The following is a 57144-nucleotide window of genomic DNA, read 5'->3' as shown; positions in this document are numbered from 1 at the left end:
CGCCGGCCACGAAGAGTACGCGGTGCGCGACGCTGCGGTCATGTGATATCCAAGAGGGCGAATGCTCTCCGAATACGCTTCACCACGGAGAGCGATGATCCTTCGTCCTCGTGTGTGAGGTTCCCCATGCTGACCTTCTCGCTCGGCCTGGCCTGGCTGCTGCTCGCCCCGCTCAGCCTCTGGGTGCTCGTCCGCGGGCGTAACGCGGCCAGGGCCGGGGCCTTGCTGACGCTGGCGCTGCTGGAGGCGGCCACGGTGGCGATGACCGCCGAGGAGCGGGAGGCCGCGGTCGTCGCGCACGACGTGCCGCCCAGCGTGTTCACGAGGGGCTGCGCGGAGCGTACGCCGGTGCCCGAGACGGCACGGCTGAGCGGCCCGCGCGACGATCTCACGCTGTCCTGGGCCGCCGCGCCCGACGAGTGCGCCACGGCGCAGGTCACGCTCCGCTCCGAGGGCCGCAAGCTGCGCGTCTGGATCCACGAAGGGCCACCCCGAGAGGAACGCAGGGGGATGCGTACGGTGTCCGTACACGTCGCTCAAGGCGCCGCCTCGCTGCGGGTGCCGCTCGACCCGCCCGCCTCCGCGCGCCTGCGCCCGGTCGACGGCCGCACCGGGCACCCCATCCCCCGGCCGACGACTCCTACGAGATGACCGAGCCCTGCCGCAGCGCGTCGTCCAGGTCGGCGTAGACCTCGAACGCGTGCCGCAGCCCCGTGATGAACAGCACCCGCCCCATGACCCCCTGGACCCCGCCCAGCAGCAGCCGGGTCCCCCTGGCCTCGCACCGCTGCAGGACCACGACGAGCTCGTTCATCCCCAGGGAGTCGCAGAAGGTGATCTCCCGCAGATCGAGGATCAGGAAGGGTTTCACCGGGAGTGCCCAGATACGCGCCATGTGCTCCCGGAAGGCCGGCACCGCAGAGGCGTCGAGATCGCCGCTCAGCCGGGTGATGATGGCGTTTCCCGAGAGGCCAGAAGTGACGACGAACGTCGATTTTCCCGTGGCCCCAGATGACATGGGTGAAGTCCTTCTGTATTTCCCAAGGCAGCCATCGTTTGGTGTTGCCGGTTCCGGTGGTCGTCTAACGATAGGCCACGGCGGTGTGACCAAACGTGTAGAGGGGGCCAGAGCATGACGGTCTCTGGATCGGCGTCCGGCGTGGCCATGAGCAGGCTCTCCGCTGCCGTGTCCTAACCGTGACACTTCCCGGGGTCCACGGCCACCCGAACGCCGAGATCGCTATGACTTCGACCGGCCGCCCGGCGATGGAACCGGGCGGCTCGGCTAGCGTCGCTGGGTGGCCCACTGGCGGATCTTGTCGATCCGCTCCTGGATCTGGACGGCGGTGGCCTGGGCGATGAGCGGCCCGCCGCAGGCCCGGCGCAGCTCCGAGTGGATGGAGCCGTGGGGTTGGCCGGTGCGGTGGTTCCAGGCGCCCACGAGGCCGTTGAGCTCTCGCCGGAGCTCGGCGATCTGCTCGTGCGGTGCCACCGCGGGCGGGCCGGTCTCGGTCTTCTTGGCCTTGGCGGCCTGCTGGTCCGACTGCCGCTTGCGCAGCAGCGTGGCCACCTGGTCGGGCTCCAGCAGGCCGGGCAGCCCGAGGAAGTCCTCCTCCTCGGCCGAGCCGACCTCCGCGCCGGTGCCGAACTCGCCGCCGTCGAACAGCACGCGGTCGAACGTCGCCGACGTCTCCATCATCTCGAACGGCAGCTCGTCCCCGAGGACGTCCGGATTGTCCTTCTTCCTGTTGGCGTCCTCCAGCAGGCTGTCGTCCAGCCCGTCCTCCGGCGGACGGCGGTTGAGCACGTGATCGCGCTCCACCTCCATCTCGTTGGCCAGGCCCATGAGGGTCGGCACCGAGGGCAGGAACACCGAGGCCATCTCGCCGCGCTTGCGGGCCCGCACGAAGCGGCCGACCGCCTGGGCGAAGAACAGCGGGGTGGAGATCGAGGTGGCGTAGACCCCCACGCACAGCCGGGGGATGTCGACGCCTTCCGACACCATCCGGACCGCCACCATCCAGCGATCACCGGACGCGGCGAACTGCTTGATCTTGTTGGAGGCGCCCGGGTCGTCGGAGAGCACGACGGTGGCGCCCTCACCGGAGATGTTGCGCAGGTGGCGGGCATAGGCGCGAGCCGTCTCGTGGTCGGTCGCGATGACCAGGCCGGCGGCGTCGGGGACACCACGGCGCACCTCTGTCAGCCGCCGGTCGGCGGCCTCCATGACCTGGCGGATCCAGTCGCCCTTGGGGTCGAGCGCGGCGCGCCAGGCCTGGGAGAGCTGGTCCTTGGTGAGCGGCGTGCCCAGCGTGGCGGCGAGCTCGTCGCCCGCGCGGGTGCGCCACTTCATCTCACCGGAGTAGGCCAGGAAGATGACCGGCCGGACGACCCCGTCGTCGAGGGCCGGGCCGTAGCCGTAGGAGAAGTCGGAGACGCTGCGCTTGAAACCCTCGGCGTCCTCCTCGTAACCGACGAACGGGATCGGGTTGTCGTCGGACCTGAACGGCGTCCCGGTCAGCTGGAGCCTGCGGACGGCCGGCTCGAACGCCTCGCGGATGCCGTCGCCCCACGACTTGGCGTCACCCGCGTGGTGGACCTCGTCGAAGATGATGAGCGTCTTGCGGGCCTCGGTGCGCGCCCTGTGGAGGGCGGGGTGCATGGCGACCGCCGCGTACGTCACGGCCACGCCGACGTAGTCGCTGGAGGTGGCGCCCTGGCTGTTCTTGAACTCGGGGTCGATGCTGATGCCGACCTTGCTCGCCGCGTCGGCCCACTGGCGCTTGAGGTGCTCGGTGGGGGTGACGATGGTGATCGCCCGGATCACCCCGTTGGCGAGCAGCTCGCTGGCGATGCGCAGGGCATAGGTCGTCTTGCCCGCGCCCGGCGTCGCCACGGTGAGGAAGTCACGCGGCTCGCGCCTGAAATACAGGTCGAATGCCTCCTGCTGCCAGGCGCGCAGCTTGGGGGCGGTGCCCCATGCGGCGCGGTCGGGATAGGAAGGCGAAAGATGGGATGCGGCGAAGGAGCTCACCGCATCACCTCTGGGGTTCGTGTGCTTCGCTGTCTCACAGTGACCCAAGAGTAATCGGGCCCACCGACAAGACGTGCCGTGCACCGGGGATCCTGGCCAAGCTCATCCTTGCGTGCTAAGGGGCGTACGGGGCTTATCGCACACTCGACATCACCGCATCGAGCGCCTGCCTTCGGGTGGTTTCTTCGGGTTGGAGCAGCCCGACCAGCAGCACTGCCTTGCCGCCCCGGTTGAGGAGTGTGACACGTAGGTAGGCGGGTCTGTTCACCACATCCCGGTATTGCGCTCGTAGCGCACGCGTGTGTCCTTGGGGGAGGTCTTTGTCCTCCACGACGTCGACCTTGTCGCCTTTGAGCAGCAGCCCGGAGTACAGCTCCGCCGCGTCCTTGGTGGCCTTTGTCACATCGGCCACGGGATCGGGGATCGGCCTGGCCATGACGAGCGCGCCGTCGCTCCTGGCGACCGAGGTGAATCCGGTCACAGGCGGCACCGCTCCCTCCTGCCACCCGGCCGGCAGCGTGATCGTCACCCCCGCCAGCGAGTCGCTCAACAGCGCCGTCGCGGGCTTCGGGACGGCGAACCGCAGCACGACCGTGACCAGCGCCGCGATCAGCCCGGCGGCCAGGAGCAGCGCGATCACCGCCTCGGCGGGCCGCCCCCACCGCCGTACCCGTACCCGCCTCGACAGGCCGGGATCGGCGGGCGCCCCGTAGTGACGGGCGGACGGGGGCAGCGACTCCCACGGCACCTGCGGATCGCCGTCATCCCGCTCGAGCCCCCGCTCGGTGGTGCGCCGCAGCCGTGGATTCCACAGGTCTTCCGGCTCGTCCCGCTCATCACCCTCGGGGCCGCTCCTCCCGTGCCACGAGAGCCCGCCATCACCGGCCACGGAGCCGCGCCGCCGGCGCGCTTGGCCGGGGTCGTCATCGACGGTCGCGGGCTCGCGCTGCGCGGGCCTGGACGGCCGCGTCCGCGCCTCCTCGGCCCGCCGCCCACCCCGCGGATACGGATCCCCGCCCCTGCGCACCGGGCTCGGCGGCGCATCAGCGGGAGGCTCAGGAGGATCGGAAGGTGTACGGCGGTGCCTGGCTCCCGAACTCGGCGGCCAAACGCGGTGATCGTCCTCCATGACACCTCCTTGTCCGCTGTCCTATCACTCCTTCTCCCGCGGATCCGGCGTTCCGTGATCGCTGTGACAGGAGGGACAAGAATGGCTCCCGAACCCACCACGGACAGGAGGCGTCGCGGGTCAGTCGGAGCGGGTACGGGAGGCGAGCAACGTGGCAGCGAGGGCGATGGCGGACATCAGACAGCAGATGACCACGAAGCCTCGCGCGATCATCCCCGGACTGTGCCCGATGACGTTGACCAGCGCACCCCCCACGCCCACCGCCAGCGCGGACCCCAGCATGTCCGTCACCGAGAGGGCGGCGGAGTTGGCCCCCTGCTCGTTGACCGGCGACTGCTTGAGCGCCGTGACGCTGACCGTGGTCATGCCGAGGCCCATCCCGAACCCCGCCACGATCCACGCCGGCACCGCGACCCAGCCGGTGATCCCGGGCAGGACCGACAGCAGCCCGATCAGCACCCCCGCCATGACGCAGGCGGCCCCCAGCCGGATCCGCCGGTACGGCTCGACCGAGCGCCTGCTCTGCAGGTAGGAGCCGGTGGACCAGCCGAGCGCGCCGGTCGTGAGCGCGATGCCCGCCGCCGCGGGGCCGAACTCCTTGACCTGCTGGAGGGCGAGGGGAATGAACGAGTTCACGCCGAAAAAGGCGGCCGAGAACATGCCGCGCATCATGATCGTGGTCGGCAGCCCGCGGCTGAAGCGCAGCGCGCCCGGCGGCAGCAGCTTGGACAGGCCGTAGCCGAGGCAGGCCAGCCCGGCCAGGACCGCGACGGCGCTCGGCACCGGCGAGATGTGCAGCTTGTCCACGCCGTACAGCAGCACGCCCGCCCCACCGGCGGCGGCGGTGGCGGCCACGGTCATCGCGAACGGCCTGGACCGCGCCCCCTCCGACGACCCGTCGCCCTCATCGGAAGAGCCGGACTCCGCCGCCCCGTCGGCGCGCTTCTTCAAGGCGGGGACCAACATCACCAGGGCGGGCACCACGAGCGGGATGATCCCGAAGAACACCCACCGCCAGCCCCACGCGTACGCCACGAACCCGGCCACGGCCGGGCCGACCATGGCGGGCACCACCCAGGCCGCCGACAGCGCCGCGAATATCTTGGGCCGCACGGCAGCCGGATAAACCCGGGCGATCATCACGTACACCGCGACGATCGTGCATCCCGCGCCCAATCCCTGCACGGCCCGCGCGGCCAGGAACAGCACCTTGGTCGCCGCCGCCCCCGCCAGCCCCATCCCGATCACGAACAGCACCACCCCGAGCAGGAACGGCATCGTGTAACCACGCCGGTCCGACCAGAGCCCGGACACCACGTTCGCGAACAGGCTGGCGATGAGGAAGGCCGAGAAGCTCAGGCCGTAGAGGTCGAGCGCGTCGAGCTGCTTGGAGATGATCGGCATCACCACGCTCACCGACATGCCCTCGAAGGCGATCAGCGTGATCACCAGCAGGATGCCGATGGTCGCCGCCCGGTAGGCCGAACCGAAGATGCGAGGTTGATCGTACGGAGTGTCGAGTGCCTTCGGTGCTGTCACTCACACATCCTAGTTGTGCCGATATTTCAGGGTGCGGCCAGCAGGCCACGGCCCCGGTAGACGGCCCACATCTGGTGCATGCGCGTCGCCTGCTCAGGCGTGAACTCCCACATGCACCGGTCATACGCGTAGTCCATGTAGTTGTGGATGGGATCCTCGCCCTGCTCCGCGCAGGTCTCCTTGGTGTCGGGACAGCCTTCTGTGGGCTTGGCCTCGGGCGGGGTGTCGGTGATGCCGTCGCCTGGGCTCGCGCAGCCGTTCTGGAAGGTGTGGAAGAGGCCGAGCCAGTGCCCGATCTCGTGTACGGCGGTGTAGCCGCGGTCATAGTTGACCATCGCGCCACCGGGCAGGCTGCGCCAGTCGATGACGACGCCGTCGAGGGCGGGGCTGTCGTTGTACCAGTACGGGTAGGCGGAGTAGCCGAGGACGAGGTCGCCCAACTGGCCGATGTAGAGGTTGAGGGTCTCGGGACCGCCCTTGCGCAGGGCGGTCTTCATGGCGAGCTCATTGGCGATCGGGTCGACGAACCACGTGGCCCTCTCCTTGACCGAGATGCCGTCAAGGCGGAACCGCACCCCGCTGGGGGCACCGCCCAGCGCACCGCTGTAGGCGGAGTTGAGCGTGTCGATCTGCGCCCTGACGTCGGCGTCCGAGGCCCGCCGGGTGCCGTCGGTCAGGACGTGCACCCAGGTGGGAACGGTGATCGCGGCCGGGACCGTCACTCCGGCGAGCCGCTGGCCGAGCTCGGCCAGCACCTGCTGCACGTCCCGCGGCTCGGGCTCCCGCGGCCCCGGCGACCGCGGATCATCATCCAGCCCCGAGACCACCAGACCACCCGCGCTCGACGCGCCGTCGCGGGCCGCACGCGGACCGGCCGCACTCGACGCACCGTCGTGCGAACCCGCCGTACTCGACGCGCCACCACGGGCCGTGCGCGGGCCCGCCTCGCGGCGCGCGGCGCGGCAGTCAGCCGCGGCCCAGGCCGTGGCGGCAGGGCGGAGCGGCGGTGTGAGCCCGGCCGCGAGCAGGCATGCCAAAGAGACGGCGGTCGCGCGCCGGGCCATGCAATCCCCCATTACGGTATGAGTACGTCCGTATGCAGACGGTAGCTCTCCCGTGGGTGATCACATGTGATCAACACTCACTCGTTCTTGTCGTCGTCTCCGCCCGACGGCAGCCCCTCGTAGATCTCCTTGCACTCGGGGCACACCGGATATTTCTTGGGATCGCGGCTGGGCACCCAGACCTTGCCGCACAGGGCCCGGATCGGCGTGCCGGTGACCATGCTCTCGGTGATCTTGTGCTTGTCCGCGTAGTGCGAGAACCGCTCGTGATCGCCGTCGCCATGCGACGTCCGCGGGGTGGTCTCCTGCTCAGGGAGGATCTTCGTACTCACCCCCCCGAGTCTATGCCCGCCTCCGACCGGGTCTTCCCGGCCGAGACGGCCGAGCCCACCCCTTGGACACGCGTACGGCCCCCGCCACCAGGCGAGGGCCGTACGGACCAGGAAAAGGCTCAGCCGACGTGAACCGGCGCGCCCTCGCTCTTGCGACCGGCCTTGACGAACAGCGCCAGAACCGCGGTCAGGATCGCGACGCCGGTGCTGACCAGGAAGGCCAGGTGCATGCCGTCCATGAACGCGTTGTGCACGGCCCCGCCCACCAACTGCTGGAGCTGCTGCGGAGTGCCGGGCGGCAGCCCGCCGAAGGCGGCGGCCTTCTCCAGCAGGGAAAGCTGCTCCGCCGGGATCGCCTGGGCCGCTGGGCCGAGGTAGCCGGGCAGCTTGCTGGATATCTCGGACGCCATGACGGCGCCCAGGATGGCGGTGCCAAGTGCGCCGCCGACCTGCATGGCCGACTGCTGCAGGCCGCCCGCGACACCGCTGAGCTGGAGCGGGGCGTTGCCCACGATGATCTCGGTGGCGCCGACGAAGACCGGCGAGAGGCCGAACGCCAGCAGCACGAACGGGATGGCGCTCTCGACGAACGAGGCGTCGATGCTCAACTGCGACATAAGGAACATCGAGGCCGCGGTGATCAGCAGACCGGCGGCCATCGTGATCTTCGCGCCGACCTTGCCGATCAGCATGCCGGCGAGCGGCGAGGCCACGATCATGCCGGCGCTCATCGGCAGCATGCGCAGGCCCGCGTCCAGCGGGGACAGGCCGTGGACGCCCTGGAAGAAGAAGCCCAGGAAGAACATCGCCCCGAACATGGCGAACGCCACCATCATCATCAGCACGGTGCCGATGGAGATGGACGGGTTCTTGAACAGCGACAGCGGGACCAGCGGCTGCTTGGCCTTGCTCTGCCAGAAGACGAAGGCGGCGATGAGCACGGCGAACCCGGCGATGAAGCCGATCGTCGTACTGTCACCCCAGCCCCACTCGGGAGCCTTGATGATCGTCCAGACGAGCGAGAACATCGCGCCCGACAGCAGCACCACACCGAGCCAGTCGATCCTGGCCAGCGACGGGATGCGGTTCTCCTTGATGAGGAAGATGCCCAGGATCAGGGCGATGATCCCCACCGGCGCGTTGATGAAGAAGACGGACTGCCAGCTGACGTTCTGGACCAGGACGCCGCCCACGATCGGGCCGGCCGCGCTGGACAGGCCGATGATGGCGCCCCAGGCGCCCATGGCCTGGTTCAGCTTCTCACCGGGGAAAGCGCCGCGCAGCAGGGCCAGGGCGGCGGGCTGGAGCAGGGCACCGAACAGGCCCTGCAGCACCCGCAGGCCGATCAGCGCGCCGATCGGCGAAACGCCCGGGAGAATGTCCGCCAGTTGCTGGCTGAGGCCGATGCCGATCGAGGACAGCGCGAACCCGGCGACACCGATCAGGAAGACCCGCTTGTGCCCGAAAAGGTCCCCCAGCTTGCCCGCCGTGATCAGGAACACCGCCAGCGCCAACAGGTAACCGCTGGTCACCCACTGCAGATCGGACAGCGATGCGCCCAGGTCGTGCTGGATGGACGGATTGGCGATGCCGACCACGGTGCCGTCGAGCATCACCATGATGACGCCCAGGCAGACCGCCAGCAGCACCAACCACGGATTGCCGCCGGTCCCCGTCTCCCCGGGGCCGGGCGACGACGGCGCCTCGACCGTCCTCGCGTTAGCCATGAAAATCCCCCTCAGTACATACCGCCCCACACCGGGGCATAAGTCTCTTAAGCCTCAGGTAATCTATGGCAGTCGCTGACAGATGACAACACGGTTTTATTTGACGCCCTATGACTTATGGCACACCATGACAGGAAGGTTTCTAGGGAGTGACGCGTGTGGGTCTAAGGGAACGCAAGAAGGAGAAAACGCGCCTGGCGATCCTCGACGCCGCGCTCGACCTGTTCCTCGAACAAGGGTACGACTCGACCACGGTGGACCAGATAGCGGGGTCGGTCGAGATCTCCCCGCGGACGTTCTTCCGCTACTTCACCAGCAAGGTCCATCTCATGCTGTGGTTCCACGACCACGGCGAGGAGATCATTCTGGAGACCCTGCGGACCCGCCCCGCGGACGAACCCTCCTTCACCGCGCTGATCCACGGGTTGCGCGGGGTCGTCCGCGACATGGAGGGGTCAACGCCCGAGGACACGACGAGATTCCTGAAGTTGCGGCGGCTCATGGAGGAGAATCCCCATCTGGTGGGCCTGTCCGTCGCCAGGGGCGCGGCGACCGAGCGGCGCCTGGCCGTCGAGATCGCCGCCCGCAGGAACGTCGACGTGGCCACCGATCAGCGCACCCACCTGATCGTCGCGTTCGCGATGTCGATCCTGCGGGTCGGGTTCGAATGCCCGCACCGCGAGGTGACGGATGTGCGGATCCTCGTGGAGCGCATGGAGGAGACCCTCGAACTCGCCCAGAACGCCTTCCGCCCCGGCTGGGACGTCTAGTCCACGTCGGATCGTCTAGTTCAGCGTCGGATCGTCCGGGCAGGTGGCCACGAAGGCCAGCTCGCCCGGCTGCCGCCGCAGCACGTTGCGCCACAGGGAGCCGGGATCGGTGTGGAAGGTGTCGCCCGCCTCCGAGTCGACGACGTACCAGGCTCCTTCGGCGATCTCGCTCTCCAGTTGCCCGGACGTCCAGCCCGCGTAGCCGGCGAAGATCCGCATCTGCGCGATCTCGCCCTGCAGGATCTCCGGCGGCGCGTCCAGATCGACCGTGCCCAGCCGGGAGACCGCGGGCGTGCCCGCGTGCAGCCGGCGCCAGCCCAGCGGCTCCTCGCCGCTCGGCACCGCGGCCAGCGCCAGCGCGCTGTCGGTCTGCACCGGACCGCCCTCGAACAGCACCGGCGGCCCGGTCACCAGGGGATCCCACACCGGCAGCACCTGCGTCACCGAGATGTCGCTCGGCCGGTTCAGCACCACGCCGAGAGTGCCGCCGTCGAGGTCGTGTTCGAGGATGAGCACGACGCTACGCCGGAAGTTGGGGTCGTCGAGAAGCGGCGTCGCCACCAGTAAACCGCCGACGTAGATCGCTTCCGCCATACCTCCATCATGAAGGGTCAACCCCGCATCTCGCTCCCCTACCACCCTGTTGTTACTTTCTGTAGCTATATGGGCACCGTATGCCCCATAGGCGTCAGCCGATGAACGCCCCATTGCGCGCCGCCACCAGAGCGCGAGCCACCGATCGCTCGGCCGTCTCTTTGTCCACCGGCTCCCTCGTGACCAGCAGGCGGTAGTACAGAGGGGCCGAGATCGCCCGGATGACCTCTTGGCCGTCGGTGCCCTCCGGGAGCTCGCCGCGCCGGATCGCCAGGTCGACCGAATTGGCCCACTCCCTGATCCGCCGGTCGTAGAAGGCGTTCAGCGCGGCCGCCGCCTCCTTGTCGCAGGTGGCGGCCGCGATGACCGCCTGGAGCGTGGGGCCCAGGCGTTCGTCCGTGATGGCGTTCAGGACGCTCAGGGCGTTGGCGCGCAGGTCCTCCTCGATGGTGCCGGTGTTCGCGTGCGCGGCGGACTGGTCGGCCAGCTCCGTCATGAGGTCGGCCACCAAGCCCGCCGTACCGGTCCAGCGGCGGTAGACCGTGGTCTTGCCGACGCCCGCGCGGGCGGCCACCGCGTCCATGGTGAGGCCGTGGAAGCCATGGAGCACCAGCTCGTCCTGAGCGGCCTCCAGGACCGCCGCCCGGACCCTTGCCGTACGGCCGCCGGGGCGCACCGTTCCAGCCAAACGGGAATCCTGTTCCATTAAGGCTCCTTAGCGTGCTACCGTCATCCCCATCTTAACGGAATAAAAGACCCATTAGGGGGATGACATGACCGTGACCTCGCAAGCCGTCCGGATGACGGGGCGGCAGCGGCTGGTCCTGGTGCTGTTGCTCGGATCCCAGTTCATGCTCGCCGTCGACTTCTCCATCCTGAACGTCGCGCTGCCGGTGATCGGCGCCGGGCTCGGGTTCGAGCTGGCCGACCTGCAGTGGGTGGCGACCGCGTTCGCGCTCGCGGCGGCCGGGTTCACGCTGCTGTTCGGCCGGATCGCGGACCTGTTCGGGCGGCGCCGGCTGTTCCTGGGCGGGATGGCGTTGCTCGGGCTCTCCTCGCTGGCCGGCGGGCTGGCGACGTCGCCCGGCCTGCTCCTGGTCGCCAGGGTGGCCCAGGGGCTGGCCACGGCCGCCGTCACCCCGGCCGGGCTGTCGCTGCTGACCACCACGTTCCCTGAAGGGCCGCTGCGGGCGCGGGCGCTGGGGCTGAACGGGGCGCTGATGTCGGCCGGTTTCACCTCCGGTGCGATCCTGGGCGGGCTGCTGACCGACCTGCTGAGCTGGCGGTGGGCGTTCTTCGTGAACGTTCCGGTCGCGCTCGCCGTCCTCGCCGCCGCCCCGGTCCTGCCCGCCGAGAGCCGCCTCGCGGACCGGCCCAGGATGGACCTGCCGGGCGCGGTGACGGTGACCGCCGGACTGCTGGCCCTGGTGTTCGGGCTCACCCGCGCCGGCGAGCGCGGCTTCGCCGACCCGGCCGGGATCGGCGCGCTGCTGGCAGGGGCCGGCTTGCTGGTGACGTTCTGGTTCGTCGAACGGCGGGCGCCCGCACCGCTCGTACCGGTGACGATCCTGGCCAGGCCCACCGTGAAGTGGGGCAACCTGGCGGGGCTGGTCGCGTTCGCCACGGAGACGTCGCTGGTCTTCCTCATGACGCTCTATCTGCAGAAGGTCCTCGGCTACTCGGCCCTGGCCACGGGACTGGCGTTCGGCGTGCTCGGCCTCGGCACGGTGCTCGGCGGGATCGCGGCCCCGCGCGTGCTGTCCCGCCTCGGCAACCGCCGGACGCTGGCGGCCGGCTTCCTGGTGCAGGCGGCGGCGACGGCGGCGTTGACGCTCCTCGGCCCGGAGGCGGGCTGGATCTGGCTCCTCCTGGTGGCCACCTTCATCGGCGGCGTCGGCAACATGCTGGCGATCGTCGCCTTCATGGTGACCGCCACCTCGGGCCTGCCCAGCTCCGAACAGGGCCTGGCCACCGGCCTCGCCACAATGACGCAGCAGATCGGCATCACCATGGGCATCCCGGTCATGAGCGCGATAGTCACGGCCGCCATGGGCACGGTCCTCCAAGGAGTGACGACCGCAGTCCTGATCAACGCGGCCCTGGTCCTGGCCATCGCCGCCCACACCGCGATCAGAAGGGAAGACCGCCCATGACCCCTGGCCCCTGAACGTCTTCGACGAGGCGGACGCCAGGGACCAGGTGCCGACCCTGCGGGCGATAGCCACGGCCGACGTCCACAACCTCGTCTTCCAGGCGGACGGGGGTCACGAAAGAGTCGCCACCGGCCCAGAAGACGCCGTAACGGCGCCCGGCCACGCACCGGTCAGCGGCCGTCCTCCTGGAGGCCCTCAGCCCTGGTCGGCGGGCGGCGGTGGGGGCGACTGTGCCGTAAAAGAAAAGCGGATTTTCGAAAACGATCAGGCCTCGGTGAAGCCTCTCGCGCGGCCGCCCGCCGAGTCGCGGACGGCGGCGGCGACGGCGGTCGCCACGTCCGGGTGGAACACGCTCGGCACGATGTAGTTGGGGCCGAGCTCCTCCGGAGCCACCACGGCCGCGAGCGCGCGCGCCGCGGCCAGCAGCATCTCCTGGCTCACCTCGGTCGCCTGAGCGTCCAGCAGGCCGCGGAACACGCCCGGGAACGCCAGCACGTTGTTGATCTGGTTGGGGTAGTCGGACCGCCCGGTCGCCACCACGGCCGCGTGCTCGCGAGCGTCGTCGGGCGACACCTCGGGCTCCGGGTTGGCGAGGGCGAACACCACCGCGTCGTCGGCCATCGTGCCGATGTCGTCACCGTTCAGGATGCCCGGCGCCGACACCCCGATGAACACGTCGGCGCCCTTGACCGCCCCGCGCAGGTCACCCGAGTAGCCTTCGGCGTTGGTGTGGTCGGCGATCCAGCGGAGCGACTCGTCGAGGTCGTCGCGGCCCTTGTGCACGGCGCCGAGGTAGTCGCAGACGACGACGTTGCGCGCGCCCGCCGCCAGAAGCAGGCGCAGCACCGCGTTGCCGGCCGCGCCCGCGCCGGCCATGGTGATCTTGACGCCCTCGATGGGCTTGCCCACCACGCGCAGCGCGTTGGTGAGCGCGGCCAGCACGCAGATGGCGGTGCCGTGCTGGTCGTCGTGGAAGACCGGGATGTCGAGCAGCTCGCGCAGCCGCCGTTCGACCTCGAAGCAGCGCGGCGCGCCGATGTCCTCGAGGTTGATGCCGCCGAAGCCCGGCGCGATGATCTGGACCGTACGGACGATCTCGTCGACGTCCTGCGTGTCGAGGCAGATCGGCCAGGCGTCGATGCCCGCGAAGCGTTTGAACAGGGCCGCCTTGCCCTCCATGACCGGCAGCGCCGCCTCCGGGCCGATGTTGCCCAGCCCGAGCACGGCCGAGCCGTCGGTGACGACGGCGACCGTGTTGCGCTTGATGGTCAGCCGCCGCGCGTCCTCCTTGTTGCGCGCGATGGCCATCGACACACGCGCCACACCGGGGGTGTAGGCCATGGACAGCTCGTCGCGGTTGCGCAGCGGCACCTTCGACACCATCTCGATCTTGCCACCGAGGTGCATGAGGAAGGTGCGGTCGGAGACCTTGTGGATGACGACGCCGTCGACGGATTCGAGCCGGTCGACGATCGCCTGCGCGTGGTCGGTGTCCCGAGCCGCGCAGGTGACGTCGATGCGCAGCTTCTCATGGCCCGCGGTGGTGACGTCGAGCGCGGTGACCACACCACCCGCCGACTCTACGGCGTGGGTGAGCTGGCTGACGGCCTTGCCGCCTGCCGGCACCTCAAGCCGCACGGTGATGGAGTACGACACACTGGGGACGGTCGCCACGTCAAACGCTCCTTCGGGACCTGACCAAGAAGTTCTCCCATCGTAGGGGGAATTCGGTCAGTCGAGTGCCTCGGCCGCGATGGCGATCAAATCAACGCAGGTCGATACGGGAATACTCGTGCTATCGATGACCAGGTGATATAGGGAGGGATCCGCCGGGTCGGCGCGGTAGAAGTGGCGCACGTAGGCGGTGCGCGCGCGGTCGTTGTCCTCCACGATCTTGCGGGCCTCGCGCTCGCTGAGCTCGCCCAGCGTGGCGGTCTGCCGCACCCGGCGTTTCAGCGGAGCGTCGAGCCTGACGTGCAGCGCGCCGGGATGGTCGGCGAGCACGACGGCCCCCGCCCGGCCCAGGAAGACCCCGCCCTGAGCCTGCGCCGTCTCCTTGAGCAGGCGTTCGGTGCGGCGGACGAACTCCTCCTGCGCGATCGGCATCGCGCCGGGGACGTACATGTCGACGCCGCCGAAGGTGACCGTCGGCAGGCGCATCGCGCCGGAGAGCAGCCGGCCGAGGCCGTGTTCGGCCCGGTCGTCGTGGGCCAGCGCCTCCTCAAGCGTGCAGCCCAGCTCCTGGGCGACGGTGCTGGGGATGGCGCGGTCGACGAAGGGCACGCCCAGGCGTTCGGCCACGGCCGGGCCGATGTGGCCGCCGGCCGTGCCGTACGTCGCCGAGATCGTGACGACCCGCATAGGTCCAGGTTAGAACAGCGCGCTGGACAAAGCTCTACGTGCCTTGGCCAAAGAAGGGTCTTCTGCGGGTAGCGCGTCGAACAGGCCGAGCAGGTGGCGCCGGGCCTTGTCGCGGTCGTCGCCCGAGGTGCGCTTGACCACGCCGATGATCCGGTCGAACGCCTCGTCTATCGCGCCCGACAGCATCTCCAGGTCGGCCGCCAGCAACTGGGCGTCGATGTCGGCCGGGTCCTGCATGCGCCGCTGCACGTCAGCGGGGTCGACGTCGGCCGTCCGCTTGATCAGGCCGACACCCGCCAGCCCCATCTTCGCGTCCTCGTTGCTCGGCGAGCGGGTCAGCAGCCGCTGGTAGGCCGCCTCGGCCGCGTCGAGGTCGCCCTTGTCGACGGCCTCCTCGGCGGCCACCAGGTCGGGATCGGCGGGCGGCCCGGCGGGCTCGTCCTGCCCCTCCCCCGCCTCCGCCGGGCGGGCGTCGGGGTTTGCCTGGTAGAACTGCTCGACCGCGCCCATCAGCTCGTCGAGCCAGCGGCGCACCTCCTGCTCGGGCAGCACCTGCTGGAAGCCGGTGACGGCCTGCCCCTGGAAGATGGCCAGCACGGTCGGCACCGCCTGCACCCGCAGCGCCTGCGCGATCTGCGGACTGGCGTCAACGTTGACCTTGGCCAGGATCGCCCGGCCGCCCAGCTCGCCGACCACCTTCTCCAGCACCGGGCTGAGCTGAGCGCTGCCGGGTGCACGCGGAGACCAGAGGTCGAGGACGACCGGCACGCTCATCGAGCGGTCGATGACATCGGTCGTGAACGTCTCCTCGGTCACATCGACGATCGAGCCCGACGTGGCCGCCTGGGGACCCCCGGCCTCCCGCCGGGTCTGTGCCTCGAGTGCCTGCTTACGCGCGCCCAGGTCTATGGCTCCGTAGAGCGACCCGGGCCTAGAGAAGTCCGCCATGCTCATCATCTTGCCGCATCGACGCCGTGGAGAAGTCACCCGCCGCCACCCGTAGCGTGCGCAACCCGTCGAAGAGCTGACGCAGTTCGTCCTCGCCGTACATGGTCAGACCGAAGTCCGCCGCCATCAGATCGGCCGTGGCCCGCCGCACGACGTCCCGCCCCGCGTCGGTGATCTCGGCGAGGACGCCGCGGCCGTCCTGCGGGTTGGGCATCCGGCAGACGAAACCCGACTTCTCCAGGCGGTCGATGGTGTTGGTCACACTCGTCGGGTGCACCATGAGCCGCTCTCCGATCTTCCACAGGGGAAGGGCTCCGGTCCTGCTGAAGGTCAGCAGCACCAGGGCTTCGTACCTGGCGAAGGTCAGGTCGTACGGCTTGAGCAGCGAGTCGAGTTGCGACAGCAGGATCTGGTGCGCTCTCATGATCGAGGTGACGGCGGCCATCGCGGAAGAAGCCCCGAAGTGAGCGCGCCACGACTCCGCGGCGCGGTCAATGGGATCGAACGGCAGATTGAGCGGCTTCGGCTGCGACACAGCGCTACGGTAGCGCGCCGCTCGTCCTGATTAGTATGGTTACGGAGAGCGATCGGACTCACGGCTTGACCAAGAATCCGGACGCCAATCATCACGCTCCGTTATGGTTCTCACATCGAATGGTGACGCGGAAGCCAAGTTCACTCGCCGTGGGGACCGGCCCGGACTTGCCTCGCTTCCGCCGCACCGACGGGGCACGGGGGGTGCTTGGTGGACTTCAATGGAAAAACGGGTGCGTGAGCACGCGGGCGTTTCACGTGAAGAGTTGAAGCAGAGCGCGGCCGTAACGGTCGCCGTGCTCCTTGCTCTCGGCTTGGTCGCGGCGTGGAGCGTCCTGATACCTGGCGTGGACGCGTGGGAAAATATCGTGGCCGCGGTCATCGGTTCGCTCCGGCTGACCGGGCCCGTGGCCGCCGCCTTCGCCGCGTGGGTGGCGATGCGCAAGCGCAGAGCGCTGCGCGGCCGCCCACTGACGACCTGGCGGGCGCTGAAGGCGCCGCTGGCGATCGTCGTGGTGGTGCTGGGCTCGTTCGGCGCGACCGTGCTGGTCCTGGCGATCAAGACGGTGCTCACCGAGCAGTCGGGACGGCTGAGCCTGGCCGGGCTCGGGGTGGGCATGGCCGGGCTGGCGCTCTACTCGGTGATCGGCTGGATCGCGGGCTGGCTGCTGCCCAGGGTCTACACGCCGCCGCTCGCCGGGCTGGGCTGCTATGGCCTGTTCACCTGGCTGGCCGGCGGCAACGGCTGGGCCGACAAGCTGGCGCCCGGCACGGGCGAGCCGTACGACCTGTTCCAGGGGCTCGGCGGCGCGGCGTTCCTCGACCAGACGATCTGGCTGCTGGGCATCACGGCAGCGCTGCTGCTCGGCTGGGCGGCGGTGGTGACCAGGCAGGCCCTGGTGCTGGCGTGCGCGCTGCTGTCCGTGCTCGCGGCGGGCACGGGGGTGGCGCGGCTGCTGGCCGAGACCAAGCCCGCCGCCGCCCAGGAGATCGCCTACAGCTGCCAGGACTGGCCGATCACGGTCTGCCTGCATCCGGGCATGCGCGCGGGCCTGGCCGAGCTCGGCGCGGCCTTCACCCAGATCGCCTCGCGCCTGGCGGGCACGCCTGCCGCGTTCACCCGGGTCGAACAGCGGCCACTGGAACAACCCTTGCAGCCGTCCACCGGACTCGCGCAGATCCATGTGCCCGACCTGTCGGCGGGCTTCGCCGACGAGGCCGTCTACGAGTACGTCGAGTCGCTGGCCGCCCAATGCGCCGACACGCCCGGCGGCGGTTACCGCGAGATCGTGGTGGCCTGGCTGCGCGGCGAGCCGCTGCCGGGCGGGCCGCTGCCGGAGCACCAGTACGCGGCGGCCTGGTTCTCCGGGTTGAGCGAGCATCAGCGGCGCGAGTGGCTGCGCATGTTCTTCAGCGATTTCCAGGCGTGCAAGCTGTCGAGCACCCACTTCGGCGGCGGGCCGGCGGGGGCGGCGGCGGCCCCGGTGGCGGCCTCGACCGGCTCGCCACAGGTCTATCCGGTCTATCCGAATCCCAGCGACGAAGAGCGCTCTTCCGACTGGGGATCGGAGATGTCACCAAAAAGCTGGCAATGATGATCCATGGTCGGGTAGTCACACTCGCATGACGACTTCCCATACGGCGCCCCCCGCGGTCACCCCGCGGCGGCGCCGCAGGTGGCGATATCTGGCCGGTTTCCTGGTCGTGGCGGTTCTGCTCGTGGTCGGCGGCCGGCTGGCCTGGACCTGGCTCAACCCGTTCGGCGAGCAGACCATCGACCGCAGCCAGCCGGTGCTGCTGCAGTCCATCAAGGACTTGAGCCGGTTCGAGGCGGCCACCGGCAACTTCCAAGTGGTGGTCGACCTGGAGAAGGACGCCCGCTTCCTGCCCGACGCGGTCAAGGGCACCCGCACGCTGTTCGTGGGGGCGGGCAACGTGGACGCCTACCTCGACTTCTCCGCCTTGGGGGCCAACGGCGTGACGGTCTCGAAGGACCGTACGGAGGTCACGATCCGCCTGCCCCGCGCGCAACTGGAGAAGCCGAACCTCGACAACCGGCGTTCCTACGTCTTCGCGCAGCAGCGCGGGCTCCTGGACCGCGTGCAGGGCTTCCTGTCGTCGTCTCCGAACGACCAGCGGGAGCTGTACGTGCTGGCGGAGACCAAGATCGCCGAAGCCGCGGCGTCCAGTGACCTGCGTGCCCGCGCCGACACCAACACCAAGGCCATGCTCGAGGGGATGCTCAAGTCGCTCGGGTTCACCAAGGTGACGGTGAAGTTCGCCGACCAGCCCTAGGTGCCTTAGGTCCTGCGACCGGCGCCCTAGGTAGCTCCGCACATCGACCTAATGCCACAGATAGGGCATCCGCCCGATGTGGCGGCAGGGGCCTTAGGAGCAATCTTGAAAGTGCCAGGGAAGAGGACCGAAAGAACACGGGAGCACTCGGATGAACGCCGAACTCGAATACGCCGTCATGAAGAACCACGCGGAGGAGCTCCGTGAGGCCGCGGCCCAGCACCGCCGGGTACGCGAGGCACAGAAGGGCCAGAAGGCCGAGCGTCGTCACCGCTCGGTGTTCGCCAAGTTCCTCTCCTCATGACCACCGCAAAAAAGCCCGGCCGCAACCTCCCTCGCGGCCGGGCTCACCTACCTCCTTAGACGCCCGAGGGGTGAGAGCCCGGCTCTCACCCCTCGGGCGTTTCCTACGCGGGTACGCGGATGATGAGCGCGTCGCCCTGACCGCCGCCGCCGCACAGCCCCGCCGCGCCCAGGCCGCCGCCCCGGCGCCTGAGCTCGTGGGCCAGCGTGAGCACGATGCGGGCGCCCGAGGCGCCGATCGGGTGGCCGAGCGCGATGCCGCCGCCGTTGACGTTGACCTGGTCGAGCGGCACGCCCAGCTCCTTCGCCGACTGGAACACCACGCTGGCGAACGCCTCGTTGATCTCCACCAGGTCGAGGTCGCCGACGCTCAGACCCTGCTTGGCCAGCGCCTGCTTGATGGCGTTGGCCGGCTGCGACTGCAGCGAGGTGTCGGGCCCGGCCACGTTGCCGTGCCTGCCGATCTCCGCCAGCCAGGGCAGCCCCAGCTCCTCGGCCTTGGCCTTGGACATCACCACCACCGCGCAGGCGCCGTCGGAGATCTGCGAGGCCGAACCGGCCGTGATCGTGCCGTCGGCGGCGAACGCCGGCCGCAGCCGGGCCAGCGTGTCCACGGTGGTGTCGCCGCGGATGCCCTCGTCCTCCTTGACGACCACCGGCTCACCGCGCCGCTGCGGGAGCTCCACCGGCACGATCTCGTCCTCGAAGACGCCGTTCTTGGTGGCCGCGGCGGCCAGCTGGTGGGAGCGGGCGGAGATCGCGTCCTGCTCCTCGCGGCTGATGCCCAGCCGGGCGTTGTAGCGCTCGGTGGACTCGCCCATCGCGCACTGGTCGAACGCGCAGAACAGCCCGTCGTGCGCCATCGAGTCGATCACCTCGGAGCCGCCGTACTTGACCCCCTTGCGCAGGCCGGGCAGCAGGTGCGGCGCGTTCGTCATCGACTCCATGCCGCCCGCGACCACGATGTCGAACTCACCCGCGCGGATGAGCTGGTCGGCCAGGGCGATGGCGTCGAGCCCCGACAGGCAGACCTTGTTGATGGTGAGCGAGGGGACGGTCATCGGGATGCCCGCCTTGACCGCGGCCTGGCGGGAGGGGATCTGGCCCGCGCCCGCCTGGAGCACCTGGCCCATGATCACATACTCGACGGCCTCCGGCGCGACCCCGGAGCGTTCCAGGGCGGCCTTGATGGCGATGCCGCCGAGCTCCACGGCGGGCAACCCGGACAGGGCGCCGAGCAGCCTGCCGATGGGCGTACGAGCTCCGGCTACGATGACGGACCCAGACATGGCGACGGCCTCCTGTGCGCGCGAGGGGTTCTTTGACACCATACCCACGAGCAGGTGCACGCTCGCTATGGAGGTAGGCCACACATGTTCATGCGGATTGACCACATCGGTATCGCCTGTCACGACCTCGAGGCGAAGATCGCGCTATTCTCGGACACGTTCGAGTTGACCGTCGTGGCACGCGAGGTGAACGAGGAGCAAGGGGTCCGGGAGGCCATGCTCCACATCGCCGACGGCGAGGGCGGGAGCTCCTACATTCAGTTGCTGGAGCCGCTGTCTCCCGACACGCCGGTGGGGAAGTTCCTGGCCAAGCGCGGCGAGGGCGTGCATCATGTGGCGTTCGGGGTGCCGGACGTGGCTGCGGCGATGGAACGGTTGGCGGGTAAGGGCGTGCGGCTGCTCGATGAGCACCCGCGACACGGCTCGATGGGGTCGGAGATCGCGTTTGCGCACCCCAAGGACGTGGGAGGAATGCTCACTGAGCTGGTGCAGGCAGCCGGAGCTCCGGCAAACGTCAAAACCGATCGTATGTAACTAGTCACGCAGATAGTCGGACGGGGCTTCTCAGGCGGCACCGGCGGAGTACGCTGGCTTTCCACCGGACAAGGCGCCTGCCGCGAGGCACAGGCTCCTGGCTCGGCTGTCCCGAACCCCCCGTCCGGCCCGTGTAGCCGTCTCGACAACCCAGGATCGAGCCTCCATGCAGTCCGACATCGACGCCCAGCTCAACAACTTCTTCGAGGATGCTCCAGCACGCGAGTTCGACGTCGTGCTCCGTGGTTATGACCGCCATCAGGTTCACGATCATCTGAAGCAGCTCGACGGTGAGATTCGCCAGTCCCGCGAGCAGGTGACGTCCCTGCAGCGCGATCTATCCGACTCCCAGCGCCAGTTGCAGGAGCAGGAGCGCCCGACCTACTCCGGTCTCGGCGCCCGCATCGAGCAGCTGTTGCGCCTCGCCGAAGAGCAGGCCACCGAGCTCGTCCAGGCCGCGCGGTCCGAGGCCAACGAGATCAAGGCCGCCGCCAAGGTCGAGGCCGCCGATGTACGGGCCGCCGCCGAGTCCGAGGCCGCCGACAAGCGGGCGCAGGCGACGCGCGAGACCGACGAGATGCGCACCAGCGCCGAGCGCGACGCGGAGGAGACCCGCTCGACCGCTCGCCGTCTGGCCGATGAGCTGACCAACACCACCGAGCGCGAGGTCGCCAAGCTGCGGGCCACCGCCGACCACGAGGTGGCGGAGAAGCGCGCCGACGCCGAGCGTGAGATCGCCAAGCTGCGCACGACGACCGAGCGCGAGGTGGCGCAGCTGCGTGCCTCGACCAAGCGCGAGCGCGACGAGGTGCTGACCACCGCGAAGCGGCAGGCCGACGAGATGCGCGCGCAGGCTCAGCGGGTGCTGGAGGAGTCCGAGGCCAAGCGGGCGCAGGACGAGGCGGAGTTCGAGATCCAGCTGGCGTCCCGCCGCGAGGAGGCCGAGCGCCAGGAGGCCGAGCGCCACTCCACCGCGCAGGCCAACACGCAGAAGCTGGTCGCCGAGGCCGAGCAGCGCGCTGCCACGGCCGAGTCGAGGGCCACGAAGGCCACCCAGCAGGCCGACCAGACCAGGCGCGAGGCCGACCTGCACGCCAAGCAGCTGGTCGCCAACGCTCGCAAGAGCTCCGAGACGATCGTCTCCGAGGCCAAGTCCAGCGCCGACACGATAGTGACCGAGGCGAAGAACGACGCCGAGCGCACGCGCAGTGCGATGCAGCGCCAGGTCGACGAGCTCACCCGCCAGCGCGACAGCATCACCAGCCACCTGGCGCAGCTGCGCCAGCTGCTCGGTGGCGCCGCCCTGCCGGGCATGGAGCCCGAGCCCGCGGTCGCGGCGGCCCCGCCGAAGCCGGCGATCGCCGCACCGGTCAACGACAAGCCCGCCCCGGCCGCCCAGCCCGCACCGGTCGCGGCCAAGGCCGAGTCCAAGGGCGAAGACGACGCGGAGTGGTGGCAGGAGTAGCCGCCGCGGAGTCGACTACACGGGGGTTGGCTGACGGTTGAAGAGAGCCTGGTGACCTTGAGGTCGCTAGGCTCTCTTTGTCGTCTCATAGGGCATATGTCAAAAACTGCCGTGGTTTGTCGCGATCTTCCAGGAGCCCCCGTGTCCGCAGAAGCCGAATCCCCTGCTGTGGAGGATGTCGCCAAGCCACCTCCGTACGTGCCGCCGCTCTCCCGTGGGCCGTTCATGTTCGGGCTGGTCGGCGGCCTGGGCGTGCTGACCGCGATCGCGCTCGCGCAGATGGTCGTCCGCTCCCTGAGCGTGATCGTCCTGGTCGTGGTGGCGATGTTCCTGGCGGTCGGGCTGAACCCGGCCGTGGAGGCGCTGCAACGGCGCGGGCTGGCCAGGCGCGGGGCGATCTCGATCGTGTTCGCCGGGGTCATCGTGGCGTTCGTGCTGTTCGGGCTGGCCGTGGTGCCGCCGGTGAGCAAGCAACTGACCGAGTTCATCGCGGCCGTGCCCGGTTATGTGACCGAGCTCAGCAACCATCCGACGCTCCGGCAGCTCGACGCCGACTACCAGATCCTGCCGAAGGTGGCCACGTTCGTCACCAGCCAGCTCGGGCCCTCGCTGGCCAGTGGGGTCGTGGGGGCGGGGCTGGTGGTGCTCGACGGCGTGTTCACCACGGTGACGCTGCTGGTGCTCATGCTCTACTTCCTCGGCTCCCTGCACACGATCAAGGCGTACCTGCTCAAGCTGGTGCCGGTCTCCCGGCGGGAGCGGACCAGGGAGATCAGCGAGCAGATCCTCGACGGCATCGGCGGCTATGTCGCGGGCAACGTCCTCATCTCGGTCATCGCGGGCGTGCTGACCTGGATCTTCCTGTCGGTCATGGGCGTGAAGTACGCACTGGCGCTGGCGCTGGTGGTCGCGCTCACGGACCTGATCCCGCTCGTCGGCGCCACCATCGGAGCGGTGCTGGTGACGGGGGTCGGGCTGCTCCAGTCGCTGCCCGTGGGACTCGCGTGCGCGGTGTTCTTCGTGGTCTACCAGCAGGTCGAGAACTACCTGATCTACCCGCGCGTCATGAAGCGCTCTGTGGACGTGACGCCGGCGGTGACGGTGATCGCCGCCCTGTTCGGCGGCGCGCTGCTCGGCATCGTGGGCGCGCTGGTGGCCATCCCGGTCGCGGCCGCCATCGCGCTGATCATCCGAGAGTTCGTCCTCCCCCGCCAAGCACAGGCCTGACCATCAGCGAGGTCGTGCCGCGCCGCCGAGTTCGCTGTTGAGGAACTCCGCCACGGCCGCGTTGAACGCCTCCGGCTGCTCGACCGCCGTCAGGTGACCGGCCTTCGGAATGATCTCCAGCCGGCCGTCGGGTACGGCTCGCGCCATCGCCTCCGCGTCGGCCACGGTCGCCAGCTCGTCCTCCTCCCCCACCACGACGAGCAGCGGCACCTTGAGCGCGGCCAGCGTGTCGAAGGAGTCGGGCCGTCCGGCCATGGCCCGCTGCGCCCAGGCCACCGCACCGGGCGGAGCCGACTGCACGAGCCCCTTGACCCGCCCGAACACCATGGCCCTGCGCTCCTTGGTGGTGGGCCCGATCAGCGCGGGCAGCACCTCCGACACGAGCACCGCGCTGCCGTCGGACAGGACCGCCTTGGCGATGCGTTCCCTGTTCTCGCGGGCGGGCTCAGGGTCGGGGCTCGCCTTCGTGTCGGCGAGGATCACGCCCAGCAGCCGGTCGGGATGGCGGCGGCAGAACGCCATCGTCACGTAGCCGCCCATCGACAGCCCGCCGACGACCGCGCGATCGATCCCCTCGCCGTCGAGCATCCTGGCGACGTCGTCGGCCATCACCTCGACCGACGGCTCTTCCTCCCCCAGCCGCGACCCACCGAAGCCGCGCAGGTCAGGTGTGATCACGCGGCACGACCTGGCCAGCCCCTCTCGCTGCGCCAGCCACATGGCCGACGAGAGCGGAAACGCGTGAAGCAGTACGACCGGGAGTCCCGTTCCGGATGATCTCGTGTAAAGCTGCACGCACGATACGGTAGACCTCTTTTGTCCTTTCATCACTTCTCGGCTTATGCCGATATTGCCTCCTGTGCTGACCGCTTTCTGTGACACCAGTCTTTTTTACGGCCGGCAGTGGCCGGCCCCACCCGCCACACCCGGCCGGGGCCTGTCCAGGGAAACGCTCCTCCGGCTCCCGGGCCGGGCACCGTGACGTGCGCGTTCTTCACCATTACCGGCCTATCCGATGGCCGTCGCGCCCCCGTCTATGAACAGCACCTGACCCGTCATATACGCCGACGCCCGGCTAGCCAGGAAAACCGCTGGATAGGCCATTTCCTCCGGTGTTCCCCAGCGGCGCATCGGGACACCGGACACCGTCGCCGCGTTCGACGCTTCGTCTTCCCACAGGTTGCGGTTGAGACCTGTGGCGGTCCAGCCGGGACATAGAGCGTTGACCCGTACACCGGCTCGCGCCCATTCCACGGCCAGGGTTTTGGTCAACGCCACGACCGCCGCCTTCGCCGCCGCGTAAGGGGCCAGGAAAGGCGCTCCCAATGCCGCTCCCGACGCCACGTTGATGACCGAGCCGGTGCCCCGGTCCAGGAGGTGGGGTGCCACCGCGTGGCAGACCGCCATGGTCGAGTCGAGGTTGAGACGGAGGAGTTTGTCCCAGCCGGACAGCCGGAGATCCTTGAACTCGACGAGGAAATTCGACCCGCCGGCGTTGTTGACCACGATGTCGAGGTGGCCGAGCCCGTCGATCGCCGCCGCCACGGCGCCCGTGGCGGCGTCGCGGTCGGTGAGGTCGGCGGGCAGGACGACGGCGCGCCGGCCCAGCGCCTCGATCTCCTTGGCCACCTCGGCCAGGGGATCAGCCGAGCGGGCGACGAGTGCCACATCGGCCCCGGCCTCGGCGTACGCGAGCGCGATGGCCCGCCCGATCCCCTTCGACGCCCCGGTGACCAGAGCCTGCTTACCGCTGAGATCGAACGCGCCCATGGGATGCCTCCTCGCATCGGAACCGAACAAGATTCTAGGGATAGAGGGCCAGGGAACGCCACCGGCGCGGGGCCACGAGAGCCCCGCGCCGGTCCGTCATCGGTCCTCGGTCATCGGTCATCGGTCATCGGCAGGAAAGGAGTGCTATCCCAGCCCGCCCAAGAGGGTGTCGATGGAGTCGACGACGTTGTCCAGGATCTTCTGGCTTCGGGCGCCCAGTTCGGCGATCGCGCCGGACCTCTTGGTCAGCTCGATCTCCTCGTTCTTCCAGAGTTGTTTCTCCCCCCTCCCGGAGCCGGCGCGCTGCGGGAGCTGCGACGGGGGTCTCCCTTCGGGGTACATCCGGCCGTTGCCGTAGACGGAGTAGGACTGGGTCGGCTGCGTCGTGCCGTCGTTGCGGTAGACCTGGCTCGGCCTTGGCTGCGCCGGCTGCCGGCTCGCCCTGGGCGGCGACTGCCGCTGTACCGCTCTCTGGCTGGTCGGCCGGTGTGCTGGACGCTGCCGCGCCTGCTGGACCCCGCGGGGGAGCCGGCCCGCCCGGTGGTTGCGCCCCCTGGCCGCCGCCGCGGCCCGTCTCTTCGCCGCCGCCTCAGCGGCCTTCCTCCTGGCTTCCCTTCTCGCCGCCGCCGCGGCCCGTCGCTTCGCCGCAGCAGCCGCGGCCTTTCTTATCTTCTCGGCGGCCTTCTTCTTGGCCGCCGCCAGTGCCTTCTTCTTGGCCGCCTCCGCGGCCTTCTTCTTGGCCAGCTCCAGGGCCTTCTTCCTGGCCAGTGCCGCGGCCCGGCGCTTGGCCGCCGCGATGGCCGCGCGCCTGGCAGCCGCCCGTGCCGCCGCCAGTGCCGCCCGCCTGGCGGCCGCCTGTGCCAGCTTCCTGGCGATGATCCGCGCCGCGATCCTGGCCGCGATGCCGACGGCGATCCAGAACAGCTGCCCGTCGGGGTCGCTCATGCTGACGGGGCTGTTGTTGGCGTAGGCATAGGCGTTGAGCTGCTGCGGGTCCTCCTCGTCGATGATGGGGTCGACCGACATGAAGCGGCCGTTCTTGGGGTCGTACTCACGGGCGCCGAGGTGGACCAGCCCGGTCGTCGGGTCGTTCCCGCCGCCGACGAACCCGCGTTGTCCTGGCCACCACTGTGGCGGCGATCCCCGGTCCTCGCCGAACGGCGTCATCCTCCTGATGGCCACCGCCGCGGTCCCGGCGTTCACCGCGGCCTGCGCGGTGCCCTGGTGGTCGTTGGCCAGGAAGTAGACCTGGTTGTCCGGCGTGCGGACCGCGATGGCCTCGCCGTTGACGGTGTAGTAGCGGGTCTGCTCGACCGCGTCCTTGGCGAAGTCGAAGCGCAGCTCCATGTCGTCGACGTACAGCGTGGCGTCGGTCGTGGTCTTGCGCAGCAGGCGCTCGCCGTCCGCGTCGTACACGAACGAGGTGCTCTTGCCCGCCTCCGTCACCGACTCCAGGTTGCCCTCGGCGTCCCAGACCAGGCTCTGGTCCGAGGTGCCGACCTTGCGCCTGGTGGTGTTGCCGGCCTCGTCGTAGGCGAACACGTCCGCCCCGACGGCCTGCAGCGCGTGCGGCTGCTTGGCGCCCGCCGCCGGGAAGGTGGAGGTACGGACGGATTCGGCCGCGCCGCCCCAGGCGTGCTTGGTCTCCTTGATCCGGTTGCCGGTGGCGTCGTAGGCGTAGCTGACCGCGTAAGGGGCCACGCCGCCGATCTTGTCGGACTGCGGAGTGCCGCTGGCACAGGCGTCGGTGGCCGTCCACGCCGAGGTCATGCGGCGCAGATGGTCATACTTGAAGCACTGCGTGTCCTGGCCGCTCGCCTGCTCGGCGACCTTGGTGATGTTGCCCACCGCGTCGTAGGTGTAGTTGAGGTCGAGGTCGGCCGCGGTGGCGCTCTCCCTGTCCAGCCGCATCCTGGTCAGCCTGCGGGTGGACTCGTCGTGGGTGTAGGTGAGCCAGGTCTTCTTGCCTCCGGCGCCCAGCTCGTACTGCAGGGTCTCGCCCAGCTTGGAGTAGCGGGTCGCGGTCACGTACGACGACAGGCCGGTGACCTTGGTCGGCTGGCTGAGCTCGTCGTAGGAGTAGACGACCGACTCCTCCGCCAGGCCGCCACCCGCGGGGAAGCTGACGGACTGGACCTGGTCGTCGAGCGTGTAGCGGGTGTTGAGCTGGTACGAGCCGGCCAGCTTGCCCTCCCGCTCGGGGACGGTGACGGTCTGGCGCAGCGTGCGGTAGCTGGTGTCGATGGCGTTGATCTCCGCCTTGTACGCCTGCCCGCCCACGTAGCGGATGCTGGCGTTCAGGTGGCCCTTGGCCAGCGCGTCGTACTTCCACTCGGCCAGCAGTGTGCCGGTCGCGGAGTCCGCCCGCATCTCCTTCTTGCGGCCCAGCTCGTCGTAGACGTACCACAGGGTCTTGCCGCGGGAGTCCGTGGTGCTGAGCAGCTCGTCGGCGTCGTTGTAGGCCATCGTGGTGACGCCCTTGTCGGGGTCCTCGGTCTTGATCTCCCGCCCGCGCAGGTCGTAGTGGTGGCGCCACACGTTGCCCGCCGGGTCCGTGACCGTGGACAGCTGTCCCGCGTGGTCGTAGGCGTACTTGGTGGACTCGTACTCGCCGGTCGGGGTCGCGCCCTTGTACTGGCGCAGCTCGATGAGGCGGTCCTCGGCGTCGCCGATGCGGGTCGTCGCGGTGCCGCCCGGCGGCGGCGTCACGTGGATCCGGTCGCCCTCCTGCGTGGAGGACACCCGGAACTTCTCCACGCCCTTCGCCTTGAGGGCCTGGGCGCTGACGTCGCCGGTGCCGTCGAAGGTCGACACGACCTGGGTGGGCACGTCGGCGTCGGCCACCGCGAGCAGCTCGGTGGAGGGCGCCCCGGTGGCGAAGTAGCCGGTGTTGGACTTGACCGTCTCGCCGAGCGAGTTGTAGATGGTGTCGGTGATCGTGCGGCCCTCACGCAGCGCGGGGTCCTGCGTCTGGGTGTCGAGGGGCGCGGGTTCCTGGGTCTGGCGCTCGCGCAGCAGGCCGTCGTACAGCTCGTAGCTGGTGGTGTAGGCGCCGTCCGCGCGCAGCGTCTTCGTGGCGACCACGCTGGGGCCGTCGTTGCGCATCTGGTAGGAGTACTCGGTGCTGGGCGACTGCCCCGCCGTCTTGCTGCGGTCGGGCTGCCAGACCTTGACCAGGCGGCCGATCGCGTCGTGCTCCATGTCGACGCGGCGGTTGTTCGCGTCGACCTCGGCGACGGGCTCGCCCCAGGCCGGTTCGAGCAGGGTGCGGTCGACGTGGCCGAGCTGGTTGGTCTCGACGATCTCCGTCGCGGGGGCGCCCGCGGCCGGGGTGTAGGTGGTGACGGACTTGGTGCCGACCGCGTCGGTCTCGCTGGTCTCGCGGCCGTAGGTGTCGTAGGTGTGGGTGCTGTCGGTGCTCGCCGTGCCGTCCCCGGTGACGAGCTGGACCGCGGTCACGTCGCCCTTGCTCGGGGCCTGGCCGTACGCCTTGTTGTCGTACTGGACCCGCTGGTCGGAGATCACCTCCTCGGCGGCCAGCTTGGACACTCCGGTGCCGCAGCCCGCGGCGACCTTCTGGATCCTGCTGGTGTAGTCGATCAGCCAGGCCGTGTCGTCACGGGCGTAGGTGTAGCGGGTGCACTGGTCGTCGTCGGTGCTGGCCAGGTCGCCCTTCTCGTCCACCTGAGTGAGCAGGCCCTTGGTGTCGTACGCGCGCTCCTCGCCGGTACGCCGCCACTTGCCGCCGCTCAACGCGGTGCGGGTGACCATGGACTTGGGCTCGACCGCGTACGCGGCCTTGGTGACGCCGCCCTGCGTGGACTCGGCGGTCTTGAGCGACCACGGCTCCTCGGCGGTCGCGGTCAGGATGGACCCGCCGTCACCGTCGTAGAGGATCTCCTCGCGTTCGAACCCGGACAACTGGTCGAGGTCGGCCAGCTTGACGCCCTCGGTGTCCACCACCTCGGCCGTACGCTTGGAGCCGTCGGCCTGCTTGTCGCCGTCCATGCCACGGAAATACCTGAACTCCGTGAGCGTGCGCTTGGTGTCCTGGCCGTCGCCCTCGCGCACCCGTACCCGGCCGAACCCGCGCCAGTCCGACCACGTCCGGTGCTCGGGCTTGACGAGGATGTTCTCGGCGTAGCGCCAGGCGCCGCCATCCAGATACTCGTAGTCGGTGACCACGTTCGGCGAGCCGGCGACCCGGTCGGCCTCCACCGTCTGCGTCACCACGTACTTGTGGAACCAGTCGGTGACCTCGGCCTCGTTCTCCGGGGCCCAGCGCTGCGGGAAGCAGCGCCGGTTGTTCTTGTCGGCGGCCGGCACGTCGCCCGGCTTGCAGTCGGCCGGTGCGTAGTTGACGCGCAGCTCGCCGCCGCTCTCGTTGTTCACCGCCTGCACGCGCCACTTGACGAGCGGGGCGCGGCCCTCGTTGGCATCCACCCTGTTGGGGAGCTGGACGCCGGTGAAGGTGACCTTGGGCAGCGTGATCGTGCCGCCGACCAGGCCGCTCTGCTGGACCGACGCCAGCCACAGCGACGGGCTGAGGCCGTCACCCGTGGCGGGGAACTGGTGCGTCAGCGTCCAGGAGTCCACCGGGCAGTACTGCGCGCCCGCACACTTGGCGGTGTCGGTGTTGAGCACCTGGGTGGTGACCTTGGCCAGCCGCTTACGCGTGAAGAACGTCGGCGACAGGCGGTCGGTGCACTTCACGCCGGAGTCGCAGATCTGGTCGAACGGGACGTCCGGCCAGCTACTCGCGGTCTCCTTCTTGAGCTCGGCGGCGGCGCAGGTGATCGTTCCGCTGGGCAGGCAGCGCTCGGCCACGTCGAAGACCACGCGGGCCGCGGGCGCCTTGGTGAACAGCTCGCCCTGGAGGTAGCCGTAGTCGATGCGGGTGAGGTAGCCGCTTCGTGCGTACAGGGTGCCCAGCTCGGGCTTCATGTTGCGGCCGTAGTAGTTGTTCTCGACCGCGTACCAGTAGGTGGTGGCGTTGCCGTGGGTGTCCACCGCGTAGTCGAGGTTCCACCGGTAGGCCTGCTGGCACCAGGCGTTGGCCGGGGTGCTGTTGTAGCAGGGCTCGCCGCTGTTGTTGCCGAACACCGGCACCGTCTGGACCGACTTCGTCTCCGGCTTGCCGGTGGCCCAGCCGGGCAGACGGTTCAGGCCGAAGGTGAACTGGGTGCCGTCGGCCGCCGTGACGCGCCAGTATTCACCGTTGTTGTCGCCGTTCACGGCGCCGGTGAGGTATTCGATCCGGGTGCCGTCGTCGCGCTTGGGGCGCCACTGCTTGGTGGTGGTGTCCTTGACCAGCTCGACGGCCGAGTTGCCGAGGGACAGGGTGGCGTTCTCCTGGTCCCAGCACAGGTCGCCGGTCTTCTTGCCGTCGATCATGCAGGGCTTGTAACGGCGTTCGACGTAGCCGCTGGGGTTCAGCTCGAAGCCCTCACCCGCCCAGGACGGCTGGTTGTTGGTGGAGGCGGTGCGGCCGTCCACGCTCTGGGAGGAGTAGTCGATCGACAGGTCCGGCTCGTCGCCGCCCAGCGCGGGCGGCGCTCGCAGCTCGTAACCCCAGGTGAAGTCACCCGACTGGGCGCCGACGCTCCACTGGGCCGAAGGGGCGAGCGAGGTGGCCCCATGGTCGCCCGACGACCCGGAAGGCGCCGCCGCCAGCGCGTACAGCGCGGGCATGTCCACGTCGGCGGTCAGAGTGCTCGCCTTCGTGTCGTTGTCGCCGGGCACCGGCTCCGGCCGCGGGCAGCCGGTCGCGGTGGCGGTGGCGGTCAGGACGCATTCGTCCAGCCGGACGAGCCGCAGCCGGGCGCCGTAGTCGCCGCCGTAGGCGTAACGGAAGCCGGAGTAGTCGATCGCCAGGCGGGTCTTCCCGCTCTTGGCCGTCAGTCCTTGCCCAGGTGACACCCGCAGGGCGAGGCCGAGCAGTCCGGCCCGCTGCGTCTGGGCGGAGTCCAGCAGCTCGACGCGGGCGGGATCGGGGGTGGTCGCCTTGGCCGCCTTCGTCCCCGCCTTGGGCGTGGCCAGGCGGATCGGGAAGGTGGTGGCGCCCAGCGTCTGGGCCTGCGCGTCGCCGGTCGCGGTCAGCTCGACCGTCTGCGCCTTCGGCCAGGTGATGCCTGGTGGCGCCTTCCACGCCTGTTTCTGGGCCGGATCAGCCTGGGCGGGCAGCACCGGGACCTTCTGCCCGCGTACCGGGGTCTCCTTCTGCACGGTCGGGGCGGAGCGGCCCGCGGCCTGCGCGGGCAGCGCGGACACCAGCGTGCTGACCATGACGACGGACAGCGTGGCCGCCAGCCGCCGGGGCCATGACGACCGTTTCAGTGGTTGCTGTAAACGATTCCAGTACGAATCAGGCAGGTCTAACCCACTCGGCTGATCCATTTTTCCGACCTCTCCCGGTCTTTGGGGGGTTACTGGGCGGCTAGTTGGGAGATTTGCTCGGCGTTCAGCACACCGTCATAGGTGCGGACGTCGTCCACGGTCCCCGGCCAGTAGCCGGCGAAGACGCCCGCGGTCTTGGCCCGGCCGAGCTGCAGCGGGCCGGTGGCGTTCCACGCGCTCACGTGGTCGGTGATGGTGCTGTCGGACAGGCGGCCGTTGACGTAGACCCGCAGCTCACCCGCGAGCGGGTCGTAGACGCCGGCCACGTGGGCCCATTCCAGCGGCGCGGGTACGGCGTCGGAACGCGTGCGCACCAGCGCGGCGGTGTCGGTGTCGGCGGCGGCCATGCCGAGGACCCACCGCCCCTGCTCCTTGTCGTAACCGAGCTGGAAACCGCTGGCCCTGGTCCCGGACTGGGAGACGGCGGCGGCGTCGCGGGTGGGCAGGTAGTCGAGCTGGGTCCACACGGCGACGGTGAACCCGGCCTTGGTGTTGACGGCGGGCGCGCCGGCCTGTGCGTGGCCGTTGACGCCGTCGAGCGCGAGCGCGCCGTCCAGCCAGCCTTCGCTCCAGGTGGCGGCGCCGGCCAGCGTCGCGGCGGTGGCCCGGCCCGAGGAGTCGGCGGCGAGCGTGCCGGACTCCTCGTCCAGCTTCCAGTGCCCGACCAGCGTCGCGGCGCTGTTCACCAGGTCGGCGACCTCGTCGGCGAACATCGCCCGGCCGTAGACGCGGACCTCGTCGAGGTCACCGGGCCAGAACTCCGCCCCGGCCCCGTTGACCTTCCCCCGGCCGATCGCCAGCGACCCGGTCGCGTCCCACGACTGGGTGAAGGGGACCGTCGACTCCAGCCGGCCGTTGACGTACAGGGACAGCTCCTTGGCGGCCGAGTCGTAGACGCCGGTGAGGTGGGTCCACTCACCGAGCCTCGGCGCCGCCGCCGACAGCGCGCGCACGCTCTGCGTCCCGTCGGCGTCCGCGACCGTGCGGCTCAGCGCCCAGCGGTCGTCGGTCTTGGAGTACTGCAGGGCGAAGCCGCCGGTCCGCGCGCCGTCCTGGCTGACCGCTGTCGCGGTGGCGTTCGTGCTGGTCAGCCGTGCCCAGGCGGTGACGGTGAAGTTGCGCTGGGTGGACACGGCGGGGCCGTTGGTCAGCGCGTGCCCGCTCGCCCCGTCGAGGCGCAGCCCCAGCCCGGTCCGGCCCGTGGTCCAGGTGGCCTGGCCGGCCAGGGTGGCGTGGTGGGCGCCCGTACGGTCGGCGGCGACGGTGCCCTGGCCCTCGTCCAGGGTCCAGTGGCCGTCGGGGCCCGTGCCCGCGTTGACGTTGAACAGGTAGGTGCGGATCGGGCCCTGCTGTCCCGCGCGGTCCTTGCTGCGTACCGACAGCACGTTGGGGCCGTCATGACGCGGAGTGAGCTGGATCGTCGCCGTCCCGCCCGACTGGTCGGCCGCGACCTCCGTCTTCGGGGTGGTGTCGAGGCCGTAGACGTAGGTGACGACGTCGGAGACGCCGTTGGCGGTGAAGGTGAAGGAGCCGGTCCGGCCGACGCCGTCGTTCCAGCCGCCCTCGGGGTACTGCGGCGACGTCACGCCCGGTTCCTTGCCGGGGGCGGAGGCGTCGACCGTGGCCTCGCACCAGGGGCCCCACGCGCTGTCGGCCTTGCCGTCCTCGGCGCGGACCCGCCAGCGGATCAGCGAGCCGTCGGCGTAGGCGCCCGCGGGGATCTGCGCGTAGAAGGCGCTACCCGTGCTCGCCAGCCCGGTGACGAATTCGCCCACCTTCACGTCGGCCGCGTTCCACCACTCGAACCGGCCCCTGACCGAGTTGTCGACGTCACGCAGCTTGGCCCACAGCTTCGGCGCCGCGCCGCTGATGACCGGCCGCGCGGCACCGGACACGCAGCCGCCTCCCGGGTCCGACCACGCGTCGGCGGCGACGGGCGCGGACGGCAGCGAGTTGTACTCGATCACCAGGCTGGGGTTGTTCTTGAACTTCTTCCAGCCGTAGCTGTCCGTCTCGCTCGTCGCCCTGAGCCCGATCGTCATCGTGGGCCACTTCTTGGCGGCCGCCTCGACCGCCATGGACGTGACGTCGAATTCCACGCCGCCGGGCAGGCAGGCCGATCCCCAGCCCTTCGCCACGTTCACCGTGGACAGGATCCTGTTCCACGTCGGCTGGACCTTCCAGGTGGTGGTCTTGCTGATCGCGCCGGTGGACCAGGCCTCGACCTGCCGCTTGGTGCACGAGTAGGACCAGGTCTCGTACGTACGCAGCGTCGCCTTGATGATCTGCTTGCCGTGGATGGTCGCGCCGGTGGCCATCTGGAAGAACGACCGGTTGGTCTGCCCGGAGACGTGTCCCGCCCTGGCGACGTCGTTGGCGTTCAGGAAGTTGGAGGTGGGGTTGTTGCTCCAGACGGACGTCCACGAGCCGCGAGCCGCCGAGAAGAACGGGTCGAGATAGACGGGATAACGGGTCGCCGGGTCCTCGATCATGCCCCGGTGCGGCTTGAGCACCAGCTTCTCGCCCACCAGCTTGAGGCCCATCACCTCGTGCCGGGCGTCCGCGGGTGAGCCTTCCCCGGCGGCCATCGTGCGCGCGGCCGAGGATCCGGAGGAGTCCCACATCATCGGCGGTGAGGCGGTGAAGATCGTGCCGCCGTTGGCGTCGTTCGCTTCGAGGTTGCCGCCCTGGGTGGACTTCATCGACAGCCCGCTGGTCTTGATCGGGAAGCTCAGCTCGGCCAGGGCCGGGTTCTCGGCCGCCGCCCGCGACTTGACCACGAGAAGATGTGAGAAGCCGTCGACGTCCGCCTTCACCTGGAGATCCACGCCGGGCAGGACCTCGGGGTAGGTCGCGGTGTCACCGCTCAGCGTCGGCTTCGGCAGTTGCCCGGGCCAGGCGAGCTCCAGGGTCTTGCCGCCGCGGTTCATCCGGGCGAGCGGCGCGTTCCCACCGCCCGAGAACCTGAGTCCCACCGCGGTGGCGACCGGGGCGAGCGACCCGTCGGGCTGCGACCGGAGCGTGGCGTCCGCCGTCACCCAGGTGCCCGCCTGGCGGACCCGCACCGGCCGGGCGTACTGCTCCAGGGCGAGGGTGCCGTCCGGCTTGGCGAAGACCTGGCGCGTCTCGGTGCGCATCGCCTCCACCTCGACCGGCCGGCCGGTGCGGCGGGCGAGAGCGAGTGCGGGCTCCTCCCCCGGTGCCGTGTTCTTGCTCTGCTGTCGAAGGCCGGCGTCCGTACTCTTCTGCCGCGCGCTGGCGACGGCGTCCAGATGATCAAGGGGCCCTGCCGCTACCGCCCCTGCCAACATCACCACGACCAGCCCACGAACTAAGCGCATTCACCCTCGCCGCTGCCGAACTGGGACGCCGCGCAGGTCAAGCCCGCCCGGCGTCTCCACGATCTTCATTTGACGATCGGATTGTCACCCGGGAAAAGCGGTTCGTCTAGATCCCTGCCGAATTTCGTCAAAAATTGCGCTATGTCTGAAAAAAATCGCCAACCTCAGACGTCGACAGGCAACGGAGCCGCGGACGGGTTCACCCGGCGGACGATCTCGTCCAGAACGATGCGTACGTACGGCTCGCCCACCCACAGGTGCTTGGCCCCGTCGACCCCGATGACCTCGGCCTGCGGCACCCGCGCGAAGCGCCGCTTGGCCTCCTCGGGCCGCAGGTAGTCGTCGAACTCCGGCACCAGGGCCACCAGCGGCCGGCCGAACCCGGCCCACGCGTCCAGGTCCTCGTCCGTGGCCCGGTGCAGCGGCGGCGAGAGGAGGATGGCGCCCTCGACGAGCGGGTCGCGGGCCCACTTCAACGTCAGTTCGGTGCCGAACGACCAGCCGACCACCCACACGTGCGGCAGATCGTGGTATTCGGCGTACTCCAGGGCCGCCGCCACGTCGAACCGCTCCCCTTCCCCGCCGTCGAAGGTGCCGGACGAGGTGCCGCGATCGGAGGAGGTGCCGCGCGTGTTGAAGCGGAGCACGGCCAGGTCGGCCAGGGCGGGCAGGCGGTTGGCGGCCTTCTTGAAGACGTGGCTGTCCATGAACCCGCCGTGCGTCGGCAGCGGGTGGAAGGTGACCAGCGTCGCCACGGGTGGCCGGTCGAGGGGGAGGGCCAGCTCCCCGACCAGGATCTGGCCGTCGGCCGTGTGCAGCTCGATCGGCTCTCGCCGGGCGGGCAGCACGGTCGCCGCGCGAATCTCCAACGTCGGTCCCTTCAGTGTGGTCATGTCAGCGGGTGTGTCACGGGGGTGCGCCTCGGGGTCATGTCGGGGGGTGTGTCACGGGGTTCAGGTCTGGGGGCGTGTCGCGGGGGCTTGCGGCGGGGGGCTTGCCGCGACCGTTTTCAGTAGCGGGTGCGGCCGGGGCCGCGATCCAGTCTCTTCCGCCAGCACGCCGGGTGCCAGTGGCGGCGCTCATCGTCACCGCCGCTCCAGGCCGGCCAGGCCACCAGGTGCGGCTGCCCGCCGCGGATCTCCTGGTCGCAGCCGGGACAGCGGTAGACCTTGGTCGAGGTGGAGCCGTTGAGCATGCGTACCTTCCACTCGCCGTCCGGCCATTCCTCGACCCGGTCCACGCCCCCGGGCTGGCCGAGGGGACGGGACGACTCCCGGCGGCGGGCGCGGCGCGGGCTCACGGCTCCGCCCGCGCCGGCCCCGCCGCGCCTCCCGCCCCCGTCGTGCCGAAGCCGGCCACTCCCACCATCTCGAACGCCATGCGTCCAGTTTTCCAGAGCCGGTAGGGTTGGCCGTCATGCGGCTGGTCATCGCGCGATGCAGCGTGGATTACATCGGACGGCTCACGGCTCACCTGCCGATGGCGCCAAGGCTCATTCTCATCAAGGCGGACGGCAGCGTGTCCATCCACGCCGACGATCGCGCCTTCAAGCCGCTCAACTGGATGAACCCGCCGTGCAAGCTCAAGGAGGACGGCGAGACCTGGACCGTCACCCACGGCAAGTCCGGCGAGAAACTGGTCCTGACGATGGCCGAGATCCTCCACGACTTCAGCCACGAGCTCGGCGTCGACCCCGGCCTGATCAAGGACGGCGTCGAGGCGCACCTGCAGGAGCTGCTCGCCGAGCACATCACGACGCTGGGCCCCGGCTATTCGCTGATCCGCCGCGAGTACATGACGGCGATCGGCCCGGTCGACATCCTCTGCCGTGACGCGCTCGGCGCGACGGTGGCGGTCGAGATCAAGCGCCGCGGCGAGATCGACGGCGTCGAGCAGCTGACCCGCTATCTGGACCTGCTCAACCGCGACCCGCTGCTGACCCCCGTCCGCGGCGTCTTCGCCGCCCAGGAGATCAAGCCTCAGGCCCGCGTGCTGGCCGCCGACCGGGGCATTCACTGCGTCACCCTCGACTACGACACGCTGCGCGGAATCGAACCGGAGAACCCCACGCTCTTCTGATAGGCGGACGACGTTCCTGTGTTGACATGTCACGACTAGAAATTCTAGTTTTGACATATCAACATTGGAGCGTGACATGACGACGCCTATCTACCTGAGCGGCAACCTCGCCCCGGTCTCCGACGAGACCGAGGCGTACGACCTTCCCATCTCCGGCGCCCTGCCTACCGAGCTGACCGGGCGATACTTCCGCAACGGCCCCAACCCGCGGCCGGGCGAGGACCCCGGCCACTGGTTCGCCGGCCACGGAATGCTGCACGGCGTACGCCTCGACCGGGGGCGGGCCGAGTGGTACCGGAACCGGTGGGTACGCACCAAGAAGTTCACCGACAACGCGCCCTTCACCGGTGAGAGCGGGGTCGACCTGGCCGCCGTCACGGCCAACACCTCCGTGATCAGGCACGCCGACCGCATCTTCGCGCTCGTCGAGAACGGCCTGCCGCACGAGCTGACGCCGGAGCTGGCCACGGTCGGCCCGTGCGACTTCGGCGGGCGGCTGGCCACGGCGATGACCGCACATCCCAAGGAGGACCCGGTCACCGGGGAGCTGCACTTCTTCGGATACGGGTACTTCCCGCCGTTCGTCACCTACCACCGCCTGTCGGCGGACGGCGAGCTGGTGGAGAGCCGGGAGATCGAGGTGCCGAAGTCGACGATGATGCACGACTTCGCCGTCACCGAGCACTACCTGATCTGGCTCGACCTGCCCTTCGTGTTCGAGGCCGGGCGCGCGGGCATGCCGTACGCCTGGGAGGACGGATACGGCGCGCGGATCGGCGTGACGCCCCGGCAGGGCGGCCCGACCCGCTGGTTCGACGTCGACCCGTGCTACGTCTTCCACGTCGGCAACGCGTGGGAGGACGCGGACGGCCGGATCGTGCTCAACGCCGCCCGCTACACACAAGCCGCCTTCACCGGGGTGTGGTCGCGCATCGGCAACACCGGGGACCCGGCCAGGCACGCGGCCACGATCGCCGCCGCGACGCTGCACCGGTGGACGCTCGACCCGGCGTCCTGCTCGGTCAAGGAGGAGGCGCAGGACGACCGGGGCATCGAGTTCCCCACGTTCAACGACGCCCTGCTCGGCCGGGCCAGCCGCTACCTCTACACGGTGGGCGAGGGCTCCGGCTCCATCGTCAAGTACGACCACCAGACCGGCGCGGCCCAGGTCAGGGAGACCGGCGACGACACGGGCGAGGCGGTGTTCGTGCCGGCCGAGGGGGCGCGGGCCGAGGACGAGGGCTGGCTGCTGTCGGTGGTCACCACGGGCGACCGCTCCGAGCTGCTCGTCCTCGACGCCACCGATCTGTCGGACGTGGCGTCGGTCCGGCTGCCCCAGCGTGTTCCGGCCGGCTTCCACGGGACGTGGCTGGCGGACGTGCCGCGCTAGTAAGCGATGGCTTACCGGTCTATGGTGACGCCATGACCACGCTGACGTTCGACTCAGTGAACCCGGCGACCGGCGAGGTCGTCGGGAGTCACCCCAAGCAGTCCGCCGACGCCGTGCGCGAGGCCGTCGGCCGGGCCGAGCAGGCCGCGACGTGGTGGGCCGGGCTGGCCCCCGCCGAGCGCAGGCGCCGCCTGCTCGACTACAAGGCCGTGCTCACCCAGCACCTCAAGGAGCTGGCCGGGCTCGTGCACGACGAGACGGGCAAACCGGTCGGCGACGCCACGCTGGAGATCGTGCTGGCGATCACGCACCTCGACTGGGCGGCCCGCAACGCGGCCAAGGTCCTGGGGCGGCGCCGCGTCTCGACCGGGATGATCGGCCTCAACCTGGCCGCCACGCTCGAATACCTGCCGCTGGGCGTGGTCGGCGTGATCGGTCCGTGGAACTACCCGGTCTTCACGCCGATGGGCTCGATCGCGTACGCACTGGCGGCCGGCAACGCGGTCGTGTTCAAGCCCAGCGAGCTCACCCCCGGCGTCGGGGTACGGCTGGCGGAGCTGTTCGCCGAGTCGGTGCCGGAGCAGCCGGTGTTCCAGACCGTGACCGGCCTCGGGGAGACGGGCGCGCTGCTGGCGAAGGACCCTCGGGTCAAGAAGGTGGCGTTCACCGGCTCGACGGCCACGGCCAAGCGGGTCATGGCGGCCTGCGCCGAGAACCTGACGCCGATCGTGGCCGAGTGCGGCGGCAAGGACGCGTTCATCGTCGACGCCGACGCCGATCTGAAGGCCGCCGCCGACGCCTGCCTGTGGGGAGCGATGTCCAACGCCGGGCAGACGTGCGTGGGTGTCGAGCGGGTGTACGTCGTGGACGCCGTCTATGAAACTTTCATGCGCGAGCTGTCGGACCGGGTCGCCACGGTCAAGGCCGGCCAGGACTACGGCCCGATCACCATGCCGGGCCAGCTGGACATCATCCGGCGCCACATCGACGACGCCACCAAGTCCGGAAAAGTCGTGACAGGCGGCCCCGACTCGGTGCGCGCGCCGTACGTGGACCCGGTGATCGTCGAGGACGTCCCGGAGGACTCCCCCGCGGTGCGCGAGGAGACGTTCGGCCCGACCATCACCGTACGGCGCACCCGCGACGCGCGGCAGGCGCTGGAGCTGGCCAACGCCTCGGCGTACGGGCTGGCAGGCACCGTCTTCTCCGGCAACACCCGCCGGGCCATGGAACTGGCCCGGCTGATGCGCACCGGGATGACGGCCGTCAACTCGGTCATCTCATTCGCCGGCGTGCCCGCGCTGCCGTTCGGTGGGGTCGGCGATTCGGGCTTCGGGCGCATCCACGGAGCCGACGGGTTGCGGGAGTTCGCCAGGCCCAAAGCGATCAGCCGCCAGCGGTTCGTAATGCCCGGCATGAACCTGACCTCGTTCAGCAGAGGGCCCGCGGAGCTTGAGCGGCTGATCAGGCTTGTCACGATCTTGCACGGCCGACGTAAGAGATAAAGTATATGCTCTTTCCCAAAACGGATCATCCGTCCATAATTGTGTGCTCTGGGGGCCACGATCATGTTGGACGGGTGGAATGTGAACCGGTCTTACCGGGGAATGTCGGCTGAGCAAAGGCTGGCGGACAGACGCGAGCGGCTGATGACAGCCGCCTACACGCTATACGCGAAGCCAGGTTTCGCGGCGACGACGATCGAAAGACTGTGCTCGGAGGCCCGGATCTCGAACCGCGCCTTCTACGAATGTTTCGGCGGCCGAGAGGAACTTCTTCAGGCGCTGCACGAGCGATGCGTGGAGGAAAGCCTCGCCGTTGTTGCCAAGGCGTTACAAGAGGCGCCCGCGACCCTGGATGACAGGGTGCGGGCGGGGATTCGCGCGTATATCGACTTCGCCACGGCCGACTGGCGTCGCGCTCGCATCATGCACTTGGAGGTGCGCAGGTCAGGCGATGTTCTCACGGCTTCTCGCCAGCGCGCCATCGAGTCCTTCGCCCGTCTTGTCGAGGAGGCGGCGGCGGAATTCCCGCAGCCGGCCCAGCCGAATCGGCGGCTGGTGGCGCTCGGAGCAATTGGAGCGCTACAAGAGCTGCTCATCGAATGGCTGCTGGCGGAGGAGCCGCCGCCCATCGACGAACTGGTCGGCGTCGCCGTACACATCTTCGGCAGAACCCTCGGTGCGTCGTGAGGCCCTGATTACGGATCGTGTTTATTTGGCAATGTGGTATGGCGAATAATCGACGCGCTAATCAGGATATCCGTCGTTCTTAGAACTACTACCGTCTGTGGGAGTATGGGCCACGAAATGAGGGCGAGCAGCGGCTGATCGCTGCTCGCCCTATATATCGCGACATCCGGCGTACTCCCGAGCACCGCCGGCCACCGCTTCAGGCCACCGCGACCGCCGAAGCCTCCACAGGCAGAACCCGATTCAGCCGGGTCACCGCCAGGATCCGCATGATCCGCGGCGGCACCCCCCGAAGAACGAGGCGGCGTTGCACGCTGAACGCGCGCCGATGCGTGCCCACGAGCACTCCGAGGCCGGTGGCGTCGATCATCTCCAGCTTGGAGAGGTCGAGGATCAGGTCTCCCTCGCCGGAGTCGACCGCGTCGTGCAGACGCGTCCGCACCCGCGCCGACGTCCCGGCGTCGAGTCTCGTCCCGATCCGCACCACCTGGGCCCCTGGATCGCCCCGGACGCGCATGCCACCTCCTCAAGTCACGCCACTTGTCTCGCGTGGCGTAGTCGTACCCTTGCGCAGGGTGCTTGCCGGGGTTGACCCGGCACTCCTCCACTACCCACAGATCGGGAGTGACACAACCGCCCGCAGCAGGAACTCTCCATCGCCCGTGGGACGCGCCGTGACCTTGCCACCGACGCCCGCCAGCCGTTCCCCCATGCCCATCAGGCCGCTGCCCAGGTCGGCGGCCTGGCGGCGGACCACTCCGTCGTTGCGCACCAGCAGTTCCGCCTCCTCGTCGGTGAAGCGGAGCGTGATCTCGCAGAACGAGGCGGTGCTGTGCTTGAGCACGTTCGTCACCGCCTCACGGACGGCATAGGCGAACGCGGGCGCCACGCCGCCCGGCGGCTCACGGTAGGGCAGCTGCAGCTCGCAGCGGATGCCGGCCGCTTCGAGTACGCCTTTCACGCTGTCCAGCTCAGCGTTCAGGTCGAGCTCGCGGTAGCCGCGCACGGCCTGGCGCAGCTCCCGCAGCGCCGTCCTGGTCAGCCCGTTCACCTCGACCATCTCCGCCTTCGCGGCGACGGTGTCGGCGTCCGACAGCCGTACGGCCAGCTCGGTCTTGACCGCGATGGCCGAGAGCTGGTGCCCCACGAGGTCGTGCAGGTCCCTGGCGAAGCGCAGCCGCTCCTCCGCGACCGCGAGCTGGGTGTGCGCCGCCCTGCCTTCGTGAGCCTGTACGGCGAGCGTGTAGATCCACACCCAGAGCCGGTTGGACGGCGGCAACACGGCGCACATGAGCGCGTAGAGCAATCCCATGGTGATGATCGCCGCGACATCGCCGGGGATCGGGATCGACACAAGGCCTTGTCCCGTAAGGACCGCGATGGCCCCCAGCCCGAGCCCGGCCACGAACGTCCCCACCGTCAGGCCCACGGCCACCCACTTGCGGACGCCGATCGCCGCCAAGGACAGCCAGGCCAGCAGCCCGAAGCCCCACCCGAGCGGGTCGGCCACGCCCAGGGCGGCGGCGAAGAAGGCGAGAGCGCCCGCCGCCACGACCTCTCTCGTGAGGTAGCGGCCCTCCAGGACGGCGCGGGCGATGCGCAGGAACAGCCAAGTGAAGACGATCATGGCGATCAGAGCGGGCACCAAACGCGGCCACGAGACCCTGCCGTCGGTGGCGACGCCGAGAGCCGACACGACGATGCAGAGCCACATCGTCACGGCCACCGAATTCAGCATGCACAGGGCGATGCGCCGGGCCCGCCTGATCGCGTCCACCTATTTCACACGCAACACGTCGCCGAGCTTGACCCTGGCCCCGGTACGCAGCACGGCCCGCTCGTACACCTTCGCGCCGAAGGACAGCACGCCGACCACGGCCAGCACCATCAGCACCATGGACAGCCCGACCTCCCACAACGGCACGTCGGCGGCGGCCATCCGCACCGGCATGACCATCGAGGAGAACGGCGGCACGAGCGAGGCGACCTTGGCCAGCGTGCCGGTGGGGTCGGTGGTGACGTAGAAGGCCCCGAAGTAGGTCACCATGATCAGCATGGTCAGCGGGGTCATCACGTTGCCCACCTCCTCCTGCCGGGAGACCAGCGAGCTGAGCGCGGCCGCGAGCGTGGCGAAGAAGGCGTAGCCGAGCACGAACCAGACCAGCACCCCCGCCACGATGCCCGGCAGGCCGGGCGGGAAGTCCACCGCGATGCCCGAGACGAGCGAGGCCGAGATGCCGACCACGAGGATCGTGCCCAGGTTGATCAGACCGAGCGCGCCCAGGCCGGCTATCTTGCCGGCGAGCAGCTGCCACGGCCGCACCGAGGTGAGCAGGATCTCCACGATCCGGCTGCCCTTCTCCTCCACCACGCCCATGGCGACCATCATGACCTGTCCGATGATCAGCATGAAGAGCACGAGGACGAGCACCACGGCGATGCCGGTCCTGGCGGCCTGATAACGGGTGTCGGCGCCCACGGACACCATCTGGAGCGGCGGGACCGACACGCCCGCGGCGCCCAGCTTGAGTTCCCGGTTGGTGCTCTGCAGCAGCACGCCGAGCTCGGTGCCGATCTCGCCGTCGGTGAGGACCTTGGTGTTGTCGATCAGCGCCGCGTCCACGTCGCCGTCGAGCACCGCCTTCTTGGCCGCCGCCTCGTCGGGGAACCTCCGCCACTCGAACTCCGCGTCCGGCGCCGCCGCCTTCAGCGGCAGCTCCTGGGAGTTCACGGCGCCGATCTTGTACGAGTCGGGGCGGTCCAGGACCTTCGGCGCGAACGCCACCCCGCCCACCAGCACGGCGGTGATGAGTAGACCCAGTAGGAAGGCCTTCGTCCGGATATGGATGGCTACCTCACGCCGCGCCACCAGCATCACACTGCTCATGCCGCCGTTCACGCCACGGCCTCCTTGAAGATCTCGGTAAGGGTCGGCTGCTCGGTGCCGAAGTGCTCGACCTGCCCGGCCTTCATGGCGCGGCGCAGGATCTCCTGGCCGTCACCGTCGGTGGTGAGCAGCACGTGCCGGTCTCCGGTGACGGTGACGGTGCCGGGCAGGCCGTCGGCCCATCCGGGCGCCGGGTCGCGCACCACGACGCGGAGCGTACGGCTCTCCACCGCCCGCAGGTCGCCGACCGCGCCGCTGGCCACCATCCGGCCCGCCGACACGATGCCGACCGAGTCGCACAGCCGCTCCACCAGCTCCAGCTGATGGCTGGAGAAGATCACCGGTACGCCGCCGCGGCAGCGCTCCTGCAGCACCGTGGCCAGCGCGTCGACCGCGATCGGGTCGAGCCCGGAGAACGGCTCGTCGAGCACCAGCACCTCGGGGTCGTGCACCAGCGCCACGGCGAGCTGCACACGCTGCTGGTTGCCCAGCGACAGCGCCTCGACCGCGTCACCCCTGCGCTCGGTCAGCCCCAGCCGCTCCAGCAGGTCGCCGGCCGCCGCCCTGGCCGCCGCGCCGTCCATCCCGTGCAGCCGACCGAAGTACTCGACCTGCTCGGCGACACGCATCTTCTGGTACAGCCCCCGCTCCTCGGGCATGTAGCCGAACCGCCGCCGGTCGGCGTACTCCAGCGGTCTGCTCTGCCAGCTCACCGAGCCCGCGTCGGCCTGCAGCACGCCCATGACGATCCGCATGGTGGTCGTCTTGCCGGCGCCGTTCGCGCCGACGAATCCGAACATCTCGCCCGGCCGTACGACGAAACTGATCCCGTCGAGGGCCACCTTGCCCTCCGGTGCGTCCGGCCCACCGGCGAAGCGCTTGCGCAGTTCGCTGATCTCGAGCATCAGATCCTCTCCTTCATCATGGATCCATCCTCGCGGGTAGCGATTCGCCCTGGTAGTCGAGGAAATCACCGGCGCGGTATGCGCCCCGCGTCCGTTCCGGATGACTTTTGTCATTACGCTGGCCCCATGACGCGCGCCGACAAGGACAAGCCGGTCGTCCTCTCCCGCATCTACACCCGCACCGGCGACGACGGCACCACCGCTCTGAGCGACATGAGCCGCGCCTCCAAGACCGACTCACGCCTGGCGGCCTACGCGGACGTGGAGGAGGCGAACGCGCACCTGGGCCTGGCCTTGTCGCACGGCACGCTGCCGACGGAGCTGACGGCAGTGCTGATCCGCATCCAGAACGAGCTCTTCGACGTGGGTGCCGACCTGGCGACGCCGGTCACGGACAATCCGGAGTTCCCGCCGCTCAGGGTCGAACCGTCCTACATCGACTGGCTGGAGACGAAGTGCGATGAGTTCAATGAGCAGCTCAAGCCGCTCCGCAGCTTCATCCTCCCCGGCGGCGACCCGGCCATAGCCGCGCTGCACCTGGCGAGGGTCACGGTCCGGCGCGCCGAACGTACGACGTGGGCGGCTCTGCAGACGCACGAGGACATGAACCCGCTGACGGCCCAATACCTCAACCGCCTGTCAGACCTGCTGTTCATCCTGTGCAGGGTCGCGCACGCGGGTGGCGAGATCCTCTGGAAGCCGGGCGGCACCCGCTAGGCGACATCCAGATACGCGCTCGGCGGCGCGGACTCGAGCCAGGCGAGGAAGCCGGTCAGGGCGTCGGCGCTCATCGCCAGCGACATGTCGCGCGTGGTGCCGGAACAGTCCACGGCGTAGAAACCGCTGTCCAGCTCGCGCCGGGCGGAAACGACGAGGCCCCGCCTCGCGATCGCGTGGCGGGGCCTGAGGAGCAGACCTATGAGCGGGATCCAATGGACCTCTCCGTCGGCGTAGCGGGCTACCCCGCGCTGCCAGCCCTGGTCGCCCACCCGCAGGCGGCAGGGCACGCTCCCTCGGGAGCGGGCCAGCACGAGCCCGCGCAACGCCACCAGGACGGCGACCAGTAGCAGACAGATGAGAACCGTTGCCACCAAGTCGCCCCCTTGCCTCAAATTCGCATCAAAGAACTAGACCTCTTCGCCGGCCGCACGCAGCCGGGCCTTGGCGCGCTTGGCCTCGATGGCCGCGTCGGCGTCTTCCTGGCTGGCCTCGATCGCGGCCTGTGCCCGTTCGAGAGCGTCACGGGCAGCCGCGACGTCGACCTCGGAACCGAGCTCGGCCACCTCGGCGAGCACGGACACCTCGTTGTCGGCCACGGAGATGAATCCACCGTGCACTGCCGCGACCAGGTCGCCCTTGCCCTCCCGCTTCACGCGCAGCACGCCGCCCTCGACGAGAACGCCGAGCACAGGTGCGTGTTGCGGCATAATACCGATCTCGCCGTCCACGGTCTTGGCAATCACCATGTCGGCTTCGCCAGACCAGATCTCACGCTCGGGCGAGACAACGCCTACTCGTAGCTTGGCCACGTAGGCTCCTTTCCGGACAGGAGTGGGGGTAGGGCTCGCGCCATACCCCCACCACGGGCGATCAGCGCTCGAGTTCCTTGGCCTTGGCGATGGCCTGGTCGATGCCGCCGACCATGAAGAACGCCTGCTCGGGCAGGTGGTCGTACTCACCCGCGCAGAGGCCCTTGAAGGAGGCGATGGTCTCGTCCAGCGGTACGTTCTCGCCGGGCTGGCCGGTGAACGCCTCGGCGGCGTACATCGGGTGCGACAGGAACCGCTCGATACGGCGGGCCCGCTGAACGACGACCTTGTCCTCTTCCGACAGCTCGTCGATGCCGAGGATGGCGATGATGTCCTGGAGCTCGCGGTACTTCTGCAGGATCCGCTTGGTCTCCTGGGCCACCGCGTAGTGCTCCTCGCCCACGATCTGCGGGTCGAGGATGCGGGAACTGGAGTCGAGCGGGTCCACCGCGGGGTAGATGCCCTTCTCCGAGATCGGCCGGGAGAGCACGGTCTGCGCGTCGAGGTGCGCGAACGCGTTGTGCGGCGCCGGGTCGGTGATGTCGTCGGCGGGCACGTAGATCGCCTGCATCGAGGTGATCGAGTGACCGCGCGTCGAGGTGATGCGCTCCTGGAGCACACCCATCTCGTCGGCCAGCGTGGGCTGGTAACCCACCGCCGACGGCATGCGGCCGAGGAGCGTGGACACCTCGGAACCGGCCTGCGTGAAGCGGAAGATGTTGTCGATGAAGAGCAGCACGTCCTGCTTCTGCACGTCGCGGAAGTACTCCGCCATCGTCAGAGCCGACAGGGCGACCCGCAGACGGGTGCCCGGCGGCTCGTCCATCTGGCCGAAGACGAGCGCGGTGTCCTTGAGGACGTCCGCCTCCTCCATCTCCAGCCAGAGGTCGTTGCCCTCACGGGTGCGCTCGCCGACACCGGCGAACACCGAGGTGCCACCGAAGTTGCGGGCGACCCGGCGGATCATCTCCTGGATGAGGACGGTCTTGCCCACACCCGCGCCGCCGAACAGGCCGATCTTCCCACCCTGCACGTACGGCATGAGCAGGTCGATGACCTTGATGCCCGTGACGAGCATCTCGGTGCGCGACTCGAGCTGGTCGAACGCCGGCGACGGCCGGTGGATGCCCCACTTCTCGGTGATCTTGAGAGAAGCGGTCGGCACGTCCAGCGCCTCGCCGAGCGTGTTCCACACGTGACCCTTGACGACATCGCCGACGGGCACCGAGATCGGCACCCCGGTGTCGGTGACGGCCGCACCCCGGACCACACCGTCGGTGGGCTGCATGGAGATGGCCCGGACGATGTTGTCACCGAGGTGCTGAGCGACCTCAAGGGTCAGCAGCTTGGTCTCCTCCCCGAGGGTCACCTCGAGGTTCAGCGCATTGTAGATGTCGGGCATCGCCTCGACGGGGAACTCCACGTCGACGACGGGCCCTGTGACCCGAGCCACGCGGCCGACACCGGCCGCGGGGGTCTCTACGGTCTCAACAGCCTCTGCAGTCATTTCACTCTTTCCCCGCTGCGGCGTCAGCGAGCGCGTTGGCGCCACCGACGATCTCGCTGATTTCCTGGGTGATCTCGGCCTGACGAGCCTGGTTCATCTGCATGGTGAACACGCGGATCAGCTCGTTGGCGTTGTCCGTGGCGGACTTCATCGCGCGGCGACGCGCGGCCTCCTCTGAAGCCGCCGACTCCAGCAGCGCCGTGAAGATGCGGGACTCCACGTAGCGCGGCAGCAGCGACTCGAGTACGTCGGCCGCGGTGGGCTCGAACTCGAAGTAAGGAGGGATCGCGTCGCTCTCGCTCGCCTCGGTCTCCTCGACCTCCAGCGGCAGAACGCGCTTGACCACGACGTTCTGCGTGAGCATCGAGACGAACTCGGTCGAGACGATGTGGATCTCGTCGATCCCGTTCTCGTCCTTGAACGACTCGATCAGCAGCTCGGCGATCTCCTTGGCGTCACCGTAGGCGGGCTTCCTGGAGAAGCCGACCCACTGCCCGCCCATCGTCCGGTTGCGGAAGGAGTGCCAGGTGACACCCTTACGACCGGTGACGAACGGGATGGCCTCCAGGCCGCGGCTCTTCAGCAGTCCACGCAGGGCCTCAGCCTCACGCAGGACGTTGGCGTTGAAGCCGCCACAGAACCCGCTGTCGCTGGTGACGATGAGCACGCCCGCCTTGGTGGGGTTCTCCTTCGCCACGGTCAGCGGATGGTCGACGCTCGACGCGTTACTGACGACGCCGGTGACGGCGCGAGTGATCTCACGCTCGTACGGCAGCGCCGCCTGCATCCGCATCTGCGCCTTCACGATCCGCGAAGAGGCGATGAGCTCCTGGGCACGGGTGATCTTGGCGGTCGACTTGACCGACTTGATCCGCCGCCGCAGCAGCCTTAGCTGGGCACCCATGGGCTACTTCTTCTCCGCCGGGCGGACGACCTTACGGATCTTCTCCTGGCCGACCTCGCCCTCTTCGAGCGGCGCGACCGGCTCATCCTTGACCAGCAGCTCACCGGAGAGGGTGGTGAAGCCCTTCTTGAACTCCGTGACGGCGTCCTTGAGGGTGGTCACCGTGTCGTCCAGCAGATCCTTGGTCTCGCGGATGCTGTCGAAGACACCCTTGTGGCTGGTCTGCAGGTAGTCGAGGAACTCCGACTCGAAGCGGCGGACGTCCTCGACCGGCACCTCGTCGAGCTCGCCGGTGGTGCCCGCCCAGACCGACACGACCTCGCGCTCGACCGAGAACGGCGAGTATTGAGCCTGCTTGAGCAGCTCGGTCAGTCGCTGACCGCGCTCCAGCTGAGCCTTGGACGCCGCGTCGAGGTCGGACGCGAAGGACGCGAAGGCCTCCAGGTCGCGATACTGCGACAGCGACAGCCGCAGCGTGCCCGCGACCTTCCGCATCGCCTTGATCTGCGCCGAGCCACCGACTCGCGAGACCGAGACACCGACGTTGATGGCGGGGCGGATACCGGCGTTGAAGTAGTCGGTCTCCAGGAAGCACTGCCCGTCGGTGATGGAGATGACGTTGGTCGGGATGAACGCCGAGACGTCGTTGCCCTTGGTCTCGATGATCGGCAGGCCGGTCATCGACCCCGCGCCCATGTCGTCGGAGAGCTTGGCGCAGCGCTCCAGCAGGCGGGAGTGGAGGTAGAAGACGTCGCCCGGGAAGGCCTCACGGCCCGGCGGGCGGCGCAGCAGCAGCGAGACCGCGCGGTAGGCGTCGGCCTGCTTGGTCAGGTCGTCGAAGACGATGAGAACGTGCTTGCCCTGGTACATCCAGTGCTGCCCGATGGCGGAACCGGTGTAGGGCGAAATGTACTTGTAGCCCGCGGGGTCGGACGCCGGAGCGGCGACGATCGTGGTGTATTCGAGCGCGCCCGCCTCCTCAAGGCGAGCCCGCACCTGGGCGATCGTCGAGCCCTTCTGGCCGACCGCGACGTAGACGCAGCGCACCTGCTTGTCCGGGTCACCGGAGGCCCAGTTGTCGCGCTGGTTGATGATGGTGTCCACGGCGATCGCGGTCTTGCCGGTGCCACGGTCACCGATGATCAGCTGGCGCTGGCCACGGCCGATCGGCGTCATGGCGTCGATCGCCTTGATGCCGGTCTGCAGCGGCTGCTTCACCGGCTGCCGCTGGACGACCGACGGGGCCTGGAGTTCGAGGGCACGCAGGCCCTCGGACTCGATGGCGCCCTTGCCGTCGAGCGGGATGCCGAGGGGGTCGACCACGCGGCCGAGGAAGTTGTCGCCGACGGGCACGGACAGGACCTCGCCCGTCCGGCGGACCGTCTGGCCCTCCTCGATCTTGCTGAAGTCGCCCAGGACCACGACACCGATCTCGCGGGTGTCGAGGTTGAGTGCCAGGCCGCGCGTGCCGTCCTCGAACTCGAGCAGCTCGTTCGCCATCGCCGAGGGAAGGCCGGAGACATGGGCGATGCCGTCGCCACAGTCGACGACGGTCCCGATCTCCTCGCGCGCGGCGCCTTCCGGTTCGTACGCCTGGACGAAGCGCTCAAGCGCGTCCCGGATCTCGTCCGGCCGGATCGTAAGCTCCGCCATCTCTTCTCTGTCTCCTCTATCGCCCTAGCCGGCCAACCGGCGGCGGACTTCTTCGATTCGTCCCACAATGGTGGTGTCGATGATCTCGTCGCCGATGCGGACCGAGAAACCACCGAGCACTCGGGGATCCACTTCGACGTTGATGTGCACGTCGCGACCATAGGAGGTGCGCAGCCACGTGGTGATGCGCCGCTTCTGCTCCTCGGTCAACTCGACCGCACTGCGCACGCTCGCCACGAGGCGCTGGCGCTGCTGTGCCACCAACCGGCCGAGCTCCTCCAGACCTGCCTCCAGGCTACGTCCACGAGGGTGTACGACCAATTGCGTGATGAGACGCAGGCTGGTGGGGGCGACCCGGCTGCCGAGCAGGTCCTGCAGCAGCTGCCGCTTGCCCTCCTCGGGAGCGGCCGGGTCGGTGAGGGCGCGACGCAGCTCGGGGTTGGCGGCGACGATCCGGCCGAAGCGGAAGAGCTCGTCCTCCACGTCGTCCAGCGTGCCCTGCGCCTCGGCCTCCGCGGCCGCGGCGATGACGCCGAGCCGCTCGAGCACGTCGGCCAGGTCACCGGCGCGCGACCACTTGGCCTCGACCGCCGCCTCAGCCGTGGCGATCGCGGCCTCGGCGACCTTGCCGCCGAGCAGACCCCGGACGACCTGAGCCTTCTGAGCGGCCGGCCTGGCCGGGTCCGACAGGGCCCGGCGCAGTCCGTGCTCACGGTCCAGCAGATCGGCGATCGCGTTGAGGTCCTCGGCCAGCCGGCCCAGGTCCGCCGAGCCCGCCGCGGCGTTGAACCGCTCCTCGACCACGGCGAGAGAGTTCTTGCTGAGACCTCTCATGTGGTCGCTCACCGCACCGCCTGCGCGTCCGAGCTCTCCAACTCGTCGAGGAAGCGGTCGACAACACGACGCTGCCGGGCCTCGTCCTCCAGGGACTCGCCGACGATGCGGCTGGCCAGGTCGGTCGACAAACGGCCGATCTCTGTGCGGAGCTGGGCGAAGGCCGCCTGCCGGTCCGCCTCGATCTGCGCGTGCGCAGCCTCGACGAGACGACGGGCCTCGGCCTGCGCGTCCTCGCGGAGTTCGGCCCTGATCTGCGCGGCCTGCTCGCGAGCTTCCTCACGGAGACGAGCCGCTTCGTGCCTGGCCTCGGCCAGTTGGTCGCGGTACTGCTTCTGCAGGTTGAGTGCCTCTGCCTGAGCTTCTTCCGCTCGCTTTATGCCGCCTTCGATAGCGTCGGTCCGCTCGGCCAGCGTCTTCTGGATCCGGGGGACGAGCAGCCTACCGACGAAAAAGAGGACGACGAAGAACGAGAAGATACCGACGACGAGCTCGAATGTGTGCGGGATGAGGGGATTGGACCCCTCCTCCGCGGCGAGGATCGTAGCTGCCATAGTCATGGATGCAGCCTTTCGTCAGGGATTCTTCTGGTCAGAGCGCCTGGAAGATGAACGGCGCGACCAGACCGAGCAGGGCGAGGGCCTCGGTGAGGACGAAGCCGAGGAGCATGTTCTGGCGGATCAGGCCGTAGGCCTCGGGCTGGCGCGCGATGGCCTGCACGCCCTGACCGAAGATGATGCCGACGCCGATGCCGGGGCCGATGGCGGCGAGACCGTAACCGATGGCGGTGACGTTGCCGGAGACCTCAGCGAGAACGCTCATTGCTGTATTCCTTTACTGGACGGCCGGTGAAGCGTGTCTTCACCGGTCATGGATATTCCGGTATGGGATGGTTCTCAGTGCTCTGCGTGAAGTGCGCCGCCGATGTACATCGACGCCAGCATCGCGAACAGGAACGCCTGCAGGAACTGGATGAAGATCTCGAACGCGGTGAAGATGATGGTCATCACGACGCCGATGACACCGACCGTCGCGCCCAGCGGGGTCAGCTTCTCGAACAGGAACCAGAAGCCCACCATGCTGAAGAACGCGAGGAGCATGTGGCCGGCGAACATGTTGGCGAAGAGCCGGACCGCGTGCGTGAACGGCGCGATGATCATGTTCGACAGGAACTCGATCGGCGACAGCAGGATGTAGATCGGCTTGGGCAGTCCCGGCGGGAACATCATGTTCTTGAAGTAACCGACCGCCCCCTGGTGCTTGACACCCAGGTAGACCTTGAGCACGTAGATCGAGATCGCGAGCACGGCCGGGAAGGCGATGTGCGAGGCCACCGGGAACTGGAGTATCGGGATGACGCCCATGATGTTCCACAGGAACACCAGGAAGAAGAGCGTCAGCAGCAGGCCCATCCACCGGTCGGCGTCCTTGCCCAGGAAGGGCCGGGCGACCTGGTCGCGGACGAACATGTAGCCGTACTCGGCGACATTCTGGACTCCCCGTGGCACGATCTTCGGGTTGGCGAAGGCCGCCCAGCAGAACACGATCACGATGACCGAGCTGAGGAGCGCGAGAAGAACCGGCTTCGTGAACCAGTCGACCCCGGCAATGATGGGGGAGAAATTGAACAGTTCATCAGGCGACGGAGCCTTGAACTGATCGTCGGCGAGGACCGTCAGCGCACTCACGCGGCGTTCCCTTCAACGTCGTAGCGGATCACAAGGGTTTCCTCAGCGAAGCGGTCGCGCCGTGCGGCTAGCGACCGTACTTGCGGTAGACCAGGTACACGGACAGCACGATCCCCAGGACGACACCTATAGGGAAGAACGCGGACGTGTCGAGCCAACGGTCCAGCAACCAGCCGCCACCGCCATAGATCGCCATCCCGGCGAGCAGATAGCTGGGGATCGACCAGGCGGCGTTGGCGAAGTCCTGACCGTCGTCTTCCGGTCGGCGTTCCTGTTCGCTCATCGCGGGCCCGACGATAGCAGGCAAGTAGAGGACTAGTCATATCGGACCCCATCCCTTTACCAGCCTCATGCGCCACCGTTCCCGGGGACCTTGGCTTCGGGGTCGACATAGAGCATTTTTGTCTTGATGAACGCCCGCACCTCGGCGGCCGTCCAGACGAGCGTCCCTACCACGACGGACCAGGCGAAAGCCTTGGAATTCCACGCCGTGGTGTCGCCGAAGGCCGCCAGCATCAGCATGATGACGACGACTTTGACGAGATAGCTCCCCATCGCGGCGATGGCCATCAGTTGCGGGGAGACTCGGGCGGCATAGGAGACCGCGATCACGCTGATGCTGAAGAAGACACCGACGAGCAGAGTGCCGATGGCCGCGCCCAGCGCTCCTTTCGCTCCCGACAGGAGCAGGGCCACGACCACGGCGACCACCCCAACCGCAAGGGTGGGGATCGCGGCACTCTTGAGTACGCGCACGTCGTTGGCCTGCATCGGTGCTCCAGTAAGCATGTTATCAAGCGAGCGTTTGCTACCCCCAAAGCCGGTGCATCGGGGGCCCCTGCTCGTGAAAGATATCACAAGCTCACGGAAGACCGCTTTTACCTGCCGTTTCTAGTTCGCGATCATGAACGGCCCGGAACTGCCGGAATGACCGGTTTCCCCGCGGCACTCGCGCGTTCCTGCGACGGGCCGCCGGGCGGCGGGACCTGCCGCCTGACCTCGGTCTGCGGCAGGATCGGCGGCATGGGCCCGGTGGGCGGGCCGTCGTCGTCGGACTTGCCGCGGGAGTGGAGGCCGCCCCTGCCCCGCCACCGCGGCGCGGCCATCAGCACCAGCACGCCCAGCGCGAGCAGGATGACCACCGGGAACAGCAGGCTGGGCACGCCGATGGTGGACAGCGCGACGATGCCGAACGCGAACAGGAACGTCCACGCGTACATGATCAGCACGGTGCGGCGGTGGGAGTGGCCGATGTCGAGCAGGCGGTGGTGCAGGTGACCGCGGTCGGGCGCGAACGGCGACATGCCGTGCGAGGTGCGCCGCACGACGGCGGTGATCAGGTCGATGAGCGGAAGCACCAGCACCGCGGCGGGCACGAGCAGCGGCAGCAGCACCGGCACCTTGTTCATGCCCTCGATGACCGAAGGGTCGACGGGCGTCACGGTGACGATCGAGGAGGCGAGCACGAGCCCGATGAGCATCGCCCCGGTGTCGCCCATGAAGATCTTGGCGGGATGGAAGTTGTGCGGCAGGAAGCCCAGGCAGCAGCCGATGAGGATGGCGGCGATGGCCGCCGTGGTCGCGATGCGGTCGCCGCTGATGCTCTGCTTGAGGAAGATCGAATAGGCCCACGTGGCCATGCTCGCGATGCAGACGATCCCCGCCGCGAGGCCGTCTAGGCCGTCGACGAAGTTGACCGCGTTGATCGCCACCACCACGACCAGGATCGTGATGATGGTGCTCAGTGTGTAGTCGAGGCTGGTGGAGCCGCCCCAGTCCTTCGGCAGCGGGATGTAGGTGAGGCGGAGGTTGAAGTAGACGAGCACGCCGGCGGCCGCGATCTGGCCGGCCAGCTTGATGAAGGCGTCCATGCCCCACCAGTCGTCGAGGAACCCCGTCAACGTGATGATGCCGCCCGCGATGATCAGCGCCGCCACCGGCTGGCCTTCGGCGTCGTTCAGCACCTTGCCGGTGTTGGTCAGCTCGCTGGCCACCAGCAGCCCGACGACCAGCCCGCCGTACATGGCCAGACCGCCCAGTCTCGGCGTCGGTGTGGTGTGCACGTCGCGGTCGCGGACCTCGGGCATGGCGCCGATGCGGATGGCGAAGCGGCGCACCAGCGGGACGAGCAGATACGTCACCGCTGCGGCAATGAGCGCCATGAACAGGTATTCGCGCACGGACCTAGTTTCCTGGATGCTCGGACCGGCTGTGACCGGAAATCGACACACACCAGCTTAATATTCGCTCTTAATATTCGCTGTCATACGGTTGGAAGGACGATGCCAACAGGGCCGACACCCGCTCCCTGACCTCGGTCGCGGTGCCCGGATGGCGCACGGCCTGCACGAGCAGCGTCCCCACTTCTTTCAACTCCTGGGGCCCCATGCCCTGTGTGGTGAGACACGGGGTGCCGACGCGTATCCCCGACGTCACGGCCGGAGGCTCCGGATCATACGGGATCACGTTGCGGTTGAGCGTGATCCCCGCCGCGGCGCACCGCCGCTCCGCCTCGGCGCCCGATACGCCCAGTTCGCGCAGGTCAATGAGCATCAGATGCGTGTCCGTGCCGCCCGAGACCGGCCGCATCCCCTCGGCCGCCAGCGAGTCGCACAGGGCCTGCGCGTTGGCGACCACCTGCTTGGCGTACTCGCCGAACTCGGGCCGCAGCGCCTCGCCGAACGCCACCGCCTTGGCCGCCACGACGTGCATGAGCGGACCGCTCTGGATGAACGGGTACACCGCCCGGTCGACCCGCGCGGCGAGCTCCGCCGTACACAGGATCCCGCCCCCGCGTGGTCCGCGCAGTGCCTTGTGCGTCGTGTACGTGACCACGTCCGCGTACGGCACGGCGGACGGGATGGCGCCACCCGCCATCAGCCCGATCGGATGCGCCACGTCGGCGAGCAGCCAGGCGCCCACCTCGTCCGAGATGCCGCGGAAGACGGCGAAGTCGATCAGCCGGGCGTAGGAGGTGGCGCCGCAGACGATGACCTTCGGCCGGTGCCGCAGCGCCAGATCCCGGACCTCGTCGTAGTCGATGAGTTCGGTGTCGCGCCGCACGCCGTACGACACGACGTCGAACCATCTTCCGGAGAAGTTCACCTTCGAGCCGTGAGTGAGGTGGCCGCCGTGCAACAGGTCCATGGCCAGCATGGTGTCGCCAGGCTGCAGCAGTGCCGCGTACGCCGCCAGGTTCGCGGAGGCGCCCGAGTGGGGCTGCACGTTGGCGTGATCGGCGCCGAACAGCCGGCCCGCCCGCTCGATCGCCAGCCGCTCCGCCCGGTCCACGACCTCGCAGCCGCCGTAGTAGCGATTGCCCGGGTAGCCCTCGGCGTACTTGTTGGTGAGGGTGGAGCCAAGGGCGGCCAGAACGGCTGGGGAGGTGAGGTTCTCGCTCGCGATCAGCTGGAGACCGCCGCGGACCCGGTCCAGCTCGTCGAGCAGCACTTGAGCCAGCTCGGGATCTTGCCGCTGGAGCCGGCCGAAGTCGGGGCCGTAGTAGGGCGGTACACCCATTGCTCCACTGTACGGCTATTTGTCCGTTTTTCCCATCTTCCTGGTGTTTCTGGAGCTTTCAGGCGCACGTCCGTGAGCCGACAGACCCACACGTTACGCACGCCCTGTCACCCTTCACTGGCACCCGTCACCGTCGCCCGTCACCGTCGCCCGTCACCGTCGCCCGTCACCGTCGCCCGTCACCGTCGCCCGTCACCGTCGCCGTTGCCCGTCGCTGGCGTCCGGCGCTGGCGCCCGGCTGGCATCCGTCAGGAGAACGCGTGGGGGGCGCCGATCGCGCTGGGCACCCAGCGTGGCGTGTCGGCGGCCTCCTCACTGATCGACGTCAGCACAGCCTGGCGATACAGGGCGAGCCTGGACCGCCACGCCCCGATGTCCTCGACGTAGCGCGTCCCCACGGGCGCGTCCCACGTCTGAGGGCTCCTGGCCAGCCGGTACGCCTTGTCAAGGGCCGTTGTGAGGCCCTCCAGCAGGGGTAGGACGGTCTGCCAGGCGGCGACCAGTCGCTGGTACTCGGGGTTGAACTCCCAGGCCCTTGGCTGGGCTTCCAGGGGGTTGCCGTTGCCGTTGAGGGGCGGGTTCTCGCCCGGCTGGCGGGGTTGAGGGGCGGGCGGGTCCACGTACATCACGCGCTCCTCTCGCGGGTCCCCGGCTCGACCGTGCCGGGCGGCCCATCAGGCTGGATGTCTCCGAGCGCCCACCGGCCCTCGCCGTACTCACCCGGCGGGACCTCCACGCTCGGCATGTCGAGCGGCTGAACGTCACGGTGGTGTTGGACCAGAGTCCTGAGCGCGTCGGAGTCCAGGGACTTGGCATCAACGGAGACGACGCCACCACGACCGTCGCCACCCCACGCAGTGGCGTCGACCCCGGCCGCCGCGTAGACGGTCGTAGCGTGGGTTGGCCGGGCGGAGGTGTCGGTGACCGGCGGCGTCGCGGCATCGGCGGCAGGCGGCGCAACTGCCCCGCCCTGGTCCACCGACGGCTCAGTGGGCCCCACCACCACCGGCTCACCTACAGTGGGCGTCGAGGCATCCGCAGCCCGCTGCCCTGATGGCTCGGTCGGGGTGACGTGACCCGTCCCGTTGTCGGGCACTTGCTGTCCCGGCGGATCAGTCGGCGCCACACGACCCGTCCCGTTATCCGGAACCTGCTGCCCCGGCGGATCAGTCGGCGCCACACGACCCGTCCCGTTATCCGGAACCTGCTGCCCCGGCGGATCAGTCGGCGCCACACGACCCGTCCCGTTATC

General features: G+C 69.2%; 53 protein-coding genes. 14 read left to right on the top strand and 39 right to left on the bottom strand.

Translation table 11 applies throughout. The annotated features are described in order from the left end of the window. Positions 1–126: 126 nt before the first annotated feature. The gene (locus AB0F17_RS39090; RefSeq protein WP_358033600.1) at positions 127–651 is read left to right on the top strand and encodes a hypothetical protein; all 525 of its coding nucleotides are present in this window, start codon (positions 127–129) and stop codon (positions 649–651) included. Here the strand turns inward: AB0F17_RS39090 and AB0F17_RS39085 are convergent. From AB0F17_RS39085 to AB0F17_RS39055, 7 genes are all read right to left on the bottom strand, one after another. Continuing rightward, complete coding sequence (locus AB0F17_RS39085) at positions 641–1018, bottom strand: STAS domain-containing protein (RefSeq protein WP_358033597.1); 378 nt, start codon at positions 1016–1018, stop codon at positions 641–643. The genes AB0F17_RS39090 and AB0F17_RS39085 overlap by 11 nt on opposite strands. 267 nt (positions 1019–1285) lie before the next feature. Further along, positions 1286–3034, bottom strand: a complete 1749-nt coding sequence (locus tag AB0F17_RS39080) for a DEAD/DEAH box helicase (RefSeq protein ID WP_358033594.1) — start codon at positions 3032–3034, stop codon at positions 1286–1288. Between the two features lie 133 nt (positions 3035–3167). After that, positions 3168–4163 (bottom strand): hypothetical protein, encoded by a 996-nt coding sequence (locus AB0F17_RS39075; RefSeq protein ID WP_358033591.1) that lies wholly within the window; start codon positions 4161–4163, stop codon positions 3168–3170. A 120-nt stretch (positions 4164–4283) separates the two neighbouring features. Further along, positions 4284–5702, bottom strand: a complete 1419-nt coding sequence (locus AB0F17_RS39070; protein WP_358033589.1) for an MFS transporter — start codon at positions 5700–5702, stop codon at positions 4284–4286. 26 nt (positions 5703–5728) lie between these two features. Beyond that, positions 5729–6766 (bottom strand): zinc metalloprotease, encoded by a 1038-nt coding sequence (locus AB0F17_RS39065; RefSeq protein ID WP_358033586.1) that lies wholly within the window; start codon positions 6764–6766, stop codon positions 5729–5731. 77 nt (positions 6767–6843) lie between these two features. Beyond that, positions 6844–7098 (bottom strand): DUF3039 domain-containing protein, encoded by a 255-nt coding sequence (locus tag AB0F17_RS39060; protein WP_214641663.1) that lies wholly within the window; start codon positions 7096–7098, stop codon positions 6844–6846. Between the two features lie 119 nt (positions 7099–7217). Next, positions 7218–8825, bottom strand: a complete 1608-nt coding sequence (locus AB0F17_RS39055) for an MFS transporter (protein ID WP_358033583.1) — start codon at positions 8823–8825, stop codon at positions 7218–7220. 158 nt (positions 8826–8983) lie between these two features. Here AB0F17_RS39055 and AB0F17_RS39050 point away from each other — a divergent pair, with 158 nt between their 5' ends. Then, positions 8984–9595 (top strand): TetR family transcriptional regulator, encoded by a 612-nt coding sequence (locus tag AB0F17_RS39050; protein WP_358033580.1) that lies wholly within the window; start codon positions 8984–8986, stop codon positions 9593–9595. A 15-nt stretch (positions 9596–9610) separates the two neighbouring features. On the opposite strand, the gene AB0F17_RS39045 is transcribed toward AB0F17_RS39050, so the two are convergent. Together AB0F17_RS39045 and AB0F17_RS39040 are read right to left on the bottom strand one after the other, a co-directional pair. Further along, positions 9611–10189, bottom strand: a complete 579-nt coding sequence (locus AB0F17_RS39045; RefSeq protein ID WP_214641666.1) for a YqgE/AlgH family protein — start codon at positions 10187–10189, stop codon at positions 9611–9613. Positions 10190–10283: 94 nt separating this feature from the next. Further along, a complete protein-coding gene (locus tag AB0F17_RS39040; protein WP_358033576.1) occupies positions 10284–10895 on the bottom strand; it encodes a TetR/AcrR family transcriptional regulator in 612 nt (203 codons plus the stop codon). Positions 10896–10962: 67 nt separating this feature from the next. On the opposite strand from AB0F17_RS39040, the gene AB0F17_RS39035 reads away from it, so the two are divergent. Then, the gene (locus AB0F17_RS39035; RefSeq protein ID WP_358033573.1) at positions 10963–12342 is read left to right on the top strand and encodes an MFS transporter; all 1380 of its coding nucleotides are present in this window, start codon (positions 10963–10965) and stop codon (positions 12340–12342) included. 264 nt (positions 12343–12606) lie between these two features. Here the strand turns inward: AB0F17_RS39035 and AB0F17_RS39030 are convergent, their stop codons facing one another. From AB0F17_RS39030 to AB0F17_RS39015, 4 genes are read right to left on the bottom strand one after another with little or no spacing between them, the layout of a single operon-like run. Then, positions 12607–14016, bottom strand: a complete 1410-nt coding sequence (locus AB0F17_RS39030; RefSeq protein WP_358033570.1) for an NAD-dependent malic enzyme — start codon at positions 14014–14016, stop codon at positions 12607–12609. Between the two features lie 57 nt (positions 14017–14073). Beyond that, positions 14074–14703: a cytidylate kinase-like family protein gene (locus tag AB0F17_RS39025; RefSeq protein ID WP_358033568.1), complete on the bottom strand. Its 630-nt coding sequence runs from the start codon at positions 14701–14703 to the stop codon at positions 14074–14076. A 9-nt stretch (positions 14704–14712) separates the two neighbouring features. Next, positions 14713–15651, bottom strand: coding sequence for a tetratricopeptide repeat protein (locus tag AB0F17_RS39020; RefSeq protein WP_358033565.1), 939 nt, complete (start codon positions 15649–15651; stop codon positions 14713–14715). Further along, positions 15635–16186, bottom strand: a complete 552-nt coding sequence (locus AB0F17_RS39015; protein WP_358033561.1) for a MarR family transcriptional regulator — start codon at positions 16184–16186, stop codon at positions 15635–15637. Before AB0F17_RS39015 ends, AB0F17_RS39020 begins: the two co-directional genes overlap by 17 nt. A 232-nt stretch (positions 16187–16418) precedes the next feature. Here AB0F17_RS39015 and AB0F17_RS39010 point away from each other — a divergent pair, with 232 nt between their 5' ends. From AB0F17_RS39010 to AB0F17_RS39000, 3 genes are all read left to right on the top strand, one after another. After that, positions 16419–17780: a hypothetical protein gene (locus AB0F17_RS39010; protein ID WP_358033558.1), complete on the top strand. Its 1362-nt coding sequence runs from the start codon at positions 16419–16421 to the stop codon at positions 17778–17780. Positions 17781–17808: 28 nt separating this feature from the next. Next, positions 17809–18480, top strand: coding sequence for a DUF4230 domain-containing protein (locus AB0F17_RS39005; RefSeq protein WP_358033555.1), 672 nt, complete (start codon positions 17809–17811; stop codon positions 18478–18480). Positions 18481–18631: 151 nt separating this feature from the next. Continuing rightward, positions 18632–18784 (top strand): hypothetical protein, encoded by a 153-nt coding sequence (locus tag AB0F17_RS39000; protein ID WP_214641675.1) that lies wholly within the window; start codon positions 18632–18634, stop codon positions 18782–18784. 103 nt (positions 18785–18887) lie between these two features. Here the strand turns inward: AB0F17_RS39000 and AB0F17_RS38995 are convergent, their stop codons facing one another. Continuing rightward, positions 18888–20072 (bottom strand): acetyl-CoA C-acetyltransferase, encoded by a 1185-nt coding sequence (locus AB0F17_RS38995; protein ID WP_358033552.1) that lies wholly within the window; start codon positions 20070–20072, stop codon positions 18888–18890. An 84-nt stretch (positions 20073–20156) separates the two neighbouring features. On the opposite strand from AB0F17_RS38995, the gene mce reads away from it, so the two are divergent. The 3 genes from mce (at position 20157) to AB0F17_RS38980 (ending at position 23298) form a co-directional block, all read left to right on the top strand. Beyond that, entirely contained in the window at positions 20157–20606 is a 450-nt protein-coding gene (gene mce / locus AB0F17_RS38990) for a methylmalonyl-CoA epimerase (RefSeq protein ID WP_358033550.1), read from the top strand. Positions 20607–20772: 166 nt separating this feature from the next. After that, positions 20773–22071: a DivIVA domain-containing protein gene (locus AB0F17_RS38985; RefSeq protein WP_358033547.1), complete on the top strand. Its 1299-nt coding sequence runs from the start codon at positions 20773–20775 to the stop codon at positions 22069–22071. 141 nt (positions 22072–22212) lie between these two features. Further along, the gene (locus tag AB0F17_RS38980) at positions 22213–23298 is read left to right on the top strand and encodes an AI-2E family transporter (RefSeq protein ID WP_358033544.1); all 1086 of its coding nucleotides are present in this window, start codon (positions 22213–22215) and stop codon (positions 23296–23298) included. Positions 23299–23301: 3 nt separating this feature from the next. Here AB0F17_RS38980 and AB0F17_RS38975 read toward each other — a convergent pair whose 3' ends face one another. The 6 genes from AB0F17_RS38975 to AB0F17_RS38950 form a co-directional block, all read right to left on the bottom strand. Further along, on the bottom strand, positions 23302–24093 hold the full coding sequence (locus AB0F17_RS38975; protein WP_358033542.1) for an alpha/beta fold hydrolase: 792 nt from the start codon (positions 24091–24093) through the stop codon (positions 23302–23304). A gap of 213 nt (positions 24094–24306) precedes the next feature. Beyond that, positions 24307–25068: an SDR family NAD(P)-dependent oxidoreductase gene (locus AB0F17_RS38970; RefSeq protein WP_358033539.1), complete on the bottom strand. Its 762-nt coding sequence runs from the start codon at positions 25066–25068 to the stop codon at positions 24307–24309. Between the two features lie 144 nt (positions 25069–25212). Then, entirely contained in the window at positions 25213–31353 is a 6141-nt protein-coding gene (locus AB0F17_RS38965; RefSeq protein ID WP_358033536.1) for an RHS repeat-associated core domain-containing protein, read from the bottom strand. Between the two features lie 140 nt (positions 31354–31493). Next, positions 31494–34805: a LamG-like jellyroll fold domain-containing protein gene (locus AB0F17_RS38960; protein ID WP_358033534.1), complete on the bottom strand. Its 3312-nt coding sequence runs from the start codon at positions 34803–34805 to the stop codon at positions 31494–31496. Positions 34806–34969: 164 nt separating this feature from the next. Next, positions 34970–35674 (bottom strand): alpha/beta fold hydrolase, encoded by a 705-nt coding sequence (locus tag AB0F17_RS38955; RefSeq protein WP_358033873.1) that lies wholly within the window; start codon positions 35672–35674, stop codon positions 34970–34972. Between the two features lie 140 nt (positions 35675–35814). Further along, positions 35815–36105, bottom strand: a complete 291-nt coding sequence (locus AB0F17_RS38950) for an ATP/GTP-binding protein (protein WP_358033531.1) — start codon at positions 36103–36105, stop codon at positions 35815–35817. A 116-nt stretch (positions 36106–36221) separates the two neighbouring features. On the opposite strand from AB0F17_RS38950, the gene nucS reads away from it, so the two are divergent. The 4 genes from nucS to AB0F17_RS38930 all read left to right on the top strand — a co-directional run bounded on the left by nucS (position 36222) and on the right by AB0F17_RS38930 (position 40466). Further along, the gene (gene nucS, locus AB0F17_RS38945) at positions 36222–36884 is read left to right on the top strand and encodes an endonuclease NucS (protein WP_214641686.1); all 663 of its coding nucleotides are present in this window, start codon (positions 36222–36224) and stop codon (positions 36882–36884) included. Positions 36885–36960: 76 nt separating this feature from the next. Then, complete coding sequence (locus AB0F17_RS38940) at positions 36961–38274, top strand: carotenoid oxygenase family protein (RefSeq protein ID WP_358033528.1); 1314 nt, start codon at positions 36961–36963, stop codon at positions 38272–38274. 32 nt (positions 38275–38306) lie between these two features. After that, positions 38307–39779: an aldehyde dehydrogenase family protein gene (locus AB0F17_RS38935; RefSeq protein WP_358033526.1), complete on the top strand. Its 1473-nt coding sequence runs from the start codon at positions 38307–38309 to the stop codon at positions 39777–39779. 144 nt (positions 39780–39923) lie between these two features. Further along, positions 39924–40466, top strand: a complete 543-nt coding sequence (locus AB0F17_RS38930; protein ID WP_358033524.1) for a TetR/AcrR family transcriptional regulator — start codon at positions 39924–39926, stop codon at positions 40464–40466. A gap of 199 nt (positions 40467–40665) precedes the next feature. Here AB0F17_RS38930 and AB0F17_RS38925 read toward each other — a convergent pair whose 3' ends face one another. From AB0F17_RS38925 to AB0F17_RS38910, 4 genes are all read right to left on the bottom strand, one after another. Then, the gene (locus AB0F17_RS38925) at positions 40666–40983 is read right to left on the bottom strand and encodes an STAS domain-containing protein (RefSeq protein ID WP_358033521.1); all 318 of its coding nucleotides are present in this window, start codon (positions 40981–40983) and stop codon (positions 40666–40668) included. Between the two features lie 90 nt (positions 40984–41073). Beyond that, on the bottom strand, positions 41074–42243 hold the full coding sequence (locus AB0F17_RS38920; RefSeq protein ID WP_358033518.1) for a histidine kinase: 1170 nt from the start codon (positions 42241–42243) through the stop codon (positions 41074–41076). Next, a complete protein-coding gene (locus AB0F17_RS38915; RefSeq protein ID WP_358033515.1) occupies positions 42244–43365 on the bottom strand; it encodes an ABC transporter permease in 1122 nt (373 codons plus the stop codon). Continuing rightward, positions 43362–44258 carry an ATP-binding cassette domain-containing protein gene (locus tag AB0F17_RS38910; RefSeq protein ID WP_358033512.1) on the bottom strand — a complete coding sequence of 299 codons (897 nt, stop codon included), beginning with the start codon at positions 44256–44258 and terminating at the stop codon, positions 43362–43364. The genes AB0F17_RS38915 and AB0F17_RS38910 overlap by 4 nt, the downstream gene beginning before the upstream one ends. 126 nt (positions 44259–44384) lie before the next feature. Here AB0F17_RS38910 and AB0F17_RS38905 point away from each other — a divergent pair, with 126 nt between their 5' ends. Then, positions 44385–44975 (top strand): cob(I)yrinic acid a,c-diamide adenosyltransferase, encoded by a 591-nt coding sequence (locus AB0F17_RS38905; RefSeq protein WP_358033509.1) that lies wholly within the window; start codon positions 44385–44387, stop codon positions 44973–44975. On the opposite strand, the gene AB0F17_RS38900 is transcribed toward AB0F17_RS38905, so the two are convergent. The 15 genes from AB0F17_RS38900 to AB0F17_RS38830 all read right to left on the bottom strand — a co-directional run bounded on the left by AB0F17_RS38900 (position 44972) and on the right by AB0F17_RS38830 (position 56895). Further along, complete coding sequence (locus tag AB0F17_RS38900; RefSeq protein ID WP_358033506.1) at positions 44972–45349, bottom strand: DUF2550 domain-containing protein; 378 nt, start codon at positions 45347–45349, stop codon at positions 44972–44974. The genes AB0F17_RS38905 and AB0F17_RS38900 overlap by 4 nt on opposite strands. A gap of 36 nt (positions 45350–45385) precedes the next feature. Next, the gene (locus tag AB0F17_RS38895) at positions 45386–45787 is read right to left on the bottom strand and encodes a F0F1 ATP synthase subunit epsilon (RefSeq protein ID WP_358033504.1); all 402 of its coding nucleotides are present in this window, start codon (positions 45785–45787) and stop codon (positions 45386–45388) included. A gap of 61 nt (positions 45788–45848) precedes the next feature. Next, a complete protein-coding gene (atpD, locus tag AB0F17_RS38890) occupies positions 45849–47294 on the bottom strand; it encodes a F0F1 ATP synthase subunit beta (RefSeq protein ID WP_358033501.1) in 1446 nt (481 codons plus the stop codon). A 1-nt stretch (position 47295) separates the two neighbouring features. After that, a complete protein-coding gene (locus AB0F17_RS38885) occupies positions 47296–48198 on the bottom strand; it encodes a F0F1 ATP synthase subunit gamma (RefSeq protein WP_358033499.1) in 903 nt (300 codons plus the stop codon). Positions 48199–48201: 3 nt separating this feature from the next. Beyond that, the gene (gene atpA, locus AB0F17_RS38880; RefSeq protein WP_358033497.1) at positions 48202–49851 is read right to left on the bottom strand and encodes a F0F1 ATP synthase subunit alpha; all 1650 of its coding nucleotides are present in this window, start codon (positions 49849–49851) and stop codon (positions 48202–48204) included. 24 nt (positions 49852–49875) lie between these two features. Then, positions 49876–50685 carry a F0F1 ATP synthase subunit delta gene (locus tag AB0F17_RS38875; RefSeq protein WP_358033495.1) on the bottom strand — a complete coding sequence of 270 codons (810 nt, stop codon included), beginning with the start codon at positions 50683–50685 and terminating at the stop codon, positions 49876–49878. Positions 50686–50693: 8 nt separating this feature from the next. Continuing rightward, on the bottom strand, positions 50694–51245 hold the full coding sequence (locus AB0F17_RS38870; protein WP_358033492.1) for a F0F1 ATP synthase subunit B: 552 nt from the start codon (positions 51243–51245) through the stop codon (positions 50694–50696). Positions 51246–51276: 31 nt separating this feature from the next. Further along, complete coding sequence (atpE, locus tag AB0F17_RS38865; protein WP_185071369.1) at positions 51277–51507, bottom strand: ATP synthase F0 subunit C; 231 nt, start codon at positions 51505–51507, stop codon at positions 51277–51279. A 74-nt stretch (positions 51508–51581) separates the two neighbouring features. Further along, positions 51582–52373, bottom strand: a complete 792-nt coding sequence (gene atpB / locus AB0F17_RS38860; protein ID WP_358033489.1) for a F0F1 ATP synthase subunit A — start codon at positions 52371–52373, stop codon at positions 51582–51584. A 67-nt stretch (positions 52374–52440) separates the two neighbouring features. Beyond that, positions 52441–52656 carry an AtpZ/AtpI family protein gene (locus tag AB0F17_RS38855; protein WP_214641702.1) on the bottom strand — a complete coding sequence of 72 codons (216 nt, stop codon included), beginning with the start codon at positions 52654–52656 and terminating at the stop codon, positions 52441–52443. A gap of 65 nt (positions 52657–52721) precedes the next feature. Continuing rightward, positions 52722–53144 carry a hypothetical protein gene (locus AB0F17_RS38850; protein WP_358033486.1) on the bottom strand — a complete coding sequence of 141 codons (423 nt, stop codon included), beginning with the start codon at positions 53142–53144 and terminating at the stop codon, positions 52722–52724. A gap of 131 nt (positions 53145–53275) precedes the next feature. Next, the gene (locus AB0F17_RS38845; RefSeq protein WP_358033484.1) at positions 53276–54553 is read right to left on the bottom strand and encodes an MraY family glycosyltransferase; all 1278 of its coding nucleotides are present in this window, start codon (positions 54551–54553) and stop codon (positions 53276–53278) included. A gap of 70 nt (positions 54554–54623) precedes the next feature. Next, positions 54624–55892 carry a serine hydroxymethyltransferase gene (gene glyA, locus AB0F17_RS38840; RefSeq protein ID WP_358033481.1) on the bottom strand — a complete coding sequence of 423 codons (1269 nt, stop codon included), beginning with the start codon at positions 55890–55892 and terminating at the stop codon, positions 54624–54626. 248 nt (positions 55893–56140) lie between these two features. Further along, positions 56141–56518: a hypothetical protein gene (locus AB0F17_RS38835; protein ID WP_358033478.1), complete on the bottom strand. Its 378-nt coding sequence runs from the start codon at positions 56516–56518 to the stop codon at positions 56141–56143. After that, complete coding sequence (locus AB0F17_RS38830) at positions 56518–56895, bottom strand: hypothetical protein (RefSeq protein ID WP_358033476.1); 378 nt, start codon at positions 56893–56895, stop codon at positions 56518–56520. The genes AB0F17_RS38835 and AB0F17_RS38830 overlap by 1 nt, the downstream gene beginning before the upstream one ends. Positions 56896–57144 lie beyond the last annotated feature (249 nt).

Origin of the sequence: Nonomuraea sp. NPDC026600, from assembly GCF_040638335.1 — a bacterium.
GTDB lineage: Bacteria > Actinomycetota > Actinomycetes > Streptosporangiales > Streptosporangiaceae > Nonomuraea.
This window is presented reverse-complemented; position numbering and strand designations above follow the sequence as displayed.

Coding starts and splice junctions, on each gene's coding strand:
- AB0F17_RS39090 (WP_358033600.1), top strand. CDS start 127: ATGCTGACCTTCTCGCTCGGCCTGGCCTGGCTGCTGCTCGCCCCGCTC.
- AB0F17_RS39085 (WP_358033597.1), bottom strand. CDS start 1,018: ATGTCATCTGGGGCCACGGGAAAATCGACGTTCGTCGTCACTTCTGGC.
- AB0F17_RS39075 (WP_358033591.1), bottom strand. CDS start 4,163: ATGGAGGACGATCACCGCGTTTGGCCGCCGAGTTCGGGAGCCAGGCAC.
- AB0F17_RS39065 (WP_358033586.1), bottom strand. CDS start 6,766: ATGGCCCGGCGCGCGACCGCCGTCTCTTTGGCATGCCTGCTCGCGGCC.
- AB0F17_RS39055 (WP_358033583.1), bottom strand. CDS start 8,825: ATGGCTAACGCGAGGACGGTCGAGGCGCCGTCGTCGCCCGGCCCCGGG.
- AB0F17_RS39045 (WP_214641666.1), bottom strand. CDS start 10,189: ATGGCGGAAGCGATCTACGTCGGCGGTTTACTGGTGGCGACGCCGCTT.
- AB0F17_RS39040 (WP_358033576.1), bottom strand. CDS start 10,895: ATGGAACAGGATTCCCGTTTGGCTGGAACGGTGCGCCCCGGCGGCCGT.
- AB0F17_RS39035 (WP_358033573.1), top strand. CDS start 10,963: ATGACCGTGACCTCGCAAGCCGTCCGGATGACGGGGCGGCAGCGGCTG.
- AB0F17_RS39025 (WP_358033568.1), bottom strand. CDS start 14,703: ATGCGGGTCGTCACGATCTCGGCGACGTACGGCACGGCCGGCGGCCAC.
- AB0F17_RS39020 (WP_358033565.1), bottom strand. CDS start 15,651: ATGGCGGACTTCTCTAGGCCCGGGTCGCTCTACGGAGCCATAGACCTG.
- AB0F17_RS39005 (WP_358033555.1), top strand. CDS start 17,809: ATGACGACTTCCCATACGGCGCCCCCCGCGGTCACCCCGCGGCGGCGC.
- AB0F17_RS39000 (WP_214641675.1), top strand. CDS start 18,632: ATGAACGCCGAACTCGAATACGCCGTCATGAAGAACCACGCGGAGGAG.
- AB0F17_RS38995 (WP_358033552.1), bottom strand. CDS start 20,072: ATGTCTGGGTCCGTCATCGTAGCCGGAGCTCGTACGCCCATCGGCAGG.
- mce (WP_358033550.1), top strand. CDS start 20,157: ATGTTCATGCGGATTGACCACATCGGTATCGCCTGTCACGACCTCGAG.
- AB0F17_RS38985 (WP_358033547.1), top strand. CDS start 20,773: ATGCAGTCCGACATCGACGCCCAGCTCAACAACTTCTTCGAGGATGCT.
- AB0F17_RS38970 (WP_358033539.1), bottom strand. CDS start 25,068: ATGGGCGCGTTCGATCTCAGCGGTAAGCAGGCTCTGGTCACCGGGGCG.
- AB0F17_RS38965 (WP_358033536.1), bottom strand. CDS start 31,353: ATGGTCAGCACGCTGGTGTCCGCGCTGCCCGCGCAGGCCGCGGGCCGC.
- AB0F17_RS38960 (WP_358033534.1), bottom strand. CDS start 34,805: ATGCGCTTAGTTCGTGGGCTGGTCGTGGTGATGTTGGCAGGGGCGGTA.
- nucS (WP_214641686.1), top strand. CDS start 36,222: ATGCGGCTGGTCATCGCGCGATGCAGCGTGGATTACATCGGACGGCTC.
- AB0F17_RS38940 (WP_358033528.1), top strand. CDS start 36,961: ATGACGACGCCTATCTACCTGAGCGGCAACCTCGCCCCGGTCTCCGAC.
- AB0F17_RS38935 (WP_358033526.1), top strand. CDS start 38,307: ATGACCACGCTGACGTTCGACTCAGTGAACCCGGCGACCGGCGAGGTC.
- AB0F17_RS38930 (WP_358033524.1), top strand. CDS start 39,924: ATGACAGCCGCCTACACGCTATACGCGAAGCCAGGTTTCGCGGCGACG.
- AB0F17_RS38925 (WP_358033521.1), bottom strand. CDS start 40,983: ATGCGCGTCCGGGGCGATCCAGGGGCCCAGGTGGTGCGGATCGGGACG.
- AB0F17_RS38910 (WP_358033512.1), bottom strand. CDS start 44,258: ATGCTCGAGATCAGCGAACTGCGCAAGCGCTTCGCCGGTGGGCCGGAC.
- AB0F17_RS38905 (WP_358033509.1), top strand. CDS start 44,385: ATGACGCGCGCCGACAAGGACAAGCCGGTCGTCCTCTCCCGCATCTAC.
- atpD (WP_358033501.1), bottom strand. CDS start 47,294: ATGACTGCAGAGGCTGTTGAGACCGTAGAGACCCCCGCGGCCGGTGTC.
- AB0F17_RS38885 (WP_358033499.1), bottom strand. CDS start 48,198: ATGGGTGCCCAGCTAAGGCTGCTGCGGCGGCGGATCAAGTCGGTCAAG.
- atpA (WP_358033497.1), bottom strand. CDS start 49,851: ATGGCGGAGCTTACGATCCGGCCGGACGAGATCCGGGACGCGCTTGAG.
- AB0F17_RS38875 (WP_358033495.1), bottom strand. CDS start 50,685: ATGAGAGGTCTCAGCAAGAACTCTCTCGCCGTGGTCGAGGAGCGGTTC.
- AB0F17_RS38870 (WP_358033492.1), bottom strand. CDS start 51,245: ATGACTATGGCAGCTACGATCCTCGCCGCGGAGGAGGGGTCCAATCCC.
- atpE (WP_185071369.1), bottom strand. CDS start 51,507: ATGAGCGTTCTCGCTGAGGTCTCCGGCAACGTCACCGCCATCGGTTAC.
- AB0F17_RS38855 (WP_214641702.1), bottom strand. CDS start 52,656: ATGAGCGAACAGGAACGCCGACCGGAAGACGACGGTCAGGACTTCGCC.
- AB0F17_RS38850 (WP_358033486.1), bottom strand. CDS start 53,144: ATGCAGGCCAACGACGTGCGCGTACTCAAGAGTGCCGCGATCCCCACC.
- glyA (WP_358033481.1), bottom strand. CDS start 55,892: ATGGGTGTACCGCCCTACTACGGCCCCGACTTCGGCCGGCTCCAGCGG.
- AB0F17_RS38835 (WP_358033478.1), bottom strand. CDS start 56,518: ATGTACGTGGACCCGCCCGCCCCTCAACCCCGCCAGCCGGGCGAGAAC.